The organism is Sphingomonas sp. NPDC019816, from assembly GCF_050274375.1.
Lineage (GTDB): Bacteria > Pseudomonadota > Alphaproteobacteria > Sphingomonadales > Sphingomonadaceae > Sphingomonas.
In genome coordinates this window covers 1-50,346 of the sequence record NZ_JBNNOB010000007.1, presented here as the reverse complement: position 1 = coordinate 50,346, position 50,346 = coordinate 1, and the positions used below count along the sequence as shown (strand labels likewise).

The following is a 50,346-nucleotide window of genomic DNA, read 5'->3' as shown; positions in this document are numbered from 1 at the left end:
CCAATGTCGTCGGCGTCATGGGCCTTGTCGAGAACATGCCCGACGGCAATGCCCAGCGTCCCGGTGACGTCGTCACCTCGATGTCGGGCCAGACGATCGAGGTCATCAACACCGACGCCGAAGGCCGTCTGGTCTTGTGCGACGCGCTGACCTGGGTCCAGAAGACGCATGCGCCCTCGACCATCGTCGATCTCGCCACGCTGACCGGCGCGATGATCATCAGCCTGGGCAACGAGCATGGCGGCGTGTTCGCCAATGACGATTCGCTCGCCGAGGCGCTGCTTGCGGCGGGCAAGGCGACCGACGAGAAGCTGTGGCGCTTCCCGCTGTCCGATGCCTATGACAAGCTGATCGACAGCCAGATCGCCGACATGAAGAATGTCGGTCCGCGCGGCGGCGGCTCGATCACGGCGGCGCAGTTCCTGAAGCGCTACATCAACGACGGGGTCGCCTGGGCGCATCTCGACATCGCCGGCATGGTTTGGTCGGACAAGCCCGGCGTCAATCACGACAAGGGCGCGACCGGTTACGGCGTGCGCCTGCTCGACCGGTTCGTCGCGGACCGGTTCGAGGTCTGAGCGACCGAGGAGCGGCGCCGATGCAGGTCGACTTCTATCATCTGACCATGGCGCCGCTCGACCGGTTGCTGCCCGTCATCGCCGATCGCGTGATGGCCGGCGGCGGCCGCCTGCTGATCGTCAGCGGCGATGCCGACCAGCGCGCCGCGCTCGACCGGCAACTCTGGATGGTGCCGGCCGATGGCTTTCTGCCCCACGCGCAGGCGGGGGAGGGGGACGATGGTCTTCAGCCGATCCTGATCGCGGCCGAGGTGCAGCCGACCAACGGCGCGCGGCATGTCGCGCTGGCGGACGGGCAATGGCGCGACGAGGCGCTGGGCTTCGAGCGTACCTTCCACTTCTTCGATGGCGACCGCATCGCCGAGGCGCGTGCGGCGTGGCGTGCGCTGGCCGACCGCGAGGGGGTGGAGCGGCGCTACTGGAAGCAGAATGACCAAGGCCGCTGGGAGCAGGCGGCCTGACAGTCCTCCCCGGCACGGGGAGGGGGACCAGCGAAGCTGGTGGAGGGGGTGTGCCGCAAGCGGCACCCTGTGTGGAAGCCCCCCTCCGTCAGCGCTGTCGCGCTGCCACCTCCCGTGTCGAGGAGGATCGATCGCCATAAGACATTGCATTGCTTCCCCGCCCCGACTAGGGCGACGCCACTTCCAGCCAACACCTTAATCAGGAGCTGCGTGACCATCATGGCCGCGAACCGTACCTTTTCGATCATCAAGCCCGACGCCACCCGCCGCAACCTGACCGGTGCCGTCACCAAGATGCTGGAGGAAGCCGGCCTGCGCGTCGTCGCCTCGAAGCGCATCCAGATGACCCGCGAGCAGGCCGAAGGCTTCTACGCGGTCCACAAGGAGCGCCCCTTCTTCAACGATCTGGTCGAGTTCATGATCTCGGGTCCGGTCGTCGTGCAGGTGCTGGAAGGCGAGAACGCCATGCAGCGCAACCGTGACATCATGGGCGCGACCAACCCGGCGAACGCCGAGCCGGGCACGATCCGCAAGGAACTGGCCGAGTCGATCGAAGCCAACACCGTCCATGGTTCGGACTCGGACGAGAATGCCGAGATCGAGATCGCGTACTTCTTCAAGCCCGAAGAAATCGTCGGCTGATGACGTGGCGGCTGCGGCGGGCCTGCCCGGGCGATGCGCCCGCGTTGTCGCTCGTCGCGGCCGCCAGCTTTCTTGAGACGTTCGCCGGGATCATCGCCGGTCCCGACATGGTGCGCCACTGCACCTCGAACAGTTGTCCCGCCAAGTTCGACGCCTGGGTCGTCGATCCCGCGAGTGTCGTGACCCTGGCCGAGCATCCCGACGGCGCGGCGCCGGTCGGCTACACGCTCCTCACACCCCCCGATCTGCCCATCGCGACCGATGCGCACGATATCGAACTTCGCCGCATCTATGCCCTGTCGCTGACCCGTGGCTCCGGCCTTGGCCACCAGCTGATGGCTCGGGCGGTCGACGACGCGCGCGCGATGGGGCGACGACGCATGGTGCTCGGAGTGTTGGGCATCAATGCGCAGGCCCGGGCGTTTTACGAGCGCGAGGGTTTCACGCTTGCCGGCACGCGGCAATTCCGGGTGGGCGAAGCCCTGTTCGATGACGTCGTCTACGCGAAGACGCTATAGGCCGGCGCGTTTCTCTCACCTCACCAATGAGGGCGCCGTCTCAAGTCCGCCGCGCCGCCCAGGCGGCGTTCAGTTTCGCCACCGTTCCGTTCCGGTCACGCAGGCGCAAGCCCTCCAGCCGCAACGTCCGGCCGCGCAAAAGCCGGCCATGCGTGCTCCAGATTACGTCATATAGCCCCGTCACCGTCCGCGCGGTGTCGCCGTCCCAGTAACGGGTGGTGATGAGCGCCGGCAAGCGGCCCTCGCGCGTATCCGCCTGACCGTCCGTCAGCGCCAGGATCGGGCCGGCGATCGGCTCCGCCTCGATCACCGGATCACCCATCGGCACCTGACGCCCGACCCCGGATTTGGCCGGGAAGGCGATCGTCACCTCCTGCAGGTCGTGGTTCGGGTCGCGCAGCGCGAGGCGGCGGCCATCGCCTTCGACCGTCGCGGTCAGGTCGAGCCGCCCGCGCTCGTGACGCTGGGCGCTGGCGGCGGCCCTCTTATCGGCGGCGTCGCTGCGCCGTTGCGACCAGTTGAAGTAGAGAGTCAGCGAGGCGACGATCAGGCCCGCGATCGCGACGAATTCGGCCAGCGTCAGCAGCCGGCGGCGCGACTTGGCGCGCTCGGCGGCCTCGTCGTCCGCCCGTCCGCTCATCGTCCGCCGGCCTCCAGCAATCCGGTGGGCGCGACCAGTTCCCAGCTGCGCGCGATCCGGTCTTCGATCAGCGTCCAGTCGCTGTCGATCGAGGGCGCAAGCTCATGCCACACGGGCGCCTGACCCGCGTCGGCGGCGCACAGATGCAGGGCGGCGGCGTCTTGGCCGACGCGGACGAACGGCGCGCCTTCGACCAGGAATCGGGTTTCGCCGTCGGCGGTATCCTCGCTCGTACCGGGCAGCAGCAGGGCGATGTCGCGGATGCGGGAGAGAATATCGGTCATCGACGTACGAACTCCGTCAGGACTTGGGGGTAAAGCCGGTGTTCCTCAACGAGCACGCGCGCCGCGAGTGCCGTGGCATCGTCACCCGGCAGGATCGGGACTTCGGCCTGCCCCAGCACCTTGCCGTCATCCAGCGCCTCGGTGACGATATGCACCGAGCAGCCCGCCTTCGCGTCACCCGCCGCGATCGCGCGGGCATGGGTGTCCAGCCCCTTGTAGAGAGGAAGCAGGGAGGGGTGGATGTTGAGGATACGCCCCCGCCACCGCGCGACGAAATCACCCGACAGCAATCGCATATAGCCGGCGAGCGCGATCACCTCTACACCCGCATCACGCAGCGCCTCGTCGATCGCGGCCTCATAGGCCGGCTTGCCGATCCCCTTCGGGGACAGGGCGAAGGTCGTGATCCCCTGTTCCGCCGCCCAGGCCAGCCCGGCCGCCTCGGGCTTGTCCGAGGCGACGAGGACGACCTCATAGCCGGCATCGGCGGCACGCGCCGCCGCGACCAGCGATTGCATGTTGGAGCCCCGGCCGGAAATCAGGATGCCGACCTTCGCCCGGCCGTCAGGCCGCATGGGTCGCGGTCCAGTCCGCCTTGGCACTCCAGGTACCGGCCGATCCCTTGACGGTGCAGCCGCGCTCGCCCGCCTCGATCCGGCCGATGGTCACGACCGTCTCGCCGGCCTCGGTCAGCGTGGCGGCGACCGCTTCGGCCCGATCAGCGGCCACGACTACTGCCATGCCGATGCCGCAGTTGAAGGTGCGCGCCATTTCCTCGGGCTCGATCCCGCCCTGCGCCTGTAGGAACGCCATCAGACGTGGCTGTTCCCAGCCATCGGCATCGACCACCGCATGCGCGCCCTTGGGCAGGACGCGCGGGATGTTTTCGAGGAGACCCCCGCCGGTAATGTGCGCCAGGCCCTTGATGGTCCCCGCCTTGATCGACGGCAGCAGTGCGCGAACATAGATCCGAGTCGGCGCCATCAGCGCCTCGATCAGCAACCGCTCCTGGTCGAACAGCGCCGGGCGATCGAGCTTCCAGCCCTTGTCGGCCGCCAGGCGGCGGACGAGCGAGAAACCGTTGGAATGGACGCCCGACGACGCCAGGCCCAGGATCACGTCGCCATCGCCGATGTCGGCGCCGGTCAGCACCTGATCGCGCTCGACGGCACCCACGCAGAAGCCGGCGAGATCGTAATCGCCCGCCGCGTACATGCCCGGCATCTCGGCGGTCTCGCCGCCGATCAGGGCGCATCCGGCGATGCGGCAGCCTTCGGCGATCGAGGCGATCACGCGTTCGGGCACATCGCCCTCCAGCTTGGCGGTGGCGTAATAGTCGAGGAAGAACAGCGGCTCGGCGCCCTGCACGATCAGATCGTTGGCGCACATCGCCACCAGGTCGATGCCGACGCCGTCATGGCGGTCATGTTCGATCGCCAGCTTCAGCTTGGTGCCGACACCGTCATTCGCCGCGACTAGCAACGGATCGGTGAAACCCGCCGCCTTTAGGTCGAAGAAACCGCCGAACCCGCCTAGATCGGCATCGGCACCCGGCCGGCGCGTCGCCTTGGCGAGCGGGCCGATCGCACGGACCAGCGCATTGCCGGCGGCAATCGAAACGCCGGCATCGGCATAGGTATAGGCGGTGCCGGTTGGGGCGGGCGACGAGGGGGCGGAGGGGCTGCTGTTGTCGGTCATGTTTGCCCGTTAGCTATATCGCGCTTGGATTTCCACGCCTGCTTCGCCAAAAGGCCGCGATGCGTTTGCGATTGCCCCATCGGATATTCGGTCTTGCCGCCCTGGCCGGGGTCGGCATCGGGGCCAGTGCCGTCATGGCCCAGATAGAGGGACAGGATCGCGGCGTCGTCCCGGTCGACAGCGGCAACGCCTATGAGGTCTCCGGGATCGCGGTCGATGTCTCGGGCAAGACGGCTGAGGACGCGCGGCTGGGTGGTTGGCGGATCGCACAGCGAAAGGGCTGGGCGATGCTCGCGCAGCGGCTGGGTCGGTCCGGCACCGGCGCGTCGGACGGCATGCTCGATTCGCTGGTCTCCGGGATCGTGGTCGAGAATGAGCAGATCGGCCCCAACCGCTATGTCGCGCGGCTGGGCGTCCTGTTCGACCGCGCCCGTGCCGCGTCGATCCTGGGCGTGTCGGCCTATGCCGATCGCTCGCCGCCGATGCTGGTCATGCCGTTGCAGGTGTCGGGTGGCGTGTCGCAGATGTTCGAGACGCGTACCCCCTGGCAACAGGCCTGGGCACGCTTCCGCACCGGCAACAGCACGATCGATTATGTCCGCCCCTCGGGCACGGGCGCCGATCCGCTGCTGCTCAATGCCGGGCAGATCCAGCGGCGCTCTCGCGGATGGTGGCGTTCGATCCTCGACCAATATGGCGCTTCGGATGTCCTGATCCCGGTCGCCCATCTCTACCGGCAATGGCCGGGCGGGCCCGTGATCGGCGTGTTCGAGGCGCGGCATGGTCCCGACAACGCGTTCATCGGTTCGGTGACGCTGCGTGTCGGCAGTACCGAGGGGCTGGCCCGGTTGCTCGACACCGGCGTGGCCCGTCTCGACTCGCTCTATCAGCGCGCGTTGGCGGACGGGCAGTTGCAGGGCGATCCGACGCTGTCACCCCCGCCCAAGCCGCAGCCCGTCATTACCGATGAGGCCAGTGGCGGTGAGGAACCGATTCAGGGGCTGGACGCCGCCATCGCCTCGACGGGCGCGGGCATCGCCGTGACGCTGCAATATGACGCGCCGAGCGCGAGCGCGGTTGCCAATGTCGAAAGCCTGGTGCGTGGCATCCCGGGTGTGGTCCGCGCCGGCACGACCAGCCTGGCGCTGGGCGGCGTGTCGTTGATGAGCGTCACCTATGACGGCGACCCGGAAAAGCTTCGCCGCGCGCTGGAGCAGCGCGGCTTCCTGGTGTCGGGTTCCGGCACCACCTTGCGCATCAGGCGGGCGACGACGCCATCGCCTGCGCCCTCTACGGATAATGTGACGACCGGATGAACCAGATGGCGCTTCCGCTGCAATGGCCAGCGGACCCCCGATCGGACGCCTTCCTGCTGACCGATTCCAACCGGCTGGCGGCGCGGATGCTGGACCAGTGGGAAAACTGGCCGACCATGGCCGCGATCCTGACGGGGCCGCGCAAGTCGGGCCGGTCGCTGCTCGCGCGCATCTTCGCTGCCCGCAGCGGCGGCACGATCATCGACGATGCCGAGCGCGTGCCCGAGGTGCAGATCTTCCACGCCTGGAACACCGCGCAGGCCGAGCGGCGACCGCTGTTGATCGTCGCGGATGCGGCACCGCCGCGCTGGGCGGTGAAGCTGCCCGATCTGCGCTCGCGTCTGGCCAATAGCAGCCTGGGCGAGATCGGCCCGCCCGACGACGAATTGGTCGCCGCGCTGTTCGAGCATCTGTTCGAGCGGCGTGGCCTGGATGCGCGGCCCGATCTGATCGAATGGCTGACGCTGCGTGTCGAGCGTAGTCACCTGTCTGTCATCCGCGCGGTCGATATGCTCGATCAGGGGGCGATGGAACGGCGCGCGCGTTTGTCCATTGCTCTTGCACGATCCACCCTGATCACGGCTGGCCTCCTCGCCGAGCCTTGAACACAGTCCGAGCGAGAAATATGACCCGTCCCGCCCATATCGCGAAAATGTCCGAGCCGGACGACGATCATTTCACGCCGAACCGCAGCGACCGCTATTTCAACCGCGAACTCTCCTGGCTGGCGTTCAATCGCCGGGTGCTGGAAGAGGCGTGCAATTCGGCGCACCCGCTGCTCGAACGGCTGCGTTTCCTGTCGATCTCGGGGTCTAACCTCGACGAGTTCTTCATGGTGCGCGTCGCCGGCCTGAAGGGGCAACAAGCGCAGGATGTCGAGCAACGCTCGGTCGATGGCCTGACGCCTGGGCAGCAGCTGAACGGCATCATCGCCGAGGCTGACCGGCTGATGGCCAGCCAGCAGGAGGTGTGGGGCGACCTGCGCAACCTGCTCGACGAGGCGGGCATCTTCGTCCTGCGCCGCGACGCGATCGATGCGGAGGCCGGCACTTGGCTGGAAAGCCATGTTCGGGACCAGATATTTCCGATTCTGACGCCCCAGGCGCTGGACCCGGCGCATCCCTTTCCGTTCATTCCCAACAAGGGTCTGTCGATGATCTTCGACCTGACCCGCGTGTCGGATCAGGAGCCGATCCGCGAGCTGGTGATGATCCCCGCCACCATGCCGCGTTTCGTACGGTTGCCGGGGGAGGGCGCGCGTTATGTCTCGATCGAGACGATCCTGCGCCGCTTTTCGGGGTTGCTCTTCCCCGGCTATATCGTCAACGGCGCGGCGACCTTCCGCGTGCTCCGCGACAGCGACATCGAGATCGAGGAAGAGGCCGAAGACCTCGTCCGCTATTTCGCCAACGCCATCAAGCGGCGGCGGCGGGGACGCGTGATCCGGCTGGAGCTGGAAACGGGCATGCCCGACGAGCTGGCGGATGTGCTGCGCGACGAGCTGGGCGGCAGCGACGCGATCATCACGGAGAGCGGCAATCTGCTCGGCATCGGCGACCTCGACATGCTGGTCGACACGGATCGGCCAGACCTGAAGTTTCCGCCCTATTCCCCGCGCTTTCCCGAACGAATCCGGGAGTTTGCGGGCGATTGTTTCGCCGCGATCAAGGCCAAGGACATCGTCGTCCACCATCCGTACGAGACGTTCGAGGTGGTGATCGCCTTCCTGAAACAGGCCGCCGTCGACCCCGACGTCGTCGCGATCAAGCAGACGCTGTACCGCGCCGGCAAGCAGTCGGCGATCATCAACGCGCTGATCGCCGCCGCCGAAGCGGGCAAATCGGTGACCGCCATCGTCGAGTTGAAGGCGCGCTTCGACGAGGAGCAGAACCTATATTGGGCCTCGGCGCTGGAGCGTGCCGGGGTACAGGTCGTCTATGGCTTCATCGACTGGAAGACCCACGCCAAGGTCTCGATGGTCGTTCGTCGCGAGGGCAGCGATTTTCGCACCTACTGCCATTTCGGCACAGGCAATTATCACCCCATCACCGCGCGCATCTACACAGACCTCAGCTTCTTCACCGCCGATCCGCTGCTCGGGCGCGATGCGGCGCAGATGTTCAACTATATCACCGGCTATGTCGAACCGGTGGCGATGAACCATGTCAGCCTGTCGCCACGCGACCTGCGCCACAATCTGATGGCGCTGATCGATGCCGAGATCGCGCACGCCCGCGCCGGGCGGACGGGCAGCTTATGGGCGAAGGTCAATTCGCTGGTCGATCCGCAAGTGATCGAGAAGCTTTATGAAGCCAGCGGTGCGGGCGTCGAAATCGACCTCATCGTGCGCGGCATCTGCTGTCTGCGGCCCGGCGTTCCGGGCATGTCGGAGAATATCCGCGTCAAGTCGGTCGTCGGCCGTTTCCTCGAACACAGCCGCATCTGGGCATTCGGCAACGGCAAGGCGCTGCCGCATGATTCCGCCAAGGTCTTCATCTCCTCGGCCGACTGGATGCCGCGCAACTTCGACCGGCGCGTTGAATATATGCTGCCCATCCTCAACCCGACCGTCCACGACCAGATCCTCGATCAGGTGATGGTCGCCAACCTGCTCGACAACGAACAAAGCTGGGAGCTGGAGCCGGACGGCAGCTATGTCCGCGATCAGCCCGGCGACCGTCCCTTCAACCTGCATCGGTATTTCATGACCAATCCCTCGCTTTCGGGGCGCGGCGCCGCGCTCGACACCAGCAAGGCGGTGCCGACCCTGTCGCTCCGGCGGCAGAAGTGACGGGCGAGGGCTGAACCATGGCGGGAACGCGCGCGCCGCGAACGGCGATCATCGATATCGGCTCCAACTCCGTCCGCCTCGTCGTCTATCAGGGACTGCCGCGTTTGCCGGCGACCCTCTTCAACGAGAAGGTCATGGCGGGCCTGGGGCGCGGGTTGGCGGCGACCGGTGCGATCGATCCGGTCGCGCTGGGCAAGGCGCAGGTGGCGCTCGCCCGGTTCGCCAGCCTGGCGCGTGAAATGGGGGTGACGACGCTGCGGACGGTCGCGACGGCGGCGGTGCGGGACGCGGCCAATGGCGGCGAGCTGATCGCCTGTGCCGAGTCGCTGGGCCTCGAGGTCGAACTGCTCTCGGGTGAGCAGGAAGCCAAGGGGGCGGGCGAAGGCGTGCTGTCGGCCATTCCCGATGCGGACGGCATCGTCGGCGATCTGGGCGGCGGCAGCCTGGAACTGGTGCGCGTCCGTGACGGCGGGGTAGAGGACCGGGTGTCCTTTCCGCTCGGCGTCCTGCGCATCCCGGCGCTGCGCGAACGCGGCGGCAAGACTTTCGAGCGGAACATCGCCCGCCTGATCGAGGAAGCCGGTTGGGAGGGGCGCGGTCGGGGATTGCCCTTCTATATGGTCGGTGGATCGTGGCGGGCGCTGGCACGGCTCGATATGGCGCTGGCCAATTATCCGCTGCCCATCATCCATCATTACGAACTGACGCCGACCGACATCCTGCGTTTGTCGCGTACCATCCCGCACCTCAGCAAGCAGCGGCTGCGCGAGGTGAAGGGCCTGTCGTCCAGCCGCGCCGCGACGCTTGGCGATGCCACGGCGCTGCTCGGTGTCCTGCTCAAGCATCTGGGTAGCAGCACGACCGTCGTCTCGGCCTATGGCCTGCGCGAAGGGTTGCTCTATGGCGGACTGGACGCCAGGACGCGGGCGCTCGATCCGCTGATCGTCGCGGCGCGCGAGGAGGGGCGGTTGCTCGGCCGCTTCCCGGAACATGGCGATCTGCTCGAAAGCTGGACCGCGCCGCTATTCAGCGGTGAAGCGGCGGCTGACGCGCGGCTGCGACACGCGGCCTGTCTACTGGCCGATGTCGGTTGGCGCGCGAACCCCGAGTTTCGATCGGAGCGCGGGGTCGAGATCGCGCTGCACGGCAATTGGGTGGGTATCGACGCGGTCGGCCGCGCGATGCTTGCGCAGGCGCTGCACACCAGCCTTGGGGGTGGATTAGACGTACCCGCGCCGCTGGCCGAGCTGGCGAGCCCGGCGCAGTTGAAGCTCGCGACCAGCTGGGGCCTGGCGGTCCGGTTGGGGCAGCGACTGAGCGGAGGGCTGGCCGGACCGCTTGAGCGGAGCGGACTGGTGCTAGACGAGTCGACGCTTGGCTTGGCGATGCGCGAAGAGGATCGCGGCTTTTACGGCGAAGCGGTGGAGCGCCGCCATTCGGCATTGGCGGCCGCCCTGGGGCGGGCGCCGGTTCGACTCAGCCGCACCTGACCTTCGTGACCCGGCCGGCGGCATCGGTCTCTATGTTCAGCCGGTCGGTGCGATAATCCATCGTCACCGCATCGCCGGGCGCGATCACGCGGATGGTGCGGGCACCGGTCCGCTTCAGCGTCGGCGCGCGCATAGCCTCGGTCCATGGTTTGCCGAGCAGATCGGCGACCCGCGTCTCGCCGCAATCGAGCAGACCGGGCGCATCTTCGGGCTTGGGGGTGGTAGTGCAGGCCATGACCGGCAGCAAAGCGGCAACGGTCAGCAATCGCATCATGCCGCTTCGTCCTCGGTCCGCACCATCTTGAGCTTGCCGTTCTTGACCACGAACCCGGTGCGGCCCTCGACCAGATCCAGCGCATCGCGGCCGAATTGTTCGAAGCGCCAGCCGTCGAGCACCGCAAGGCCGCTGCGGACGCCCGCCGCCAGCATCTCCAGATCGTCCGACCGCGCGAGCAGACGCGGCGCGACGTCGATGTCGCGCGCGCGGATCTTGAGCAGCAGCTTGAGCAGGTCGGCGACCAGCGCACCTTCGCGGCCCAGCCCCGGCTTGCGGTCGTCACGCGCGGGCAGTTCGTCGGCGTCGAGCGGGGTCGCGGTTTCCAGGGCGTCCATCAGGCGGCCGCCGATATCGTTGCTCGCCCAGGTCGCCGACAGGCCGCGCACCTTTGCCAGGTCGGCCTGCTTGCGCGGCGGATGCCCGGCCAGATCGGCCAGCGTCTCGTCCTTGACGATACGGCCGCGCGGCAAGTCCTTGGCCTGCGCCTCCAGCTCGCGCCAGCGGGCCAGCGCCTTCATTCGGCTGAGCATATCGGGCTTGCGCCCCGACACGCGCACGCGCTTCCACGCGGAGTCCGGGTCGTTGGCATAATGTTCGGGATCGGCCAGCCGCTCCATCTCCTGATCGAGCCACGCGCCGCGCCCCGTCTTGCGCAGCCGCTCCAGCATCCGGGGGAAGATCGCGGACAAATGGGTCACGTCGCCGATCGCATAATCCACCTGTCGCTGGTCGAGCGGCCGCCGCGACCAGTCGGTGAAGCGCGCACCCTTATCGACCTGGATACCCAGCCAGCTGTCGACCAGGTTGGAATAGCCGATCTGCTCGCCTTGACCCAGCGCCATCGCCGCGATCTGCGTGTCGAACAGCGGGTGCGGGGTCTTGCCGGTCAGGTTGTAGATGATCTCGATATCCTGGCCACCGGCATGGAAGACCTTCAACACCTCGTCATTGTTGACGAGCAGGTCGAGCAGCGGCGTCATGTCCAGGCCGGGGGCCTTGGGATCGATCGCGGCGGCTTCCTGCGTATCGGCGATCTGGATCAGGCACAGCTCGGGCCAATAGGTGCTTTCGCGCATGAACTCGGTATCGACCGTGATGAAGTCGGCCTGGGACAGGCGGGCGCAAAGATTGGCGAGCGTGGCGCTGTCGGTAATCAACGGATGGACGTGCATCATCCGCACATAGCGCCGTGCTCGCGCCTTGACAAAGAAGAAGACGAACCCGTTACGATCGGATGCGCTTTCCCCGATCCTAGGCCCGGGTCGGGTACATTGGCATTGACAAAACCGGGGTGGGCGGGGAAGCGGCGACACTTTCATCAGACGTTCGGAAGAATGCCCCCATGCACGCCTATCGTACTCACACCTGCGCCGCGCTGACCGCCGAAGCGGTCGGCCAGACGGTCCGCCTCTCGGGCTGGGTCCATCGCAAGCGCGATCATGGCGGCGTGCTGTTCGTCGATCTGCGCGATCACTATGGCATCACCCAGATCGTCGCCGACAGCGACACGCCCGCGCTCGCCATATTGGAGGCTGCGCGCGTCGAGTCCGTCGTGACCATCGATGGCGTGGTGAAGGCCCGCTCGGCAGGCACCGTCAACGCCAACCTGGCGACCGGCGAGATCGAGGTGTTCGCGCGCGGTGCGACCGTGCTGTCGGCGGCCGAGGAACTGCCCATGCCGGTGGCGGGGGAGCAGGAATATCCCGAGGACATTCGCCTGCGCTACCGCTTCCTCGACCTGCGCCGCGAGACGTTGCACGCCAATATCGTACGTCGGACCCAGGTGATTTCCGACATGCGCCGTCGCATGGAGGCTGGCGGCTTCACCGAATATTCGACTCCCATCCTGACCGCATCGTCGCCCGAGGGCGCGCGCGACTTCCTGGTGCCGAGCCGCATCCATCCGGGTAAGTTTTACGCGCTGCCCCAGGCGCCGCAGCAGTATAAGCAGTTGCTGATGGTCGCGGGCTTCGACCGCTATTTCCAGATCGCGCCCTGCTTCCGCGACGAGGACCCGCGCGCCGACCGTCTGCCGGGCGAATTCTACCAGCTCGACCTGGAAATGAGCTTCGTCACCCAGGAAGAGGTGTGGGAGACGATGGAGCCGGTGATCGGCGGCATCTTCGAGAAGTTCGCCGATGGCCGCACCGTCACGCCGGTGGGTGAGTTCCCGCGCATTCCGTACTCGGAGTCGATGCTGAAATACGGCAACGACAAACCCGACCTCCGCAACCCGTTGATCATCACCGATGTCTCGGAGCATTTCACGACTTCGGGCTTCGGCCTGTTCGAGAAGATCGTCGGTTCGGGCGGCGTGGTCCGCGCGATCCCGGCGCCCAAGACCGCCGAGAAGAGCCGCAAGTTCTTCGACGAGATGAACGAATGGGCGCGCGCCGAGGGTCATGCGGGCCTGGGCTATGTCACCCGCAAGGGCGGCGAGTTCGGCGGTCCGATCGCCAAGAACCATGGCACCGAGGGTATGGAGGCGATCTACGCCGCGCTCGGCCTGGGCCCCGATGACGGTCTGTTCTTCGCGGCGGGCAAGGTCGAGGCGGCGGCCAAGCTGGCCGGCCTGGCGCGCACCCGCGTCGCCGAGCAGCTCGGTCTGATCGAGGAGGGCGCGTTCCGCCTGTGCTGGATCGTCGACTTCCCCTTCTACGAATGGGACGAAGACGAGAAGAAGGTCGAGTTCGCACACAACCCCTTCTCGATGCCGCAGGGTGGCATGGAGGCGCTGACCTCCGCCGATCCGCTGTCGCTCAAGGCGTACCAGTATGACCTGGTCTGCAACGGCTTCGAGATCGCATCGGGCTCGATCCGCAACCAGTCGCCCGAGCTGATGGTCGCGGCGTTCGAGAAGGTCGGCCTGTCCAAGGTGGATGTCGAGGAGCGCTTCGGTGGCCTCTATCGCGCGTTCCAGTACGGCGCGCCGCCGCATGGTGGCATGGCGGCCGGTGTCGACCGCATCGTCATGCTGATCTGCGGTGCGCAGAACCTGCGCGAAATCTCGCTGTTCCCGATGAACCAGCGCGCCGAGGACCTGCTGATGGGCGCGCCCAGCCTGCCCAGCAACAAGCAGATGCGCGAACTGTCGCTGCGCTCGACCGCAGAAGCGAAGAAGGATGTTGATCAGGTCGTCGCCACTTCGGCGGGCTGATCTTTCAAAGCGCGCAATGAAAAGGGCGGGCGCCGGATGCGGCGTCCGCCCTTTTTTACGTCTCGAGTCCGGGTCTAGGACTCGGACCGAGTTCCTTACGCTGCGGCCAGGGCAGGAGCGGCGGGCTTGAACTCGCCATTCTCGTCCATCAGGTGCAGCACGCCATCGGCGATCGCGAAATAAGCCCCACGCAGCGTCAGCTTGCCGGCATCCTCACGCTTGGTGACGAAGGGGAAGGTGCGCAGGTTTGCGATCGAGGTGCGGACCGATTCCAGCTCCATCTCGCGCATCGCATCGGCATCGGCGCCGTCGCCATGCTTGGCGATGACCTTGTCACGCGCGTCGTCGAGCAGGCTGACCCAGTTGGCGACGAAGCCGCCTTCGCCCTGCGGCGCATGGGCGAAGCCCTGCGTCAGCGCCGCCTTGCAGCCGCCGCAGGCGCCGTGGCCCATGATGACGACATCGGTAACTTCCAGCTGCGTGACCGCGAATTCCAGCGCGGCCGACACGCCGTGATGGCCGCCACCGGTCTCGAACGGCGGAACGAGGTTGGCGACGTTGCGGACAACGAAGATTTCACCAGGCAGCGTGTCGAAAATCTGCGCCGGATCGACGCGGCTGTCCGAGCAGGCGATGACCATCACCTTGGGGCTCTGGCCTTCCTTCAACTCGGCCCAGCGGTCGCGCTGGCGACGCCAATCGGAGGTCCGAAAGCGCTGATAGCCATCCACGAGGTCGTTAAAGTCGGTCATTGCTTTCTCTTATCCACAGTAGGGAGTTGGCATTGTAGCGAGGGAACCGGACAGGGCCATGTCGGTTCCATATCAAAGTATGTCCGCCCCGGGCGGATGGGCGCGAATGGGACATTCGGCAGGCATTGTGTCGGACCCGGTGCATCGCTATTTCGCAATCCATGAACGAGTTGACACCGTTGGTCGCGCCGGTGCGCGCGCGCAAGCCCGATTGGATCCGCGTCAAGGCTCCGACCAGCGCCGGATTTGCCGCGACGCGCGAGCTGATGCGCGCCAAGAGCCTGACGACCGTGTGCGAAGAGGCGGCGTGCCCCAATATCGGTGAATGCTGGTCCAAGAAGCATGCGACCGTCATGATCCTGGGCGACACCTGCACCCGCGCCTGTGCCTTCTGCAACGTGAAGACCGGCATGCCGCGCAAGGTCGATGCGATGGAGCCGCAGAATGTCGCCGATGCGGCCGCACAGATGGGGCTCAACCATATCGTCGTCACCTCGGTCGATCGCGACGACCTGCCCGATGGCGGCGCGTCGCAGTTCGTGAAGGTGATCCAGGCGCTGCGCCGGGCGACGCCGAACACGACCATCGAAATCCTGACGCCCGACTTTCGCAACAAGGCGCAGGCCGCGATCGAGTCGATCGTCGAGGCGCGTCCCGACGTCTATAACCACAATCTCGAGACGGTGCCCCGTCTGTATCCGACGATCCGGCCCGGCGCGCGCTATTATGCTTCGCTGCGCCTGCTGGAGAGCGTGAAGCGGCACGATCCCTCGATTTTCACCAAGTCCGGCATCATGCTGGGTCTGGGCGAGGAGCGGCTGGAGGTCCATCAGGTGATGGACGACATGCGTTCGGCCGACATCGATTTCCTGACCATGGGCCAGTATCTTCAGCCGACCCCGCGTCACGCCAAGGTCGCCGAGTTCGTGACGCCCAAGGCGTTCGATGCCTATGCCGCGATCGCGCGGGCCAAGGGCTTCCTGCTGGTCGCGAGTTCGCCGCTGACTCGGTCGAGCTATCATGCCGGCGACGATTTCGAGCGGTTGCGCACCGCGCGCGAGGCGAAGCTGGCGAACGCGCGCTGATGCCCAAGCATAGCGAGACACGGCATCTGCCCTATACGCCGGAGCAGATGTTCGACCTGGTCGCCGACGTCGCGCGCTACCCCGAATTCCTGCCCTGGGTATTGGGGATGCGCGTGCGCTCCAACTCGGATACCGAGACGGTCGCCGACATGATCGTCGGCTTCAAGGGCCTGCGCGAGACCTTCACCAGCCGGGTCGCCAAGACCCGGCCGGAGGCGATCGACGTCGACTATCTCGACGGGCCGCTCAAATATCTGCGCAACACCTGGCGCTTCCGGCCAGAGGGGCAGGGGTGCGCGGTCGACTTCACCGTCGATTTCGCCTTCAAGAACCGCGTGTTCGAGATGCTGGCGGGGCAGGTGTTCGGCACCGCGCTCCGCCGCATGATCGGCGCGTTCGAAGACCGCGCCGCAAAGCTTTACGGCAGCAGCAGCTCCAGCGCCAACAGCGCCGCCTGAAGCCGGATACCGCCACGACCGATATCGCCGAACTCATGACGTTTGGCCTTGATGTCCTCGGGGTCGCCTTCGCGTAGCGCCTGGGCGAAGACGACGGTTCCGACCGGCTTCTTCACCGTGCCTCCGCCCGGTCCTGCGACCCCGGTGATCGCCACCGCAATGTCCGCCTCGCTCGCCAGCAGCGCGCCGCGCGCCATGGCCCAGGCGGTCGCGACCGACACCGCGCCGAACGTCTCGATCACGTCCGGGCTGACCTTCAGCAGACTGATCTTGGCTTGATTGGAATAGGTGACGAAACCCGCCTCGACTACGTCCGACGCGCCGGGGATTTCGGTCAGCGCGGCGGACACCAGGCCGCCGGTGCAGCTTTCGGCCAGCGCCACCCGGCGGCCGATCGCGCGGTTTGCGGTGATGACACGGTCGGCCATCGCGACCAGTTCGGGGGGAAGAAGCACGTCCATCAGCGGTTCCCGTTGGGGCAAAGCGGCAGGTCGGGCACCGCGACCTGCCGGCCGCGCGCCTTCTCGCTCTTGAGATATTGAAGCGCGGTGACGATCACCGACGCCATGTTGCGTGGGGGCAGGGGGGCGAGCTGCGTCGCCAGCCGGTCGATCACGCCGCAATCCTCCAGTCCGATACGCCCGACGATGAACGGCACCAGCAAGGAGGTTAGCAGCGGCCGGGCGAAATCCGATTGCAGTAGCGCGTCGACCGTCGGGTCGGACAGCTTCACGATCGCGGCCCGCGCCGCCGGCCAGGCCTGTTCGGCGGCCGTTTCATATTTCGCGATCAGCGTGCCGTTGCCCCGGATCAGGCTGTTCGCGGGCAGGCGCGCGGCGCACACCCGACCGGTTTCGCGCAGGATGTCGGGCATGGCCACCAGCGTCATCGCCTCGGCCTCGGGCGCGGTGATGCAGGCGCGCTGTTGCGCCGCCGCCATCTCCGGCGCGACAAGGCCGACCAGCGCGAGCGCCAGGCCGAGCGTGCGCATCACGCCTGCGGCCCAGCAGGCAGGCGGACGGTGGCGACCGCCTGGGTGGCGATCCCTTCGCCCCGCCCGGTGAAGCCCAGCCGCTCGGTCGTCGTCGCCTTCAGGCTGACCCGACTCCGGTCGATCTGGATAAGATCGGCGATCCGTTCGACCATGGCGGCGCGGTGCGGGCCGATCTTGGGCGCTTCGCAGATGATGGTCAGGTCGACGAAATCGATGCGCCCGCCCCTGTCGGCGATCAGCTTGGCGGCATGTTGCAGGAACTGGCCCGACTCGGCGCCCTTCCACTGGGGATCGCTGGGCGGGAAATGCGTACCGATATCGCCCGCCGCGATCGTGCCCAGCAGCGCGTCGGTCAGCGCATGGAGCGCGACATCGGCATCGCTATGCCCCGACAGGCCCTGATGATGCGGGATCAGCACGCCGCCTAACCACAGCTCCTCGCCATCCTCCAATCGGTGGACGTCGAAGCCCATCGCGGTCCGGGTTTCCCAGGTCAGCCGCGTATCGGCGCCGGCCATGTCGTCAGGATAAGTGATCTTTTCGAGCATGGCATCGCCCTGCACCAAAGCGACGCGCCCGCCAAGCCGTCGCACCATTTGCGCATCGTCGGTCGCCTCCGCCCCGGCAGGCCAGGCGGCATGGGCGGCAACCACCGATTGCAGATGAAAGCCCTGTGGCGTCTGGACGCGGGCCACGCCGTCGCGTGGCACGATCTCGCCCAACACCCCGCCCTCGTCCTTGGCCAGCGTATCGGCGACCGGCAGCACCGGCATGGCACCGTCGGCCGAGGCCAGCCCCGCCAGCACCCGGTCGATAACCTCGGCCGACAGGAAAGGACGTGCGGCGTCATGGATCAGGACCTTCGTGACGCCAGCGATTGCCAGATGACGCAGGCCGCGCGCGACCGACTCGCGCCGGCTGGCTCCTCCGACTTCGATCCAGGCATTCGGCAGCAGATCGCGGGCAAGGTCCCGCTGATCCTCGGCGACGACGATCAGGATCGTATCGATGCCCGGATGCGAGGCGAATGCGGCATGGCTCCATGCCAGCATGGGCCGCCCGCCGAGATCGCGAAACTGTTTGGGGATGCCTCCGCCCATCCGGCTGCCGCCGCCGGCCGCGACGATCAGCGCGGCATTCTTACCATCCTCGTTCATGCCCCCCGCCTAGCGAGTTTGGGTCGGACCGCCAACCTTGCCAGGTCGGGGCGATTCGGCTATGGCGCTGCTTATTTTTCAGGCAGTTCTATGCGTAACCTCGCTCCTATCCAGGTCGGTCCGGTGACGATCGACAGCCCCGTCGTTCTGGCGCCGATGACCGGCGTCACCGACATGCCGTTCCGTACCCTCGTCCGGCGCTATGGCTCGGGCCTGAACGTCACCGAGATGATCGCCAGCCAGGCCGCCATCCGCGAGACTCGCCAGTCGATCCAGAAGGCCACCTGGCATCCGCTGGAGGAGCCGGTGTCGATGCAGCTGGTCGGCTGCACACCCTATGAGATGGGCGAGGCCGCCAAGCTGAACGCGGACCGCGGCGCCGCGATCATCGATATCAACATGGGCTGCCCGGTGCGCAAGGTCGTCAATGGCGATGCGGGCTCGGCGCTGATGCGCGACCTGAAGCTGGCCTCCGCCATCATCGAGGCGACCGTGAAGGCCGTGGACGTGCCCGTCACGCTGAAGATGCGGATGGGCTGGTGCCACGATAGCCTCAACGCCCCCGAATTGTCGCGTATCGCCGAGGCCATCGGGGTCAAGATGATTACCGTTCATGGCCGCACCCGCAACCAGATGTACAAGGGCTCGGCCGACTGGGCGTTCATCCGCAACGTCAAGGACGCCGTCAGCATCCCCGTCATCGCCAATGGCGACATCTGCTCCCTCGACGATGCCGACGCGGCACTCGACCAGTCGGGCGCGGACGGGGTGATGATCGGGCGCGGCGCCTATGGCCGGCCCTGGCTGCTGGGACAGGTGATGCACTGGTTCGCGACCGGAGAGCGGCGCGAGGACCCGGCACTCGACGAGCAATATCGTACGGTCGCAGAGCATTACGACGCGATGCTCGACCATTATGGCATGGAGACGGGCGTCAACATGGCCCGCAAGCATATCGGCTGGTACACGCGCGGGCTGCACGGCTCGGCGGAATTCCGCAACAAGGTGAACCAGGAGCCTAGCGCGGATCGCGTCAAGGCGATGCTGTACGACTTCTATATGCCGCAGATCGAGCTTGCCGCTGCCGCCTGAACCGGCCCGTCACGGCCGACCTGGCTTCGCGGCGCTTTTTGCCGCGTTGCCGGTAGCCGTGATCGTCGTCGACCCGGACGATCGCATCGTTCATGCCAACGCACTGGCGGAGCAACTGTTGAACCTGTCCGAGCGGCTGATGGTCGGTCAGCCGCTGATCGCCATCCTGCCGCCGCCCGAGGCGCCACGCAGTCGCGATGGGCATGGTTTCGCCGTATACGACACGGTCATCGCCACTCGCCACGGCCCCAAGATCCGGGCCGATTTCGTCGAGGCCCAAGTCCCCGATCACCCGGGCTGGCGCGCGATCACGCTGCACAGCGCCGGGCCATCGCGGCGACTGGCCCATGCCTCCGAACGCGGCGCGGGCGCGCGGGCGGCGGTGGGCGCGGCCGCGATGCTGGCGCATGAGATCAAGAACCCGCTTTCCGGGATTCGTGGTGCCGCGCAACTGCTCAACGGCGGCGAGTTGACGACGTTGATCACGACCGAGGTCGATCGCATCGCGGCCCTGATCGACCGTATGCAGGATTTCAGCGATACGCGACCGCTGCCCCTGGGGGCGGAGAATATCTATCCGCTGCTCGGCCATGCGCGCGGTGTGGCGTTGGCCGGCTTCGCGCGCGGGATCGTGATCGAAGAGCGTTTCGATCCATCGCTTCCGCTGGCGCGGATCAACCGCGACGCCCTGCTGCAGATCGTCATCAACCTTCTGAAGAATGCACGCGAGGCGGTACGCGCCCAACGCAATCCCCGTATCGTCCTGACTACCGCCTATCGACACGGCATGTCGGTCAACATCGGCGCGGGGCAGGAACGATTGCCGCTGCCGATCGAGATCTGCGTCATCGATAACGGCCCGGGCGCTCCACCCGATATCGTCGATCACCTGTTCGATCCGTTCGTGTCGGGCCGTCGCGAAGGGCAGGGGCTGGGTCTGGCGCTGGTCGACAAGCTGGCGCGCGATATGAACGGCCTCATCCAATATGCCAGGGAAGGTTCGCCCGAAATGACCGTTCTGCGTCTCCTGCTGCCCCGAGCGCAGGCATGAGCCACGTTCTGGTCGTCGATGACGACGCCGCCATCCGCACCGTCGTCGGGCAGGCGCTGCGCCGCGCGGGGCATGAGGTGACGGCGGTCGAGACGCTGGCGCGGCTCGACCGGCTGCTCGTCGGGGGAGCGCCCGACGTGCTGGTGACCGACGTGATCCTGCCGGATGGCGACGGGATCGACCATATCCGTGGCATAGCCCGGCGCTTTCCGGCGCTGCCCATCATCATCCTGTCGGCGCAGAACACGCTGACGACGGCGGTCCGCGCGGCCGAGGTCGGCGCCTATGAATATCTGCCCAAGCCCTTCGATCTCGATGCGCTGACCAATGCGGTGGCGGGGGCGCTTGCGCGGGGCGGGGTGATGGTCGAGGAAGGGTTGGGCGACGATGACCGCGCCTTGCCGCTGATCGGCCGGTCGCAGGCCATGCAGGGCGTCTACCGCGTGATCGCGCGGGTTGTATCGACCGATCTGACCGTGCTCGTCTCTGGCGAGTCGGGCACCGGCAAGGAGTTGGTCGCCCGTGCGATCCATGATCTGGGCCCGCGCCGCGCCGCGCCTTTCGTGGCGATCAACATGGCCGCCATCCCCCGCGAGCTGATCGAGGCCGAGCTGTTCGGCCATGAGCGTGGGGCCTTTACGGGCGCTGCGCAGCGCAATGCCGGGCGTTTCGAACAGGCGGCGGGGGGCACCCTGTTCCTCGACGAGATTGGCGACATGCCGATGGAGGCGCAGACCCGCCTGCTGCGCGTGCTGCAATCGGGCGAGTTCACCACCGTGGGCGGCGCACGGACGATCCGTACCGATGTCCGCATCGTCGCGGCGACCAACCGCGACCTGACCCAGCAGGTCGCATCGGGGCAGTTCCGTGAGGATCTGTTCTATCGGTTGAACGTGGTGCCCATCGCCTTGCCCGCGCTTCGCGAGCGGCGGCAGGATATACCTCTGCTCGCGCGGCATTTCCTGGAGAACGCGGCGGCACAGGGCTTGCCCCGGCGCAAGATCGGCAGTCATGCGCTCGACGTCCTGATCGCGCATGACTGGCCCGGCAATGTGCGGGAACTGGAAAATCTCATGCGCCGGCTGGCGGTGCTGGCCCGCGACGAAGTGATCGATGCGGAAGCGGTGCGCGTCATGCTGGGTGAGGCGGGGCAGGCCCAGCCCTCGTCTGCGCCGGGCGGAACCGGTGATCTGGCGGCGGCCGTGCGCGGCTTTCTGGCGAAGCTGGCGATCGAGCGGCCTTCCGCGCTCGACGACGGAACGCTCTATGACCGCGTCATCGGCGAGGTAGAACGGCCGTTGATCGAGGTGATGCTTGCACGGCACGGCGGCAACCAGTTGCGGACCGCGCGGGCGATGGGGATTAACCGCAACACGCTGCGCAAGCGGCTCGACACCCTACATATCGGTGTCTCCGGCGACGATGACGAGCCGGGAGCGAGCGCGTAATTTTTACGAAATGTGGCTTGCGGGACACGCTCGACGTTGTACGATTGCAACGATGTTGGCGTTCGTGAAGCCTGTCGATCCTGACGAATCGCCGCGTTCCCGCCTGGCGGTGACGCCGGCCATCGAGATCGCGGTGATCGTCGGCGCGGTCGCCATCGCCATCGGCACCTATGTCTATGTCACCAGCCGCCACGAAGCCCAGGGGCTGATCGCTCCACCGGTGATGGCGGGGTTGCTGGCGCTCAATCTCGTCCCCGGCGTCTTCCTGCTCATGTTGCTCGGCCGGCGGGTGGCGAAGCGTCGCGCGGCCCAGTCCGCTGTCGGCGGTGGCGGGCGCCTGCATGTGCGACTGGTCGCGCTGTTTTCGCTGACCGCCAGCGTGCCCATCCTGCTGACCGTGGTGACGGCATCGGTGCTGTTCCAGGATTCCGCCGAGTTCTGGATTTCGGATCGTGCACGCAAGGCCTTTGGCGATGCCATGACCATCGCGCGCCAATCGCAACAGCAAATCATCGATCGCTGGGTGAAGACGGCCAACGCCATGGCGGGCGATCTGGGAAGCAGCCTGCCCGCTTTGCGCGAGCGCCGGGAAGCCTTCCATGCCTATTTCGGGCAGCAGGTGCTGGTTCGGGATCTGGAGGAGGCCGTCCTCTTTTCCTATGACCCCAAGCAAGGCTTCAAATTCTACGATTATATCCTGCCGCCCCCCGATTCGACGTTTCGCGAATTGGTGAGCCCCGACATGATCCAACAGGCGATGAAGACCGATCGCCCGGAGGTCGGCATCAACGAGCAGCGCGTCTGGGTCGTTCGCCCGCTGCCCGATGGAAACGGCATCATGCTGTATATCGGGACGAGCGTGAACGCCAAGTTCCTGAGCGGGCAACATTTCGCGGCGGAGGATGTGGTCAAGGATTACCGGGCGTTGCAGGGCCGCGCGCGCTCGCTCCAGTTGAAGTTCAATCTCGTCCTGTTCGCGATCGCCATGCTGATCGTCGGGATCGCGGTGTGGATTGCGCTCGCCCTGGCCGATCGTCTGGTACGGCCGGTCGGTGAACTGGTGGACGCCGCACGGCGCATTTCCGGCGGCGACCTGACCGCACGCGTTCCCGATCCCCGGACCCGCGACGAGGTCGGCACGCTGGCCCATGCCTTCAACCAGATGACGGGGCAGCTAGAGCAACAGAATACCGAGCTGGTCACCGCCAATTCGCAACTCAACAACCGCCGTGCGCTGATCGAGGCGGTGATGGCCGGCGTGTCGGCGGGCGTTGTCGCGGTCGGCCGGGATCGACAGGTGCGCATGGCCAACAATTCCGCCAATCTGCTGCTGGGGGCGGATGAGGATGGGCTGGTCGGTCACAAGCTGGGTGAGGTGGCACCCGAGCTGGATGAATTGCTGGACCATGGACGTCGCGAGGCGACCGTGCAGGTTGCGTTGCAGGGCGACATGCGCACGCTGGCGGTGCGGATCGCGCAGACCGCCGATGGCCCCATCCTGACCTTCGACGACATTACGCAGCAACTGCTCGACCAACGCCGGGCGGCATGGTCCGACGTGGCGCGCCGGATCGCGCATGAGATCAAGAATCCGCTGACCCCGATCCAGCTGGCGGCAGAGCGACTGCAACGTCGCTATGGCAAGGTCATCGATCCGCAGGACGAGACCTTCGGACGGCTGACCGAGACGATCGTGCGCCAGGTCGGCGACCTGCGGCGGATGGTCGACGAATTCTCGTCCTTCGCGCGCATGCCCAAGCCGGTGTTCCGCGAGGAGGCGATCGCCGACATCTGCGCACAGGCCCTTTTCCTGCATGAAGTCGCCCACCCCGACATCCGTTTCGCGCTGGAGCAGGACGAACCGGCGCCGACGCTGGTCTGCGACCGCCGCCAGATGAGCCAGGCGCTGACCAACATCGTCAAGAACGCAGTGGAAGCCATTGAAGCAAGGCCCGAAGGCGCCAGGGGTGGCGAGGTCGAGATGATCCTGGGCCAGCAGGCGAGCATGGTGACGATCACGGTCGTCGATAACGGTATCGGCCTGCCCCCCGAACGCGATCGCATCATCGAGCCCTATATGACGACGCGCGCGCGGGGCACGGGCCTGGGCCTCGCCATCGTCAACAAGATCATCGAGGAACATGCCGGCACGATCGGCTTTTCCGACAATCCGACTGGCGGCACGATCGTGTCGATGATGTTCGATGCCGGTGCCCTCGCGGCGCTCGACCAAGGGGGCGCCGAACCCGAACTGGCTGGGGAGGGCCAGCTCACCGCTTTGACTCGTACCCGGACATAAAAAAGATCATGGCTTTGGACATTCTCGTCGTCGACGACGAACTCGATATCCGCGAACTGGTCGCCGGCGTCCTGGAGGACGAAGGCTATGAGGCACGCGTCGCAGCCGATAGTGACGCGGCATTGGAGGCGGTGGCGGCACGGCGGCCGTCGCTCGTCCTGCTCGATGTCTGGCTTCAGGGGTCGAAGCTCGATGGACTCGAATTGCTCGACGAGATCAAGCGGCGCGATCCCTCGATCCCGGTCCTGGTGATTTCGGGGCACGGCAATCTCGACACGGCGGTGGCGGCGATCCGCAAGGGTGCGGCCGATTTCATCGAAAAACCGTTCGAGGCCGAACGACTGCTCCTGATGGTCGGCCGTGCGACGGAGACCGAGCGTTTGCGGCGCGAAAACGCGTCGCTGCGGGCGAGCGCCGGCCGCGAGACCGACCTGACGGGCTCGTCCAACGCGATCAACGGCATCCGTGCCACCCTGAAGCGCGTGGCGGCGACCGGGAGCCGGGTGCTGATCATGGGCGCGGCGGGTGTTGGCAAGGAAGTGGCCGCACGCCTGCTTCACGGCTGGAGCAACCGCGTCAACGCGCCGTTCGTCGTGGTCAGCGCGGCACGGATGACGCCCGAGCGGGTCGAAGAGGAATTGTTCGGCGTGGAGGAGGGGGGGGACCTCGTCCGCACCGGCCTGCTTGAACAGGCGCATGGCGGCACGCTGTTCCTCGACGAAATCGCCGACATGCCGATCGCGACCCAGGCACGCATCCTGCGCGTCCTGACCGACCAGAGCTTTACCCGCGTCGGGGGCACGCGGGTGGTCAAGGTCGATGTCCGCGTCGTGTCCGCCACCGCCCGCGATCTGACCCAGGAAATCGCCGAGGGCCGGTTCCGTGAGGATTTATATTATCGGCTGAACGTGGTGCCGGTAACCATCCCGTCGCTCGCCGAGCGGCGCGAGGATATTCCACCCCTCGTCGAGCATTTCATGGCGCATTACGCCGCCGAGCGCCGTGTGCGGACGCCGGAGATCGCCCCCGATGCGATGGTCGCGATGCAATCTTATGATTGGCCGGGTAATGTCCGCCAGTTGCGCAATGTCGTGGAGCGCACGATCATCCTGGCACCCGGCGATCGCATCGGCCGGATCGACCTCGACCTGCTGCCCGCCGAGGTGCTGGGCGAGGGGGCCGATATGGGCGGCGGTGGCGCGACGGCGATCATGGGCGCGCCGCTGCGCGAAGCGCGCGAGAGTTTCGAGCGCGAATATCTGCGTATCCAGATCCGCCGCTTTTCCGGCAATATCTCACGCACGGCCAGCTTCATCGGGATGGAGCGATCCGCGCTGCACCGCAAGCTGAAGCTGCTGGGGATCAGCGAGACGCGCGAGGATTGATCGCGATGGCGGCTGTTCCACCTCTGGACGAATGGTCGCTCAATCCATAGATATTGACCGCGTCCGGTGCACGGGCGCGGTTCCGACGCCGGGAAACGGCGCAATTCGCGGGCACGGACCCGCCAAGAATAAGGGCTTATTCATGGCCGACAAATCGGGTTCGCTGCAGGACCTCTTTCTGAATGCGCTGCGCCGTTCCAAGGCGCCCGTCACGATGTTCCTCGTCAAGGGCGTCAAGCTTCAGGGCATCGTCACCTGGTTCGACAATTTCTCGGTGCTGCTGCGCCGCGATGGCCAGTCGCAGCTGATTTACAAGCATGCCATTTCCACGATCATGCCATCGGGTCCGCTCGACGTTGCCGCGATCGTCGACGGTATGAACGAGCATCAGAAGAAGCAGCCGCTGCTTCAGGAAATCTTCCTCAATGCGGTGCGCAAGTCGGAAGATCCGGTCACCATGTTCCTGATCAACGGCGTCATGCTGCAAGGGCAAATTGCGGGCTTCGACCTGTTCTGCATGTTGCTTCAGCGTGAGGGCATGGCACAGCTGGTCTACAAGCATGCCGTTTCGACCATTCAGCCGGCACGCCCGCTGAATCTGGCCGAAGAACAAGCCGGATCGGCCGAGGATTGAGCACAGGTTTCGATCGCGACCGCGGCGAATTCGCGCGCGGTGCCCGTACCGTCATCGTCCTGCCCGATCAGGGCGATGCGGCCCGTGATGCCGAGGCCCGGCTGGAGGAAACCGCCGGACTTGCCATGGCGATCGGCCTCGACGTGGTCGAGCGGATCGCCCTGAAGGTCCGTGCGGCGAAGCCCGCCACCCTGATCGGTAGCGGTCAGGTCGAACAGGTCGCGCAGCAGGTTCGGATGGAGGACGCGCAGCTCGTCATATTCGACGGCGCGCTGACACCGGTTCAGCAGCGCAATCTGGAAACCGCGCTGGAGGCCAAGGTCATCGACCGCACCGGCCTGATCCTGGAGATCTTCGGCGAACGTGCCGCCACCGCCGAGGGGCGGTTGCAGGTCGAGCTCGCGCATCTCGATTATCAAGCGGGTCGCTTGGTACGTAGCTGGACCCATCTGGAGCGGCAGCGCGGCGGCTTCGGCTTTCTGGGCGGTCCGGGTGAAACGCAGATCGAGGCCGATCGCCGGATGATCCGCGACCGTATGGCGCGTTTGCGGCGTGAGCTGGATCAGGTCAGCCGGACGCGTGGGCTTCACCGCGACCGACGACAGCGCGCACCCTGGCCGGTGATTGCCCTCGTCGGTTACACCAATGCAGGAAAATCAACGCTTTTCAATCGGTTGACCGGCGCTCATGTTATGGCGAAGGATCTTCTTTTCGCCACGCTCGACCCCACCTTGCGGCAGGTTCAGCTGCCGGGCATCGACAAGGCGATCCTGTCCGACACGGTCGGCTTCGTCTCCGATCTGCCGACGCAGCTAGTCGCGGCGTTCAAGGCGACGCTGGAGGAGGTGGTCTCCGCCGATCTGCTCATCCATGTTCGCGACATCGCGCACCCCGACAGCGAAGCGCAGCGCGCGGACGTCGAGTCGGTCCTGACCGAGATCGGAGTCGATCCCGAAACGCCCCGGTTCGAAGCCTGGAACAAGATCGACCTGCTCGAAGGCGAACTCCGCGAGGATATGCTGGCCGAGGCCGCCCGCCGCCCGAATATCGTCGCGGTATCCGCGATGAGCGGGGAGGGCATCGATCAGCTTATCGAACAGGTGGCGGCGGCGTTGACGTCGGGGCATCGCCGCTACTGGATCACGCTGGATGCCGGCGATGGGGCGGGCGCGGCGTGGTTGCACGCGCATGGCGAAGTGCTCGATCAGGCCATCGACGGGAACGAGGCGACCTATGAGGTCCGCCTGTCCGAGGCCGACTATGAACGCTTCAACCGTCGCGGTGCTTGACGCGCTGCCATAGGGCCTCCTTGGCGTCGAGGTCGAGTTCGGCGAACCGCTCGCCGCCCTCGACCTCCATCGCGCGAAAACGGCGCTCGAACTTGCGATTGGCGGCCCTTAGCGCGGCATCGGCGTCGATGCCTTTGTGGCGCGCCCAGTTGACGACCGCGAACAGCAGATCGCCGAATTCTTCTTCCAGCGTATCTGGGCCGGCTTCGGCGATTTCCTGCAACTCCTCATCGACCTTTGCGCGCGAGCCGCTCTCATCGGGCCAGTCGAAGCCGACGCGCGCGGCGCGCTTCTGGAGTTTGTCCGCCCGCATCAGCGCCGGCAAACCCAGCGCGACACCGTCGAGCGTGCCGCCGGCCGCCTTGGCGCGGCGCTCCTCCGCCTTGATTTGTTCCCAGAGGTGATTACCGCCTTCGGTCGCGTTCCCGAAGATGTGCGGGTGCCGGCGCTCCATCTTGTCACTGATGATGGTGACGACGTCCGCGAAGGCGAAATGGCCCTGGTCTTCCGCAATCTGCGCATGGAAGACGACCTGAAGGAGCAGGTCGCCGAGTTCGTCCTTTAGGTCCGCCAGATCGCCGCGCGCGATCGCATCCGCCACCTCATGGGCTTCCTCGATCGTGTAGGGCGCGATGCTCTCAAAGCTCTGCGCGACGTCCCATTCGCATCCGGTTTTCGGGTCCCGCAAACGCTTCATGATGGTGAGCAAGCGGTCCATCGGTCGAATATCCTTGTTCGGGAATGTGTGGGGCGTCACGGGACGGTGGCTTATAGCGATAGGGCTCGATTCCAACCATCTCGAATGGCGTCATATTGTTGCCGCCAGTTAGAAAAGACACATTCCCCGCCAAATAGAAATGACACCGCCTCGTGGCAGCGGGGGCAGCGTGTAGCCCCCCAAGCAGCGCAGCGCTGCCCCCGCTGGGGCGTCGTCATCGCGGCTCTTGCGCCCTCGGACCCGCTGCGCCAGCAGCGGGCTCGGTCAGCCTATCTGGCCACTAACGTGCCGGGTAAGCTTTACCCCACTTGTGCCGCTTCGATCTGACGCAACAGCCGATGCGGATCGAATGGCTTTGGCAAGAATGTCGTGCGTTCCGGCAGTTCGTCATCTCGGATCGGCACATTGCCGGAGACGACGAACAACACGGTGGGGGGGAAGCGCTCCCGTACGTAGTGCGCTAGCTTCACCCCATCCATGGATCCTGGCATCTGCACGTCGGTCAGGACAACCCGAACTTCCTTGTGGAGGTCGAGAATGGCGATGGCCGCGTCGGCGTTCTCCGCGTCGAAAACCCGCCAGCCTGCATCTGAGAAGAAGTCTACGAGGTCGAATCGTACCAAGGCTTCATCTTCGACGATCAGGATCGTCTTGCTGCCGATCGGCGTACTTTGGCCCACGTTTCAGTTCCCGGTCGTGATCGCGGCGTCCTTCAACCGCGCTTCGAGTTCAAACACCAACCCATCCGGCCGGTAGTCGGTTGCAGCTTTACCGCTGAAATAGGAGCGCAGCGAGCGCTCGATCAGCACCGAACCGAAGCCCTTGCGCTCCGGCGGTGTGACGGGCGGACCGCCCTGCTCGCGCCAAGACACTGCCAGCACCCCATCGTCGCCATCCCCGTCCACCGACCATGCCAGCGTCACCGTGCCAATGTCGTTCGATAGCGCGCCATACTTGGCGGCGTTGGTCGCGAGTTCATGGAGGGCGAGCGCGAAGGCAACCGTCAGCTCAGGTCTCAACGTCACGGCCGGGCCGGACAGCAGAATGCGTTCGCCGATGCGACCATGCGGAGACAGCGCGCGTGTCGCCAGTTCGCGCAGATCGGCCGAGCGCCACGAGGTGCCGGTCAGCACGTCGGTCGCCGCGCCCAGCGCCACCAGACGGGCGGACAGGTTACGGCTCGCCGCTTCCGCCTCGGGTACGCCGCGCAGCGTCTGCGCCGCGACCGACTGGACGACAGCCAGCACGTTCTTGAGGCGGTGCGCCAGCTCGCCGTTCATCAGCCGCATGTCGTCCTCGGCGCGCCGGCGTTCGCGGAAGTCGCGGGTGACGGTGCCGTACCCGATCAGCGCGCCGGTCGCGTCGGTGACCGGAAAGACGGAGTAGAGGACCGGGATCAGCTCGCCGGTGCGGAAATGCCGGAAGTCGAGTTCGCCGACCCATTGCCCGTCGCGGTCCACGGCCGGCAGCACCTCACGCGCGACCGTCTCGACCTGCTCGGGTGGGAAGAAGTCGGCGATGGTAAGCCTGGTAATGTCGGCACCCTCCAAGCCGACGAGCCGCTTGGCGGCATCGTTCATGTAGAACACGCTGCCATCGGTGCGGGCCATGCCGACAAAATCGGCGCTGTTCTCGGCCAGACGCACGAACCTCTCGCGCTCCTCCTCGCTGGCGCGCAGCTCGGTGATGTCGCGCGACACGGACAGGATGCGGTCAGGACGCCCTTCCGGCCCGGCGATCGGGCTGACCGCGACATGCCACCATTTGGGCGTGCCCCGGTAAGTGTCGGCCTTGCCGATAAAGCTGCGGGCCTCGCCCTTCCGCGCTGCTTCGACCGCCGCCTTTGCCTCTGCGTTGCCGGCATCCTGCCAGAAGTCGGGCCACGGACAACCGGCCACGGCGTTGAAGTCGCTGATTTCCATGACGCGCTTTCCGCCCTCGCTCATGAAGGTCAGCTTGCCGTCGAGATCGAGCACCTTGATGCAGTCGGTTGAGCTGCCCAGCACGCCGGACAGGAATGCCTCACGTTCGGCCGTGACGACCAGCGCTCGTTCGCGTTCCTCACGGAGCCGATCGGCATCGAGCAAAGCGGTGCGCAACGCCTCCACCAGCGTCACCAGTCCCAGCGTCGTCAGAACGAAGATGACCGATGCGCCCCAATGAACGGGGGTGAGCAGCAGCGGTTCGTCAGCCCTCATCACCACCAGGCCCGCGCCGATCGCCGACAGGATCGTCGCCAGGATGCCGGGACCGCGGCCAAGGAACAGCGTCAGCAGGACGACTGCCGGCGTGTAGAGGAACCAGGGCGCGGACGATCCGAGCATCGCCGCTTGCACAAGGGCCACCACCGACACGGCAAGAACAGCCGCCCCGTAGCGGATCGGCTTCGGGCGCGGTCTGGCGACGGTTATGTCGCGCAAGCGATTCAACAAGGCGGTTGAAGCGGTCATGGTTTCCCCGGCGTGGGGGAAGGCCCCTGCAATCGAATATCTAGCGCAAATCAGGAGCGAGGAACAGCGTGGCAACACCATAGTGCTAATAGTGCATTAGGTGAGCGCTAACGGACGTACTCGCCAAGGCCGCGTGCCACGAGTTCCTCGTTGGAGAGGCGAGGGCCCCGCTTCAGCTTCGGCGTACACAGCCGACGCCGGTCGACTTCGCCTACAGGGGCGGGGCGGGTGAATACACCGACTGAACCCGAGCTCCGCGCCGGCTCGCTGTTGTTGCGCTTGGCATGATGCGGTGTGGCTGCCTGGATGGCCTGAGCCATAGCGAGGGCGGCACCCAAGTGCTTGTTATCGACAATGGCGGCTTGGTTCACGCGCCGCATCTTGTCGAACACTCGGTAGGGCAGCACGCGCTCGCCGTGGCGGATCTCGATGCGGCCGTCCGGGTACTCGCACACATGCACGCGCTTGCGCGCCAGCGAGCGGGCGAGGGGCGTCGGCTCAAGAATGAACATCGCCTTATTAAAGTGCAGCGCCAAGGAAGCGGTGACGGTCCGTTCCTCGCGCCACACCATCTCCGCCTCGACATTCTCATGCGCGGCCAGCGGGCGGTGGACATCGCGCGGGTCCGCTGGCGCACAGGCGAAGCGGGCATTGTGCCGGGCGATATAGGAGGGGAGGAAGGCGTTGGCTTCGTCGATGGACGAGATACCCGCCAGCCTCATCGCCTTGACCAGCCGGTCCTGCAGCGTGCCGTTGGCACGCTCCACCCGACCCTTGGCCTGCGGCGAGTTGGCGCAGATGATCTCGACATCGAGCCTGTCGAGCGCTCGGCCGAGATGCGTCATGCCGTCGCTGTCGGCGGTCGCGTTGTTGTTCCTGAAGACGCTGTGCTTGTCCGAATAGAAGGCCACCGGCTTGCCGTGCCGCTCGAGGTAGCTGCGGGTCGCGCGCATGTAGGAGAAGGCGCTCTCGCTCTCGGCCATCTCCAGGTGCATGAGCTCGCTGGTGGCATCGTCGATATAGACCAGCAACGTGCAACGCGGACCGCGGCTCTCGAACCAGTCATGATCCGACCCGTCGACCTGCACCAGCTCACCGCGGCACTCGCGCCGGTAGCGCGATTGGTGAAGCCGGGCGCGCTTCGCGACCTTGGCCTTCCACACGCCGGCCGCCATCAGCATCTGCCGCAGCGTCTCGCGCGATAGCGTGATGCCGTGCTGCTCGGCCAGGTACTCACATGCCAGCGTCGGACCGAAGTCAGCATAGCGCTCACGCACGATACCAACGACATGGTCGCGGAAAGCGTCGCTGAACCGCCTGTTGCTCGGCCGCCCGCGCTTGCGGGACACGAGGCCGGCAGCGCCATCTCGTCGGAGGCGCTTGAGCAGGCGGTACAGCTGACTGCGCTGCAGGCCCAGCAGCGCCATGGCATCGACCGGCCGGATCTCACCGCGGTCGAGCCGCTTCAGCGTATCGAACCGGCTCACTTCGGCAGCACTCATCGTCAGCACCGTCATCGCTCACACATCCTCGATGTCCGAGGATGGTTATGGCACCGGAGGCCCGCTGCAGAACGGCTGTGCCTTTTCTAAATAGCGGGAGTGTGCCATTTGTACGTTGCGTCTACACGAATGGCGTCATATTACATTCGATAATATGTATTATGTAAAAACTGCTTATGGCTGCCCGTCGAGATAGAGCGTCCCCCGTTCGACACGCCATGACGATAACCGGTCAAGCACATTCATACCGATCACGTCCTGATTTCCGAATGCCGGCGACGTGACAGCGCCGACGTCATGCATCTCGATCGATCCGATCGTCAGCCGCGCGATGGTCGTGTGATCCGCCGTCACGGCCCCGTTGGCCGTCTGGATCATCCGTGGGAACGAGCTCTCGTTGCTGTCCAACCCTGCAGCCCTCGCAGTAGCCGTCGACAGCGCGGTCGTCGTCGCACCGCTGTCGATCAACATGCGTCGCGTGATGCCGTTGATACGAACGTCGGCCCAGAAATGCCCGTCTTCGGCGATCGCGATGCGGGCGCTCCCAGGCCCGGCATCGCGGCTATTCCACAACCCTGACAGCCGGTCGCGTTGTGCGACCAAAAGGTAACCCACGCCAAAAATCGCAATCCAGATCAGCGCCATCCTAGTCGCTTGGCCCACCGGTATGCGCCGCGCGGCAAGTGCGCTGAGTGGCAGGATGAGGATCAGGCCGTAATAGAGCAGGTCCGTGGCCTGATCGGTAGTCACGGGATGAGTTCCATTCCATCATATGCCGGCACGACGTGGTCGGGCAATTCACGGCACAATGCGGCATAGTCCATCGATTGATCCATATGGATCAGAACCGCCCGCTTGGGCCGCAGTTCTTGGATCCAGCGCAGTACGGATGGCAAATCGGCATGAGCGGGATGCGGATGCCGGCGAAGCGCATCCACGACCCAGATATCCAAGTCCGCATATAGCGCCGCCATATCGGGCGTGAGTTCATGAAAATCAGTGGCGTAACCGATGGATTTGCGGTCACATTCGAAACGTAGCCCGGCGGAGGAAATCCGGCCATGCGGTTGATCGACCGAGCGGATGCGGACCGCGCCAATCGTCAACGCCTCATCGAATGCTGTCATGGTCGCGGTCGGCGGATACCCGGTCTTGCCATGAAAGACATAGCCGAAACGGTTGCTCAAGGACTGAGCGGTTGCCGGCCGTGCATAGCCGCTTACCGGCTGACCCAAGGCGTGATAGATCTGCCGCAGATCGTCGATGCCATGGCAGTGATCGGCATGATCGTGTGTCCAGATGACGGCATCGACCGTGCCGACTTGCGCGGTCAGCAACTGCTCGCGCATGTCGGGACCGGTGTCGATCAGGATGCGTACACCCTCATGCTCTACCAGCGCGGATTGCCGCATCCGGCGGTTGCGCGGGTCTTCAGGATCGCACGCGCCCCAGTCATTGCCGATCCGGGGTACACCGGAGGACGTGCCGCACCCCAGAATACGGATCTTCATGCGCGCGTTTTCGCGAACAGCCGGTGGAAATTCTCCGCCGTCGCACGGGCAAGCGTCTCGACGTCTTCCCCGCGCAGATCCGCCAGGAATTTGGCGGTGTCGGCAACGAAAGCCGGTTCACCCGTCTTTCCGCGATGCGGCACCGGCGCCAGGAAGGGCGCGTCCGTTTCGATCAACAACCGGTCCAGCGGCAGCCCCGCTGCCGTTTCCTGCAAATCCTTGGCGTTCTTGAAGGTTACGATACCTGAGATGGATATATAAAAGCCTAACGCCAATGCCTTATCGGCAAATTCTCCACTTGCGGTGAAACAGTGGATGACGCCGGGATAGGCCCCCTTCCCCATTTCATCGGCAAGGATCGCCGCCGTATCGGCCTCGGCATCACGGGTATGGACGACCAGCGGGAGGCCGGTTTCCCGGCAGGCCGCGATATGTGCGCGAAAGCTCGCCTGCTGCCGCTCGCGGTCGCTATGATCGTAATAATAGTCGAGCCCGCTCTCGCCGATACCGACCACGCGGGGATGCCGCGCACGCTCGATCAGCTTGGCGGTATCGATATGCGGGTGCGCGTCGGCTTCGTGCGGATGGATACCCACCGTCGCCCAGACATCGGCTTCACGCTCGGCGGTCGTGATGACCGCATCCCACTCGCTCTCCCGTGTGGAGATGTTGAGCATCGCGGTCACGCCGCGCGCGCGCGCGCGTTCCAGGATGGCGCCCTGATTTTCGGCCAGCCCCTTATAGTTCAGGTGGCAATGGCTGTCGGCCAGCATCAGGCGTCCGCCTCCACTGGCAGTTCCAGTCGCGGAAAGGCCGGGGTCGGGGGCAGTAACGCGACGCCGGTCGCGGCCCGGCGCGCATACCAGCCGTCATCGTCGATCGCCGCATGATCGCGCGCGTCCGCGCCCAGCGTGTCGAGCACCTGCCCTGCCCCGCGCGGCGTTACCGGCAGGATGGCGATCGCCAGCATGCGGATCGCACGGACCAGCGTGCCGAGAACGGCGTGCATCCGCTCGGGATCGGTCTTGCGCAGCGACCAGGGGGCCTGAACGTCGATATACTGGTTGCAGGCATAGACTCCGCGCATCCACGCCTCGATCCCCTGGCTAAGCGCCAGGTCGTCGAACGCCGTCTTCAATCCGGCACAGGCGACGATCACCTCTTCGATCAACATGGCGTCGGCCGGGTCGCCCCGACCCGCCTCGGGCAGCGCGCCGCCCAGGTTCTTGGCGATGAATGACAGGGTCCGCTGCGCCAGATTGCCGAAACTGTTCGCCAGTTCCGCGTTCACGCGCGTCACGATCGCCTCGGCCGAATAGGAGCCGTCCTGCCCGAAGCTGACCTCACGCAGGAAGAAATAGCGCAGCGCGTCGACGCCGAAGGCATCGGCCAGCCCCATCGGATCGACGACATTGCCGACCGACTTCGACATCTTCTCGCCCCGATGGAGCAGGAAGCCGTGCCCGAAAACCGATTGCGGCAAGGGCAGCTCGGCCGACATCAGGAAGGCGGGCCAATAGACGGTGTGGAACCGGACGATGTCCTTGCCGATCAGATGCAGATTGGCGGGCCAGAACCGCGCCAGGTCGCTGTCCGCATTCGGATAACCGGTGCCCGTCAGATAGTTGGTCAGCGCATCGACCCAGACATACATGACGTGGCCGGGGCTGTCCGGCACCGGCACCCCCCAGTCGAAGCTGGTGCGTGATACCGACAGATCGGACAGGCCGCCCTCGACGAAGCGCATCACCTCGTTGCGGCGGCTTTCGGGGCGGATGAAGTCGGGATTGTCGCGGTACAGATCGAGCAACGGCTGCTGATATTTGGACAGGCGGAAGAACCAGGTCTCCTCGGCGGTCCATTCCACCGGCGTACCTTGCGGTGACAGCTTCGTACCGTCGTCCGCGACCGTTAATTCGCCTTCGTCGTAAAAGGCTTCGTCACGGACCGAATACCAGCCTTCGTAGCGGTCGAGATACAGATCGCCCTTGGCCTCCATCGCCTTCCAGATCGCCTGGCTGGCGGCATAATGATCGGCATCGACGGTGCGGATGAACCGGTCATAAGAGATATCAAGCCGATCGGCCATCACATGGAAATGGCTGGACATTTCATCGGCGAACTCGCGCGTCGAGATGCCGCGCGCGCGCGCCGCCTGCGCCATCTTCAGGCCATGCTCGTCGGTGCCGGTCTGGAACAGGACGTCGCGGCCCGCCTGACGCTGGAACCGGGCGATGACGTCGGCCGCCACCATCTCATAGGCGTGGCCGATATGCGGGCGGCCATTGGGATAGTGGATAGCGGTGGTGATATAGAATGGATCGGCCATGGCCGGTCCCTAGAACATCGTTTGGCGCAGGTGAAGCCCGGCCGTCTCAGCCGCGAAGCCCCCAGGCGAACCAAAGCCAGCCGGCGATCAGGATGGTGCCGCCGATCGGCGTGATCGCCCCGAACCAGCGCGGCGCGCCCACGGCCATCGCATAGAGCGTGCCCGCAAAGATCGCGCTGCCGAGGACGAAGGCCCAGGCGGGGCCACGCGCATCCCATTTCAGCGCCACCAGCGCCGCGACCGCATGGATCAGTTGATAATGGCCGCCGGTGCGAAGCCATTCGACGGCGGCACCTTCCGCCCGGTGCGCCCCGAATGCCCCGGCCGCGATCGCGATCGCGCCGGACAGCGCGGCCAGAACCGCCAAGATTCCCATGCTCAATCCTTTCGCGCTTCCTGCGTTATGATCCGGTCGCTGGCGGCGTGCAGGTCGCCGCTCTCCAGCTGCGCGGCGAGCCGCTCCTTGTCGCGGGCGCGGTACATCGTCTCGATCCGGTCTATCTCGGTGCGGTCGATCTTCAAGCTGCCAAGCGCCAGCCGCGCCATCTTGACCGCCGACTCCAGCACTTCGCGGACTATATGGGCGGCGGGCCCTCCCTTCAGGCGCAATACGGCGCGGCGATCGAACGCGCGGACGAGGATCGTGGCGGCCGGGAACGCGGTATGGACGCTTTCCAGAAACTCCAGCGTGATCTGGTCGTCGTCCAGGCAGAACAGGATCAGCTCCGCCTCCGCCGCCCCCGCCTGGCGCAGCAGGTCCAGCCGGGTGCCGTCGCCATAATAGACCTTGGCACCGAATTCGGCGGCGATGTCGATCATCTCGATATCGCGGTCGATCAACGTGACGGGGATGTCGCTGGCGATCAGCATCTGCGCCACGGTCTGACCAAAACGGCCATAGCCGACGATCAGCGCGTTGGCGCCGTCGGTCATCGGACCTTCCCGCTCACCATTGCCGCGCGTGATGATCGGTTCCTCGCGAATGGCGCGGGTGGCGTGCATCAGGAACGGCGTGGTCGCCATCGACAGGGTGATGATCGCACCGAACAGGCTCGCCGCCTCCGGCGCGATCAGATAGCCGGCCTGGGCTTGGGCGAACAGGACGAAGCCGAATTCACCCCCCTGGCTCATCAGTACGCCCAGCGCGAAGGCGGACCGCCACTTCATCCGAAAGGCCAGCCCGATCAGCGTGATGACCAGCGTCTTGGTGGCGATCAGCGCCAGCGCCATGGTCGCCACGAACAGCGGCCGCTCGGCGATGGCGGGCAGGTTCAGCATCATGCCGACCGCCAGGAAGAAGAGGCCGAGCAGGATCGAGCGGAACGGCTCGACATCAGCCTCCAGTTCGTGGCGATAGGGGCTGTCGGCCAGCATCACACCGGCGATGAAGGCCCCCAGCGCCGTCGACAGGCCGAGCAACTCCATCACCGCCGCGCTGGCGATGACGGTGAACAGGCCCGCGAAGACGAACATCTCGCGCTCGCCCATATTGCCGATCAGGCGGAAGAGCGGACGCAGCAGGAAACGGCCCGCAAGGATCAGGCCGACGATCGCACCCACCGTTTGCAGCGCCAGGATCCATCCGGGCGGCCCGGCATGATCCGCCGGATTGCGTGACATCGCCGCGACGATGGTGATCAGCGGGACGATCGACAGGTCTTGGAACAGCAGGATCGAGAACGCCCGCTCGCCAAAGGGCGTCCGCATCCGCCCGGAGGATTGCAACATCGGCAACACCTGCGCGGTCGAGGACAGCGCCAGCGGCAGGCCCAACGCCAGGGCGGCCTCGACCGAGAAGCGCGCGAGCAGCACGATGCCGCTGATCGCCAGCCCGCACGCGACGACCTGGATCACGCCGAGGCCGAAAATCTCATGCTTCATCCGCCACAACCGGGCGGGATTGAGCTCCAGCCCGACGATGAACAGCAGGAGGGTGATGCCGATCTCGGCGATGCCAAGCTTCGATTCGGCATCGCCTACCAGCCCCAGCACATGGGGCCCGACCACCGCGCCCGCGACCAGATAGCCCAGCGTCGCACCCAGGCCGATGCGGCGAAAGATCAGCACGAAGACCAGGCCGAAGCCGAGCAGGATGGCGCCGTCGCGCAGCAGGGACACTTCGGCGTGCATCAGCGGGGCCTTCGTGCGGCCGCCGCGTCCTCCGCGGCCTGCGCCGCCGCTTCGAAGGCGAGCCGGATCGACGGATGCCGTGCCGTATAGGGCAGCGCGGGGGTGAAGACGTCGAGCCCCGGCCACTCGGGGGCCGCCCCCTCCCCCGCTGCCAGCCACTCGGTCAGCCGGTCGCGCATCGCGGCCAGTTCCTCCGCATCGAGCCCGACGACATGGTTCGCCAACAGCGCCGCCGACGCCTGGCCCAGCGCACAGGCACGCACCAGCATGCCGACCTCCGCGACGCGTCCTTCCTCGTCCAGATTGACATCGACGGTTATCCGGCTGCCGCAGATGGGGGAACGCCGCTCGACGCTCGCCATCGGGTCGACCAGGCGCTGGTCATGCGGAATGGCGGTCGTGAGGCGAAGGATTTCGGCATTGTACAGGGGGGCGGTCATGAAGCGCTTTCGCTGGCGTTGCTGGCGGGCGGGGTCGGCGCGCCGAATACGGGAAGGCCCCGCCGCCGCCGGTCCACGAAATCGGCGATCCCCGCGCTGGTGGCGTTCAGCAGCTTGTAGGTACGGCTCTTGACCATCCATTCGGGGCGGCGGGCGGGCCCACCGCTGACCGTATCGATCATCAGGGCGACGACCAGGAACGCCAGGCTGGCGAGGATCAGCCCCTTCAGCGCGCCAAAGCCAAAGCCCAGCGCCCGGTCGATCGGGCCCAGGATCGAGGTCCGCGTCCGCGCGCCGATCGCGCGGGCCACCAGCCGACCGCCCATATAGGTGACCCCGACGATCAGCGCAAAGGCCAGGACCGCCGCGCCCGACACGGTACCCACCACCCCGGTCAGGGCCTGGGCCAGCGGGATATGAAACAGCTTGAGCGCCGCCACGATCGCGACCCAGGCGAACAGCGCAAGCACCTCGGTCACGAATCCACGCAGGAAACCCTGGATGGCCGCACCGAACACCGCAATCAGGACAAGAATATCAAGCGCCGTCAACGTCGTGTCCAACTCCCATGCCAGTCGCACGGAAAAGGGCGACGGGGCGGTATCCCGTCTTCGCTACCCCCGGCCCAGCATATGGTCAACGAACTCGGCCAGCGTGCGAAAGCCGGTCATGGCCAGACCGCCCTCGTCGTTCGCCATCGCACGCGGCGCCATCGCCTTTTCGAACCCCAGCTTTCCCGCCTCCTTCAGGCGCAGCGGGCCATGCGCGACCGACCGGATTTCGCCCGACAGCGCAATCTCGCCGAACACGATCGCGTCGGCGGGCACCGGCCGCTCCGACAAGGCGGAGATCAGCGCCGCCGCCACGGCCAGGTCGGCGGCGGGGTCTTGGACCCGGTATCCGCCCGCGATGTTCAGATACACTTCGGCCGATGAAAAGCTGAGGCCGCACCGCGCCTCCAGCACCGCCAGGATCATCGCCAACCGGCCATTGTCCCAACCGACGACCGCCCGGCGCGGCGTCGCGCCGGAGGCCAGTCGGACGGTCAGCGCCTGGATCTCGACCAGCACGGGCCGCGTGCCCTCCAGCGCCGGGAAGACGGTGGCGCCCGTCACACCTTCCTCCCGGTTGGTCAGGAACAGCGAGGACGGGTTTCCCACCTCGGTCAGCCCTTCGGTCTGCATGGCGAACACGCCGATCTCATCGGTGCCGCCGAAGCGGTTCTTGATGGCGCGCAGGATGCGATACTGATGGCTGCGCTCACCCTCGAACGCCAGCACGGTATCGACCATATGCTCCAGCACGCGCGGTCCCGCGATCGACCCGTCCTTGGTGACGTGGCCGACCAGCACGACGGCAGTACCACGCTCCTTGGCGAAACGGATCAGTTCCTGGCCGGAGGCGCGCACCTGGCTGACCGTGCCGGGTGCGCCCTCGATCAGGTCCGAATGCATCGTCTGGATCGAGTCGATGATGAGGAGCGCCGGCGGCGTGCCGATCGACAGGGTGGTCAGGATGTCACGCACCGAGGTCGCCGCCGCCAGCCGTACCGGTGCCTGCCCCAGCCCCAGCCGCCGGGCCCGCAGACGGACCTGATCGGCCGCCTCTTCGCCCGAGACATAGGCGACGGGCTTGCCCGCCATGGCGAGCTTGGCCGCCGCCTGCAGCAACAGCGTCGACTTGCCGATGCCGGGATCGCCGCCGATCAGCGTTGCCGAGCCCTCGACGAATCCGCCACCCAGAGCCCGGTCCAATTCGGCGATGCCCGTCGCCATCCGGTCGGGCAGCGGGATGTCGGCATCGAGTCCGACCAGCTGGATTGCCCGCCCGCCCCCTTGCAGATTATGCTTGGCGGCAAAGGGCGTCAGCTGCACCGGCGCTTCCTCCAGCATGGTGTTCCACTCTGAGCAGTCGGGGCATTGCCCCTGCCACCGCGAGGACACCGAGCCGCAGGACTGGCAGACATAACGCTTCTGGATCTTGGCCATGCGCGGTATGTAGCGCGGTCGGAACGAAAATGGAACATCCGCCATCGTCGCGGCGGGAGTGGTCATTGTACGGTCACACCGCTATGGGGCGGGCTCCATGACCCCAGACCAGTTCCGCGTCGCGCTGTTCAGCGGCAATTACAATTACACGCGCGACGGCGCGAACCAGAGCCTGAACCTGCTGGTCGGCCATTTGCTGGACCGCGGGGTCGCGGTGCGCGTCTATTCGCCGACATCGAAGACCCCGGCCTTTCCGCCCGTGGGCGATCTGGTCGACGTGCCCTCCATTCCGATGCCGTTCCGCGCGGACTATAAGCTGGCGCGCGGATTGCCCGCTTCGGTGCGCGCCGATCTGGAGGCGTTCGCGCCCAATGTCGTCCATGTCTCGGCACCGGAATTTCTGGGCCATGCGGCGGTTCGCTGGGCGCGCGATAACGCGGTGGCCTCGCTCGCATCCGTGCATACGCGGTTCGAGACCTATCCGGCCTATTATCATCTCGGCTTTCTGGAGCCGGCGATCATCCGGTTGCTGACTCGCTTCTACAACAAGTTCGACCGCATCGTCGCGCCCAGCCCGAGCATGATCGACCTGCTGCGCAGTTGGGGCGTGACGCCGCCGATGGGGATCTGGTCACGCGGTATCGATCATGACCGGTTCCAGCCCTCGCGCCGCAGTCTGGAGTGGCGACGGTCGCTGGGGATCGGCGACCGGGACGTCGCGATCGGTTTCCTGGGCCGGTTGGTCAAGGAAAAGGGCCTCGACGTCTTTGCCGAGGCACTGGCGGAGCTCCGCCGTCGCGGCGTCGCGCACAAGGTGCTGGTGGTGGGCAAGGGCCCCGCGCAGGACTGGTTCGCCAAGGCCACGCCCGACGCGATCTTCGCGGGGTATCAGACCGGTGATGATCTGGGCCGCGCGGTCGCGTCGATGGATATTTTCTTCAACCCCAGCGTGACCGAGACCTTCGGCAACGTCACCACCGAGGCGATGGCCGCCGGCGTTCCCGTCGTCGCGGCGAACGCCACCGGGGCGATGGACCTCGTCGCCGATGGCGAGACGGGCCATCTGGTCGCCCCCCGCGACATCCGGGGCTATGCCGACGCGCTGGAGCGGATCGCCACCGACCCGGCCTTGCGCCATCGGTTCAGCGCGGCCGGACAGGCCCGCGTCGCCGATTACCGGTGGGACAAGGTCAACGAGGCGGTGATCGACGCCTATCGCGCGCTGTTCGCGGACCGCGCCTGACCCTCAGCCTTCGCGCCAGTCGAAGGTTAGCGGCGCCTCGCGAAAGGCGAAGCGGTCGAGATGGCTGGCGACGACCTCGCGCATACGAGCTGCGTCCTCGCCCTCGGGCACGGTCAGCACGATGTCGAGCGTCTCGCTGTCGGCCCGCATGTCGAGTTTCGACCCGTTCGGAAAGACGATGGCCCCCTCCTCGGCGGTGAAGACGACCTCCATCTTGTGGCTCCAATGCTTGGCAAGCTGTTGGAGATAGCGGCTGGCCGACAGGGTCGGGACACGCGCGACGGAGATGCTCATTTCAGCCGCTCCACCTTCTGGGCGAGTTCGTCGATCATCGCCGCGACCTCGTGAACCATCTCCGGCGGGGCGTCGCCGCCGCCGAAGCGATCGACGACGGCCATTTTCAATCCGCTCATCGCCCGGCGGATGGGGGCGGCATCGGTGCGTTGCCGGTGTTCGCCCAGCGCCTGGAGCCGCGCGATCAGCATCGCGACCTGATCGGCATGGTCGGCCAGATGCGCCCGCCCGGCGTCGGTGGCGGCGAAACGCTTCTTGGCGCCTTCCGACCGCTGTTCCTCGATAAACCCCATTTCATCGAGCAGCGTGATCGTCGGATAGATCACGCCTGGGCTGGGCGCATAGGCGCCGCCGGTCATCGCCTCGATCTCGCGGATCAGGTCATAGCCGTGACGCGGTTCGTCGGCGATCAGCTTGAGGAGGACGAGTCGAAGCTCGCCGCCGTCGAACATGCGTCGGCCACGCCCGCCGCCGCGCGGACGGTGCCCGCCGTCGCGCATCCGTTCGACCTCATGCGCGAAGCGCTCGACATCCAGTTCGGGGCCGAAGCCATGGCCGGCGCCACGGCGATGATGGCGGTCGGTGCCGCAGTGAGAAAAACGAAACATCCGACTTGTCCTTTGATCACGTTCGATATCACTAAGATATATCGCATTAATACCTCGTCAAGATGCTTCACGATATATCGTAGATAGCAGGATGACGATCCGACGCACTATGCCTACATGGCGGTCATGGCCGATCTGTTTGCGGGGATGGACCCTGCCCCCCATGCCGCGACCCAGCCTCTTGCGGACGCACCGCTCGCCGACCGACTGCGGCCCGAGCGGCTGGAGGAGGTCGTGGGACAGGATCACTTGACGGGGCCGGAGGGCGCGATCGGGCGGATGGTGGCGGCGGGCCGGCTGTCCTCCATGATCCTTTGGGGCCCGCCGGGGACGGGCAAGACGACCATTGCGCGTTTGCTGGCGGCGGCGGTCGGCCTGCGCTTCGCCGCGATCTCGGCGGTGTTCTCCGGCGTCGCCGATCTGAAGAAGGTCTTCGCCGAGGCACGCGATCATGCGCGGGCGGGACAACGTACGCTGTTGTTCGTGGACGAGATCCACCGCTTCAACCGCGCGCAGCAGGACGGCTTTCTACCCTTTGTCGAGGACGGCACCGTCACGCTGGTCGGCGCGACGACGGAAAATCCGTCCTTCGAGCTCAACGCCGCGCTGCTCAGTCGTGCGCAGGTGCTGATCCTCCATAGACTGGGGCAGACGGCACTCGATCAGTTGTTGACACGCGCCGAGGCGGACATGGAACGCTCCCTCCCCCTGCTACCGGCGGCGCGCGACGCCCTGATCGCCAGCGCAGACGGCGATGGCCGCTTCCTGCTCAATCAGGCGGAAACGCTGTTCTCGGTAAACCTGCCCGAGCCGCTAGACGCCGCTGGCCTGTCCGCGTTGCTGCAACGTCGCGTCGCAGTGTACGACAAGGACCGCGAGGGGCATTACAATCTCATCTCCGCGCTGCACAAATCGATCCGGGGTTCGGACCCGCAGGCGGCGCTCTACTATCTCGCCCGGATGCTGACCGCAGGCGAGGAACCGCTTTATGTGCTGCGCCGACTGACGCGCACGGCGATCGAGGATATCGGGCTGGCCGATCCGCAGGCATTGAGCCAGTGCCTGGCGGCCAAAGAGGCCTATGACTTCCTTGGCTCGCCCGAGGGCGAACTGGCCATTGTCCAGGCGTGCCTCTATCTGGCGACCGCGCCCAAATCGAACGCCGCCTATATGGCTCAGAAGCGGGCATGGCGAACGGCCAGGGACACCGGGTCGCTGATGCCCCCGGCCAATATCCTGAATGCCCCGACCAAGCTGATGAAGCAGATCGGCTATGGGGCGAATTACCAATATGATCATGATGCCGATGGCGGCTTCTCCGGCGCCAATTACTGGCCCGACGAACTGCCGCCCCAGGGCTTCTACGAACCGTCAGGCCGGGGGCTGGAGAAGCGGATCGCCGAGCGCATGGCGTGGTGGGACGAGCGTCGGCGTGCGATCCGGGACGCGGAGCGCGATGACGATCGAAGCTGACCGCTTCACCGGCTTCGTCGCCATCGACTGGTCGGGCGCGCATGGCGGGGCGCACAAGGGCATCCGCATGGCGCTGTGCCGGCAAGGCGGTGAGGCCCCGACGCTGGTCGCGCCGCCGGGCCGGAATTGGTCACGCGCGGACGTGGCGCGTTGGCTGCTCGACCGGGCCGATGAGCCGCTGCTGATCGGCTTCGATTTCAGCTTTTCCGCCCCCTTTGTCGAGCGTGGCGCGCATCTGCCCGGCGATCACCCCACGCCCGACGCGCGTGCCCTGTGGGCCTTTGTCGAGCGCAGCTGCGACGATCCCGATCTGGGGGCGCGCAGTTTTCTGGAGGCGCGGCGCGGACGGCACTTTTATTTCGGCGCGGCCGACGGACGCAAGGCCGACTTCCTGCACTGGCGCCGGTGCGAGGTCGCGGGTGACGGCGCGCGCAAGCCATCGACCGTCTATGACGCGATCGGCGCCTCGCAGGTCGCCAAGGCGAGCTTCGCGGGCATGCGGTTGCTCCACCGGCTGGATGGCCGGGTCGCGATCTGGCCGTTCGATCCGGTCCCGCGCGCGGGCGCGGTGGTGGTGGAAATCTATACCACGATCGCCGCGCGCGATGCCGGGCGCCCGCGCGGACGCAGCAAGATGCGCAGCCCGGAGGCGCTGGACGCCGCGCTGTCGCAGTTGGGCAGCGCGCCGCATGTGCCCTTGCCTGTCTATGACGACCACAGCACCGACGCGATCCTGACCGCCGCCTGGCTGCGCACGGTCGCGACGCGGGACGACTTCTGGCATCCGGCGGGGCTGACGCCGGAAATCGCGCAAACGGAGGGCTGGACCTTCGGCGTGTCTTGACGCTAGGGGGATCGGCAACGCCGGATTAGCACAGCGGTAGTGCAGCGGTTTTGTAAACCGAAGGTCGGGGGTTCGATCCCCTCATCCGGCACCATTTCCATTCTTGATCCAGGTGGCACCAATCGCCGCGCGCCGCGTTTCAGTGGCGGAATGATCAAGGTCGCCAGCTACAATATCCGCAAAGGGGTCGGCGCCGATCGGCGGCGCAATCCCGACCGTATCCTGGATGTGCTGCGTGAGGTCGATGCCGATGTCATCGCCCTGCAGGAAGCCGATCGCCGCTTCGGCGAGCGCGAGGGCGTGTTGCCGCTGCACCTGATCGAGGATCACAGCGACTGGAAACCGATCATCTACGGCATGAAGGCGCGCTCACTCGGCTGGCATGGCAATACGCTGCTGGTGCGCAAATCGACCCGCGTGGTCGATTTCGAGGTCATCCACCTTCCCTCGCTGGAGCCGCGCGGTGCAGTCATGGCCGATCTCAGCACGGATGCGGGGATGCTGCGCGTCGTGGGCATGCATCTCGACCTGTCGGGGCTATGGCGGCGGCGGCAGGCGGGCGCGATCCTGTCGCATCTTTCCGCCTGCGTCGATCGCCAGCCGACCGTGATGATGGGCGACCTGAACGAATGGACGCGCGGTGCGGGCTGTTTGCGCGATTTCGCCCGCGACTTCACCTTTGCCGAGACCGGCCCCAGCTTTCACGCGCGCCGCCCGATCGGACGGCTGGACCGGATCATGGTCTCGTCCGACCTGCGGATATTGGACTGCGGCGTCCATGCCACCGCCGTGTCGCGCAAGGCGTCCGACCATCTGCCCATCTGGGCGGCGGTCGGGCCGCGCTGATGCGCGAAAAGGAACTGCGGCTGGCGTTGGTCTGCTATGGCGGGATCAGCCTGGCCGTCTATATGCACGGCATCACCAAGGAGATCTGGCGGGTCGTCCGGGCGAGCCGCGCCTCGCATGAGGGGGATGCGCCGGCGTCCGCCGTCGATGCGGTCTATCACGATCTGCTGGAGGAGATGGCGACACGCGGCAACGTCCGCGTTCGGGTGCTGGCCGACATCATCGCTGGCGCCAGTGCGGGCGGGATCAACGGCATCTTCCTGGGCCAGGCGCTCTCGACCGGGCAATCGCTCGATCCGCTGACCGATTTGTGGCTGGAGGCGGCCGATATCGAATCGCTGATCGCGCCGGAAGCGGCGCCCACCTCCCGCTTTTCCAAGGTGTGGGCGACGCCCATCGCGTGGATGGCGGCGGGGCGCAGCGGCGAGAAGGTCGCGCTCGACGAGGATACGCGCGAGGAGGTTCGCCGGAAGGTCGGGCACCTCGTCCGATCGCGCTGGTTCGAGCCGCCCTTTGCCGGCGATGCATTCACCGGGCGGCTGCTCGATGCGTTCGACCGCATGGCGGCCGCGCCGGCCGGTCGCCGTCTGCTCCCGCCAGGACAGCCACTCGACCTGTTCGTCACGGTCACGGACTTCACCGGCCAGCCACAACGCCTGCGGCTTCATTCTCCGGGCGAGGTTGTGGAGACCGAACATCGCATGGTGGTCGATTTCACCGACAGCGGCGATGGGCAATTGGCGGCGGTACCCGAACTGGTCTTCGCCGCCCGCGCGACGTCCAGTTTTCCCGGCGCCTTTCCGCCCTTCACGGTCGGCGAACTCGACCGTGTATTGGAAACCCGCGACGAGACATGGAGCGGGCGCGACGCGTTTCTGCGCCGCGTGCTGCCCCGGCATCATGCGGCGGGCGCGGCGGACAAGGCGGTGCTGATCGACGGATCGGTGCTGGTCAACGCGCCCTTCCGCCCCGCCATCGATGCGCTGGGACGGCGGCCCGCCCGGCGGCAGATCGACCGCCGTTTCGTCTATATCGATCCCTTCCCCGGCATGCATTTCCGCTTGCCCGGCGGCGGCGGCCATCCCGGCTTCTTCCAGACGATCATCGGCGCGGTCAGCGAACTGCCCCGCCAACAGCCGATCCGCGACAATCTGGAGGCGATCGCGGCGCGCTCCGGCCGGATCGATCGGATGCAGGCGATCGTCGCCGCCATCCGCGAGGAGGTGGAGCAGGAGATCGAGCAGCTGTTCGGCGGCACCTTCTTCCTCGATCGGCCGACGGCGGCGCGGCTGGCGTCGTGGCGCGTGCGCGCGCAGGCGGCTGCGGCGGCCAAGGCGGGGTATAGCTATGCCGCCTATGGCCATCTCAAACTGGCGAATGTCATCGACGCGATGGCGATGCTGTTCGCCGAGGCGGTCGGTGACGATGCCCAGCAGCGGCGTACCCGTCTGCGCGCGATGATCGAACGCACCGTCGCCACACGCAGCCAGGAGGGTGACGCCATCACCTTCACCGGCGGCTCCAGCGTCGGCGCGCGCGACTTTCTGCGTGGCTTCGACCTGGGCTATCGTATCCGCCGCCTGCGGCACCTCGCCCGGCGGCTGACCGAGCTGGAGGCCGATCATAGCGAGGCCGAGCTGACGCCGATCCGCGATGCGCTGTACGAATCTCTGGCGACATTCCTGCAACTCCAGCACGGCAGCGCCCATGTCGATCTGGCCGACGACATCCGGGCGGCACGGGATGACGGGTCGGTACTGCTGGACCGGCTGGAGGCGCGGCTCGATCTCGTGAAGCTAGACGGGGAAACCGACGCCCGGCTGGCGGCGGCGCTGGCGGGGCTTCCGCGTGCCGCGCGGCGGACCTTGCTTTTGACCTATCTCGGTTTTCCGTACTTCGATGTCGCGACCCTGCCGCTGCTTCAGGGCGAGGGGCTGGACGAGTTCGACCCGATCAAGGTCGACCGCATCGCCCCCGACGACGCCACAGCCATTCGCGCCGGCGGTGCCGAGGCGACGCTGAAGGGTATCCAGTTCCTGACCTTCGGGGCCTTCTTCAGTCGCAGCTACCGCGAGAACGACTATCTCTGGGGCCGGCTGCACGGCGCGGAGCGGATGATCGACATCACGATCTCCACCCTGCCCGCGACCATCCGCCTGAAGCCTGGGCGTGTCGCGGCATTCAAGCGCCGTGCGTTCCTGGCGATCCTCGATGAGGAGGAACACCGGCTGACCGCGATCGCGCCACTAATCGCCTCGCTTCGCCGCGAGATCGGCTGAAGGCTGGTCATGCCCGACCAACATGGCTAGACCGCCCCCGGCAAGCGATGTCCGGCCGTCCACGGGGGCGGGTCGCCGGGTGGATGATGCGGAGAAGCCCATGCAGTTCCTGAAAATGCTGTTCTGGTGCCTGCTGGCGTTTCTGGCGGCGGCCTTCACGCTGGGCAACTGGACGACCGTGCCGATCCGGCTGGTCGGCGGGCTGGTGGCCGATGTGAACCTGCCCCTCCTTCTTTTCCTGACCTTCCTGTTGGGTCTGATCCCGACCCTGATCTGGCAACATGCGGCGCGCTGGCGGCTTCGCCAGCGCCTGAACGCGACCGAACGTGCCTTGACCGCCGCGACCGCCGACGCAGGGGGCTACGCCCCGATGGTCGCCGAACCGGCGCCTCTTTCCGCCACCCAGCCGACGGTCTGAACCGATGAGCAATCGCATTTATGTCGCGATCGACACCCCCGATCTGGCGCGCGCGCAAGCGATGGCGCAAAAGGTCCGCCACCATGTCGGCGGCCTGAAACTGGGTCTGGAGTTCTTCTGCGCGCATGGGGCGGCGGGCGTGCGTGAGATGGCGCATATCGGCCTGCCCATCTTCCTCGATCTGAAGCTGCACGACATTCCCAACACCGTCGCCAAGGCGGTGCAGTCGCTCAGTCCGCTCGCCCCGGCGATCCTGACCGTCCACGCGAGCGGCGGCCGCGCCATGCTGGAAGACGCCAAGGCGGCGGCCCCGACGGGTACGAAGGTCGTCGCGGTCACCATGCTGACCAGTCTCGACGCTTCCGACCTGGCGGATACCGGCGTCGTCGGCGCGCCCGGCGATCATGTCCGCCGGCTGGCCGATCTGGCCGCCGAGGCGGGGGTGGACGGTATCGTGTGTTCGGGCGAGGAGGTAGCGGCGGTCCGCAAGGCATGGCCCAAGGGCTTTTTCGTCGTACCCGGCGTGCGTCCGGCGGACGGCGTCGTCGGTGACCAGAAGCGCGTGGTGACGCCGCGTGCGGCCATCGATGCGGGCGCCTCGATCCTGGTCATCGGCCGTCCGATCACCCAGGCCGAGGATCCGGATGCGGCCGCCCGCGCGATCGCGAAGACACTCTGAGCCCCCCGTTCCGAGCTCCCGTTTTTCGACTCCTCCCATTCGGGAACGCCCATGCCCACCACGGCCAAGATCTGCGGACTGACGACGCCCGCCACCCTCGACGCTGCGCTAGGCGGCGGCGCGAGCCATGTCGGCTTCGTTTTCTTTCCCGCCTCGCCCCGTCACCTGACCTTCGATGCGGCGGCGGGCTTGGCGAGCCGCGTGCCGGACCATGTCCGCCGGGTCGGCGTCTTCGTCGATCCCGACGACCAGCTGCTCGAAGCGGCGGTCAAGGCGGGGATGCTCGACGCGATACAGCTTCACCGCACCGCGCCTGCCCGAGTCGCGGGGATCCGGGCGAAGTTCGACCGGGAAGTCTGGGCGGCGGTCGCGATCAAGCTGCGCGGCGATGTCGAGAAGGCGCGCGACTATGCCGGCGCAGCCACGCTGATCCTCTACGACGCCAAGACACCCGATGAGGCGTCGCTGCCCGGCGGCATGGGGTTACGCTTCGACTGGAGCCTGCTCGACGGAGTTCGCCATCCGCTGCGCTGGGCGCTGTCGGGCGGTCTCGACGCCGACAATGTGGGCGAGGCGATCCGTCGCACCGGGGCGCCGCTGGTCGATGTCTCTTCCGGCGTCGAGCGCGCACCGGGCGTCAAGGATATGGACAAGATCGCAGGCTTCCTTAAAGCCGTTGCGACAAATCAGTGACAGGATCGTTTGCAGGGGTCGCCTCTGCAAATGCCCAAGGGAAGTGACATGAACGCCCCCAATTCCTTCCGCGCCCAGCCTGACGAACGCGGCCATTTCGGTGATTATGGCGGCCGCTACGTCGCCGAGACGCTGATGCCGCTCATCCTCGATCTGGAACGCGAATATCGCGCCGCGCAGGTCGACCAGGCGTTCAAGGCCGAGTTCGACGGGCTGATGACCCATTATGTCGGTCGCCCCAGCCCGATGTATTTCGCCGAACGGTTGACCGCGATGCTTCGCGAGAATGCGCCCGAGGGCAAGGGCCCCAAGGTCTATTTCAAGCGTGAGGAGCTGAACCACACCGGCGCGCACAAGATCAACAACTGCATCGGTCAGATCCTGCTCGCCAAGCGGATGGGCAAG

General features: G+C 66.3%; 50 protein-coding genes, 1 tRNA gene and 2 pseudogenes. 28 read left to right on the top strand and 25 right to left on the bottom strand.

What is annotated here, in order from left to right:
- From ACQKJZ_RS02235 to ACQKJZ_RS02220, 4 genes and pseudogenes are all read left to right on the top strand, one after another.
- Positions 1–578: pseudogene (locus ACQKJZ_RS02235) on the top strand (leucyl aminopeptidase); the annotation flags it as partial.
- A gap of 20 nt (positions 579–598) precedes the next feature.
- On the top strand, positions 599–1,039 hold the full coding sequence (locus ACQKJZ_RS02230) for a DNA polymerase III subunit chi (RefSeq protein ID WP_427729833.1): 441 nt from the start codon (positions 599–601) through the stop codon (positions 1,037–1,039).
- A 219-nt stretch (positions 1,040–1,258) separates the two neighbouring features.
- Positions 1,259–1,681 (top strand): nucleoside-diphosphate kinase, encoded by a 423-nt coding sequence (gene ndk, locus ACQKJZ_RS02225; protein WP_007403624.1) that lies wholly within the window; start codon positions 1,259–1,261, stop codon positions 1,679–1,681.
- Positions 1,681–2,199 (top strand): N-acetyltransferase family protein, encoded by a 519-nt coding sequence (locus ACQKJZ_RS02220; protein ID WP_427729832.1) that lies wholly within the window; start codon positions 1,681–1,683, stop codon positions 2,197–2,199. The genes ndk and ACQKJZ_RS02220 overlap by 1 nt, the downstream gene beginning before the upstream one ends.
- 40 nt (positions 2,200–2,239) lie before the next feature.
- On the opposite strand, the gene ACQKJZ_RS02215 is transcribed toward ACQKJZ_RS02220, so the two are convergent.
- From ACQKJZ_RS02215 to purM, 4 genes are read right to left on the bottom strand one after another with little or no spacing between them, the layout of a single operon-like run.
- Complete coding sequence (locus ACQKJZ_RS02215) at positions 2,240–2,839, bottom strand: hypothetical protein (RefSeq protein WP_427729831.1); 600 nt, start codon at positions 2,837–2,839, stop codon at positions 2,240–2,242.
- Complete coding sequence (locus ACQKJZ_RS02210) at positions 2,836–3,123, bottom strand: MmcQ/YjbR family DNA-binding protein (RefSeq protein ID WP_427729830.1); 288 nt, start codon at positions 3,121–3,123, stop codon at positions 2,836–2,838. The genes ACQKJZ_RS02215 and ACQKJZ_RS02210 overlap by 4 nt, the downstream gene beginning before the upstream one ends.
- Positions 3,120–3,698: a phosphoribosylglycinamide formyltransferase gene (purN, locus tag ACQKJZ_RS02205; RefSeq protein WP_427729829.1), complete on the bottom strand. Its 579-nt coding sequence runs from the start codon at positions 3,696–3,698 to the stop codon at positions 3,120–3,122. Before purN ends, ACQKJZ_RS02210 begins: the two co-directional genes overlap by 4 nt.
- Positions 3,688–4,821: a phosphoribosylformylglycinamidine cyclo-ligase gene (purM, locus tag ACQKJZ_RS02200; RefSeq protein ID WP_427729828.1), complete on the bottom strand. Its 1,134-nt coding sequence runs from the start codon at positions 4,819–4,821 to the stop codon at positions 3,688–3,690. The genes purN and purM overlap by 11 nt, the downstream gene beginning before the upstream one ends.
- Before the next feature lie 59 nt (positions 4,822–4,880).
- Between purM and ACQKJZ_RS02195 the strand changes: the two genes are divergently transcribed.
- The 4 genes from ACQKJZ_RS02195 to ACQKJZ_RS02180 are packed head-to-tail and all read left to right on the top strand — an operon-like array spanning position 4,881 to position 10,418.
- Positions 4,881–6,137 carry a heavy-metal-associated domain-containing protein gene (locus tag ACQKJZ_RS02195; RefSeq protein WP_427729827.1) on the top strand — a complete coding sequence of 419 codons (1,257 nt, stop codon included), beginning with the start codon at positions 4,881–4,883 and terminating at the stop codon, positions 6,135–6,137.
- Positions 6,134–6,742, top strand: coding sequence for a chromosomal replication initiator DnaA (locus ACQKJZ_RS02190; protein WP_183950830.1), 609 nt, complete (start codon positions 6,134–6,136; stop codon positions 6,740–6,742). The genes ACQKJZ_RS02195 and ACQKJZ_RS02190 overlap by 4 nt, the downstream gene beginning before the upstream one ends.
- Positions 6,743–6,762: 20 nt before the next feature.
- On the top strand, positions 6,763–8,928 hold the full coding sequence (locus tag ACQKJZ_RS02185) for an RNA degradosome polyphosphate kinase (protein WP_427729826.1): 2,166 nt from the start codon (positions 6,763–6,765) through the stop codon (positions 8,926–8,928).
- A 17-nt stretch (positions 8,929–8,945) separates the two neighbouring features.
- Positions 8,946–10,418, top strand: a complete 1,473-nt coding sequence (locus ACQKJZ_RS02180; protein WP_427729825.1) for a Ppx/GppA family phosphatase — start codon at positions 8,946–8,948, stop codon at positions 10,416–10,418.
- Here ACQKJZ_RS02180 and ACQKJZ_RS02175 read toward each other — a convergent pair.
- Both ACQKJZ_RS02175 and rnd read right to left on the bottom strand, forming a co-directional pair.
- Complete coding sequence (locus ACQKJZ_RS02175; protein WP_427729824.1) at positions 10,405–10,692, bottom strand: I78 family peptidase inhibitor; 288 nt, start codon at positions 10,690–10,692, stop codon at positions 10,405–10,407. The two genes, ACQKJZ_RS02180 and ACQKJZ_RS02175, sit on opposite strands and share 14 nt — an antisense overlap.
- A complete protein-coding gene (gene rnd / locus ACQKJZ_RS02170) occupies positions 10,689–11,867 on the bottom strand; it encodes a ribonuclease D (protein WP_427729836.1) in 1,179 nt (392 codons plus the stop codon). Before rnd ends, ACQKJZ_RS02175 begins: the two co-directional genes overlap by 4 nt.
- A gap of 170 nt (positions 11,868–12,037) precedes the next feature.
- Between rnd and aspS the strand changes: the two genes are divergently transcribed.
- Positions 12,038–13,852, top strand: coding sequence for an aspartate--tRNA ligase (gene aspS, locus ACQKJZ_RS02165; protein ID WP_427729823.1), 1,815 nt, complete (start codon positions 12,038–12,040; stop codon positions 13,850–13,852).
- A 95-nt stretch (positions 13,853–13,947) separates the two neighbouring features.
- Here the strand turns inward: aspS and ACQKJZ_RS02160 are convergent, their stop codons facing one another.
- The gene (locus ACQKJZ_RS02160; protein WP_427729822.1) at positions 13,948–14,604 is read right to left on the bottom strand and encodes a carbonic anhydrase; all 657 of its coding nucleotides are present in this window, start codon (positions 14,602–14,604) and stop codon (positions 13,948–13,950) included.
- 161 nt (positions 14,605–14,765) lie between these two features.
- Between ACQKJZ_RS02160 and lipA the strand changes: the two genes are divergently transcribed.
- Positions 14,766–15,689 carry a lipoyl synthase gene (gene lipA / locus ACQKJZ_RS02155; protein WP_427729821.1) on the top strand — a complete coding sequence of 308 codons (924 nt, stop codon included), beginning with the start codon at positions 14,766–14,768 and terminating at the stop codon, positions 15,687–15,689.
- The gene (locus ACQKJZ_RS02150) at positions 15,689–16,147 is read left to right on the top strand and encodes a type II toxin-antitoxin system RatA family toxin (RefSeq protein WP_312489192.1); all 459 of its coding nucleotides are present in this window, start codon (positions 15,689–15,691) and stop codon (positions 16,145–16,147) included. Before lipA ends, ACQKJZ_RS02150 begins: the two co-directional genes overlap by 1 nt.
- Here the strand turns inward: ACQKJZ_RS02150 and ACQKJZ_RS02145 are convergent.
- From ACQKJZ_RS02145 to ACQKJZ_RS02135, 3 genes are read right to left on the bottom strand one after another with little or no spacing between them, the layout of a single operon-like run.
- Positions 16,108–16,608 carry a CinA family protein gene (locus ACQKJZ_RS02145; protein ID WP_427729820.1) on the bottom strand — a complete coding sequence of 167 codons (501 nt, stop codon included), beginning with the start codon at positions 16,606–16,608 and terminating at the stop codon, positions 16,108–16,110. The two genes, ACQKJZ_RS02150 and ACQKJZ_RS02145, sit on opposite strands and share 40 nt — an antisense overlap.
- Positions 16,608–17,138: a hypothetical protein gene (locus ACQKJZ_RS02140; RefSeq protein WP_427729835.1), complete on the bottom strand. Its 531-nt coding sequence runs from the start codon at positions 17,136–17,138 to the stop codon at positions 16,608–16,610. The genes ACQKJZ_RS02145 and ACQKJZ_RS02140 overlap by 1 nt, the downstream gene beginning before the upstream one ends.
- Entirely contained in the window at positions 17,138–18,298 is a 1,161-nt protein-coding gene (locus tag ACQKJZ_RS02135; RefSeq protein WP_427729819.1) for a bifunctional 2-C-methyl-D-erythritol 4-phosphate cytidylyltransferase/2-C-methyl-D-erythritol 2,4-cyclodiphosphate synthase, read from the bottom strand. Before ACQKJZ_RS02135 ends, ACQKJZ_RS02140 begins: the two co-directional genes overlap by 1 nt.
- Before the next feature lie 90 nt (positions 18,299–18,388).
- On the opposite strand from ACQKJZ_RS02135, the gene dusB reads away from it, so the two are divergent.
- The 7 genes from dusB to hflX all read left to right on the top strand — a co-directional run bounded on the left by dusB (position 18,389) and on the right by hflX (position 27,496).
- Positions 18,389–19,390 carry a tRNA dihydrouridine synthase DusB gene (gene dusB, locus ACQKJZ_RS02130; protein WP_427729818.1) on the top strand — a complete coding sequence of 334 codons (1,002 nt, stop codon included), beginning with the start codon at positions 18,389–18,391 and terminating at the stop codon, positions 19,388–19,390.
- Positions 19,374–20,441: a two-component system sensor histidine kinase NtrB gene (locus ACQKJZ_RS02125; RefSeq protein ID WP_427729817.1), complete on the top strand. Its 1,068-nt coding sequence runs from the start codon at positions 19,374–19,376 to the stop codon at positions 20,439–20,441. Before dusB ends, ACQKJZ_RS02125 begins: the two co-directional genes overlap by 17 nt.
- Entirely contained in the window at positions 20,438–21,889 is a 1,452-nt protein-coding gene (gene ntrC, locus ACQKJZ_RS02120) for a nitrogen regulation protein NR(I) (protein WP_427729816.1), read from the top strand. The genes ACQKJZ_RS02125 and ntrC overlap by 4 nt, the downstream gene beginning before the upstream one ends.
- Positions 21,890–21,941: 52 nt before the next feature.
- Positions 21,942–24,188: an ATP-binding protein gene (locus ACQKJZ_RS02115; RefSeq protein WP_427729815.1), complete on the top strand. Its 2,247-nt coding sequence runs from the start codon at positions 21,942–21,944 to the stop codon at positions 24,186–24,188.
- A gap of 8 nt (positions 24,189–24,196) precedes the next feature.
- Complete coding sequence (locus ACQKJZ_RS02110) at positions 24,197–25,573, top strand: sigma-54-dependent transcriptional regulator (RefSeq protein ID WP_427729814.1); 1,377 nt, start codon at positions 24,197–24,199, stop codon at positions 25,571–25,573.
- A gap of 142 nt (positions 25,574–25,715) precedes the next feature.
- Entirely contained in the window at positions 25,716–26,207 is a 492-nt protein-coding gene (hfq, locus tag ACQKJZ_RS02105; protein WP_312489535.1) for an RNA chaperone Hfq, read from the top strand.
- The gene (gene hflX / locus ACQKJZ_RS02100) at positions 26,204–27,496 is read left to right on the top strand and encodes a GTPase HflX (RefSeq protein WP_427729813.1); all 1,293 of its coding nucleotides are present in this window, start codon (positions 26,204–26,206) and stop codon (positions 27,494–27,496) included. Before hfq ends, hflX begins: the two co-directional genes overlap by 4 nt.
- Here the strand turns inward: hflX and mazG are convergent.
- The 13 genes from mazG to radA form a co-directional block, all read right to left on the bottom strand.
- A complete protein-coding gene (mazG, locus tag ACQKJZ_RS02095) occupies positions 27,477–28,214 on the bottom strand; it encodes a nucleoside triphosphate pyrophosphohydrolase (protein WP_427729812.1) in 738 nt (245 codons plus the stop codon). The genes hflX and mazG overlap by 20 nt on opposite strands.
- A 299-nt stretch (positions 28,215–28,513) precedes the next feature.
- The gene (locus ACQKJZ_RS02090) at positions 28,514–28,894 is read right to left on the bottom strand and encodes a response regulator (RefSeq protein ID WP_064312072.1); all 381 of its coding nucleotides are present in this window, start codon (positions 28,892–28,894) and stop codon (positions 28,514–28,516) included.
- A gap of 3 nt (positions 28,895–28,897) precedes the next feature.
- On the bottom strand, positions 28,898–30,664 hold the full coding sequence (locus tag ACQKJZ_RS02085; RefSeq protein ID WP_426294016.1) for a PAS domain-containing protein: 1,767 nt from the start codon (positions 30,662–30,664) through the stop codon (positions 28,898–28,900).
- A gap of 107 nt (positions 30,665–30,771) precedes the next feature.
- Entirely contained in the window at positions 30,772–32,181 is a 1,410-nt protein-coding gene (locus ACQKJZ_RS02080) for an ISNCY family transposase (protein WP_426261892.1), read from the bottom strand.
- Between the two features lie 159 nt (positions 32,182–32,340).
- Positions 32,341–32,916, bottom strand: coding sequence for a TIGR02281 family clan AA aspartic protease (locus tag ACQKJZ_RS02075; protein ID WP_427729811.1), 576 nt, complete (start codon positions 32,914–32,916; stop codon positions 32,341–32,343).
- Positions 32,913–33,677, bottom strand: a complete 765-nt coding sequence (locus ACQKJZ_RS02070; RefSeq protein WP_427729810.1) for an MBL fold metallo-hydrolase — start codon at positions 33,675–33,677, stop codon at positions 32,913–32,915. Before ACQKJZ_RS02070 ends, ACQKJZ_RS02075 begins: the two co-directional genes overlap by 4 nt.
- Positions 33,674–34,450, bottom strand: a complete 777-nt coding sequence (locus tag ACQKJZ_RS02065; RefSeq protein WP_427729809.1) for a TatD family hydrolase — start codon at positions 34,448–34,450, stop codon at positions 33,674–33,676. Before ACQKJZ_RS02065 ends, ACQKJZ_RS02070 begins: the two co-directional genes overlap by 4 nt.
- Positions 34,450–36,006 (bottom strand): methionine--tRNA ligase, encoded by a 1,557-nt coding sequence (gene metG / locus ACQKJZ_RS02060; RefSeq protein ID WP_427729808.1) that lies wholly within the window; start codon positions 36,004–36,006, stop codon positions 34,450–34,452. Before metG ends, ACQKJZ_RS02065 begins: the two co-directional genes overlap by 1 nt.
- Before the next feature lie 46 nt (positions 36,007–36,052).
- On the bottom strand, positions 36,053–36,382 hold the full coding sequence (locus tag ACQKJZ_RS02055) for a DUF423 domain-containing protein (protein ID WP_427729807.1): 330 nt from the start codon (positions 36,380–36,382) through the stop codon (positions 36,053–36,055).
- 2 nt (positions 36,383–36,384) lie between these two features.
- Positions 36,385–38,136, bottom strand: coding sequence for a cation:proton antiporter (locus ACQKJZ_RS02050; RefSeq protein ID WP_427729806.1), 1,752 nt, complete (start codon positions 38,134–38,136; stop codon positions 36,385–36,387).
- Positions 38,136–38,576, bottom strand: a complete 441-nt coding sequence (locus tag ACQKJZ_RS02045; protein ID WP_427729805.1) for an iron-sulfur cluster assembly scaffold protein — start codon at positions 38,574–38,576, stop codon at positions 38,136–38,138. Before ACQKJZ_RS02045 ends, ACQKJZ_RS02050 begins: the two co-directional genes overlap by 1 nt.
- On the bottom strand, positions 38,573–39,127 hold the full coding sequence (locus ACQKJZ_RS02040) for a CvpA family protein (protein ID WP_427729804.1): 555 nt from the start codon (positions 39,125–39,127) through the stop codon (positions 38,573–38,575). Before ACQKJZ_RS02040 ends, ACQKJZ_RS02045 begins: the two co-directional genes overlap by 4 nt.
- A 63-nt stretch (positions 39,128–39,190) precedes the next feature.
- Complete coding sequence (gene radA, locus ACQKJZ_RS02035; RefSeq protein ID WP_427729834.1) at positions 39,191–40,564, bottom strand: DNA repair protein RadA; 1,374 nt, start codon at positions 40,562–40,564, stop codon at positions 39,191–39,193.
- A gap of 97 nt (positions 40,565–40,661) precedes the next feature.
- Here radA and ACQKJZ_RS02030 point away from each other — a divergent pair, with 97 nt between their 5' ends.
- A complete protein-coding gene (locus tag ACQKJZ_RS02030; protein WP_427729803.1) occupies positions 40,662–41,807 on the top strand; it encodes a glycosyltransferase family 4 protein in 1,146 nt (381 codons plus the stop codon).
- Between the two features lie 3 nt (positions 41,808–41,810).
- Here ACQKJZ_RS02030 and ACQKJZ_RS02025 read toward each other — a convergent pair whose 3' ends face one another.
- The gene (locus ACQKJZ_RS02025) at positions 41,811–42,101 is read right to left on the bottom strand and encodes a DUF2218 domain-containing protein (RefSeq protein ID WP_427729802.1); all 291 of its coding nucleotides are present in this window, start codon (positions 42,099–42,101) and stop codon (positions 41,811–41,813) included.
- On the bottom strand, positions 42,098–42,709 hold the full coding sequence (locus tag ACQKJZ_RS02020) for a PadR family transcriptional regulator (RefSeq protein ID WP_427729801.1): 612 nt from the start codon (positions 42,707–42,709) through the stop codon (positions 42,098–42,100). Before ACQKJZ_RS02020 ends, ACQKJZ_RS02025 begins: the two co-directional genes overlap by 4 nt.
- 126 nt (positions 42,710–42,835) lie before the next feature.
- On the opposite strand from ACQKJZ_RS02020, the gene ACQKJZ_RS02015 reads away from it, so the two are divergent.
- The 9 genes and pseudogenes from ACQKJZ_RS02015 to ACQKJZ_RS01975 all read left to right on the top strand — a co-directional run.
- Positions 42,836–44,182, top strand: coding sequence for a replication-associated recombination protein A (locus ACQKJZ_RS02015; protein ID WP_427729800.1), 1,347 nt, complete (start codon positions 42,836–42,838; stop codon positions 44,180–44,182).
- Positions 44,166–45,026: a hypothetical protein gene (locus ACQKJZ_RS02010; RefSeq protein ID WP_427729799.1), complete on the top strand. Its 861-nt coding sequence runs from the start codon at positions 44,166–44,168 to the stop codon at positions 45,024–45,026. Before ACQKJZ_RS02015 ends, ACQKJZ_RS02010 begins: the two co-directional genes overlap by 17 nt.
- A 19-nt stretch (positions 45,027–45,045) precedes the next feature.
- Positions 45,046–45,120, top strand: a tRNA-Thr gene (locus tag ACQKJZ_RS02005).
- 56 nt (positions 45,121–45,176) lie between these two features.
- Positions 45,177–45,872, top strand: coding sequence for an endonuclease/exonuclease/phosphatase family protein (locus tag ACQKJZ_RS02000; protein ID WP_427729798.1), 696 nt, complete (start codon positions 45,177–45,179; stop codon positions 45,870–45,872).
- On the top strand, positions 45,872–48,151 hold the full coding sequence (locus tag ACQKJZ_RS01995; RefSeq protein WP_427729797.1) for a patatin-like protein: 2,280 nt from the start codon (positions 45,872–45,874) through the stop codon (positions 48,149–48,151). Before ACQKJZ_RS02000 ends, ACQKJZ_RS01995 begins: the two co-directional genes overlap by 1 nt.
- 100 nt (positions 48,152–48,251) lie before the next feature.
- On the top strand, positions 48,252–48,569 hold the full coding sequence (locus tag ACQKJZ_RS01990) for a hypothetical protein (RefSeq protein WP_427729796.1): 318 nt from the start codon (positions 48,252–48,254) through the stop codon (positions 48,567–48,569).
- 4 nt (positions 48,570–48,573) lie between these two features.
- On the top strand, positions 48,574–49,248 hold the full coding sequence (gene pyrF, locus ACQKJZ_RS01985) for an orotidine-5'-phosphate decarboxylase (protein WP_427729795.1): 675 nt from the start codon (positions 48,574–48,576) through the stop codon (positions 49,246–49,248).
- Between the two features lie 51 nt (positions 49,249–49,299).
- On the top strand, positions 49,300–49,941 hold the full coding sequence (locus tag ACQKJZ_RS01980) for a phosphoribosylanthranilate isomerase (protein ID WP_427729793.1): 642 nt from the start codon (positions 49,300–49,302) through the stop codon (positions 49,939–49,941).
- Positions 49,942–49,989: 48 nt separating this feature from the next.
- Positions 49,990–50,346 (top strand): annotated as a pseudogene (locus ACQKJZ_RS01975) (tryptophan synthase subunit beta); the annotation flags it as partial.

What these genes read in the sequence shown, in the direction of transcription:
- purN (WP_427729829.1), bottom strand. Translation starts at nt 3,698, where the DNA reads ATGCGGCCTGACGGCCGGGCGAAGGTCGGCATCCTGATTTCCGGCCGG.
- ACQKJZ_RS02065 (WP_427729809.1), bottom strand. Translation starts at nt 34,450, where the DNA reads ATGCTGGCCGACAGCCATTGCCACCTGAACTATAAGGGGCTGGCCGAA.
- dusB (WP_427729818.1), top strand. Translation starts at nt 18,389, where the DNA reads ATGCGTAACCTCGCTCCTATCCAGGTCGGTCCGGTGACGATCGACAGC.
- ACQKJZ_RS02050 (WP_427729806.1), bottom strand. Translation starts at nt 38,136, where the DNA reads ATGCACGCCGAAGTGTCCCTGCTGCGCGACGGCGCCATCCTGCTCGGC.
- ACQKJZ_RS02030 (WP_427729803.1), top strand. Translation starts at nt 40,662, where the DNA reads ATGACCCCAGACCAGTTCCGCGTCGCGCTGTTCAGCGGCAATTACAAT.
- ACQKJZ_RS01995 (WP_427729797.1), top strand. Translation starts at nt 45,872, where the DNA reads ATGCGCGAAAAGGAACTGCGGCTGGCGTTGGTCTGCTATGGCGGGATC.
- ACQKJZ_RS02145 (WP_427729820.1), bottom strand. Translation starts at nt 16,608, where the DNA reads ATGGACGTGCTTCTTCCCCCCGAACTGGTCGCGATGGCCGACCGTGTC.
- ACQKJZ_RS02185 (WP_427729826.1), top strand. Translation starts at nt 6,763, where the DNA reads ATGACCCGTCCCGCCCATATCGCGAAAATGTCCGAGCCGGACGACGAT.
- ACQKJZ_RS02020 (WP_427729801.1), bottom strand. Translation starts at nt 42,709, where the DNA reads ATGTTTCGTTTTTCTCACTGCGGCACCGACCGCCATCATCGCCGTGGC.
- ACQKJZ_RS02070 (WP_427729810.1), bottom strand. Translation starts at nt 33,677, where the DNA reads ATGAAGATCCGTATTCTGGGGTGCGGCACGTCCTCCGGTGTACCCCGG.
- hfq (WP_312489535.1), top strand. Translation starts at nt 25,716, where the DNA reads ATGGCCGACAAATCGGGTTCGCTGCAGGACCTCTTTCTGAATGCGCTG.
- ACQKJZ_RS01990 (WP_427729796.1), top strand. Translation starts at nt 48,252, where the DNA reads ATGCAGTTCCTGAAAATGCTGTTCTGGTGCCTGCTGGCGTTTCTGGCG.
- ACQKJZ_RS02080 (WP_426261892.1), bottom strand. Translation starts at nt 32,181, where the DNA reads ATGACGGTGCTGACGATGAGTGCTGCCGAAGTGAGCCGGTTCGATACG.
- ACQKJZ_RS02045 (WP_427729805.1), bottom strand. Translation starts at nt 38,576, where the DNA reads ATGACCGCCCCCCTGTACAATGCCGAAATCCTTCGCCTCACGACCGCC.
- ACQKJZ_RS02055 (WP_427729807.1), bottom strand. Translation starts at nt 36,382, where the DNA reads ATGGGAATCTTGGCGGTTCTGGCCGCGCTGTCCGGCGCGATCGCGATC.
- ACQKJZ_RS02190 (WP_183950830.1), top strand. Translation starts at nt 6,134, where the DNA reads ATGAACCAGATGGCGCTTCCGCTGCAATGGCCAGCGGACCCCCGATCG.
- pyrF (WP_427729795.1), top strand. Translation starts at nt 48,574, where the DNA reads ATGAGCAATCGCATTTATGTCGCGATCGACACCCCCGATCTGGCGCGC.
- metG (WP_427729808.1), bottom strand. Translation starts at nt 36,006, where the DNA reads ATGGCCGATCCATTCTATATCACCACCGCTATCCACTATCCCAATGGC.
- ACQKJZ_RS02110 (WP_427729814.1), top strand. Translation starts at nt 24,197, where the DNA reads ATGGCTTTGGACATTCTCGTCGTCGACGACGAACTCGATATCCGCGAA.
- aspS (WP_427729823.1), top strand. Translation starts at nt 12,038, where the DNA reads ATGCACGCCTATCGTACTCACACCTGCGCCGCGCTGACCGCCGAAGCG.
- ACQKJZ_RS01980 (WP_427729793.1), top strand. Translation starts at nt 49,300, where the DNA reads ATGCCCACCACGGCCAAGATCTGCGGACTGACGACGCCCGCCACCCTC.
- ACQKJZ_RS02140 (WP_427729835.1), bottom strand. Translation starts at nt 17,138, where the DNA reads ATGCGCACGCTCGGCCTGGCGCTCGCGCTGGTCGGCCTTGTCGCGCCG.
- ndk (WP_007403624.1), top strand. Translation starts at nt 1,259, where the DNA reads ATGGCCGCGAACCGTACCTTTTCGATCATCAAGCCCGACGCCACCCGC.
- mazG (WP_427729812.1), bottom strand. Translation starts at nt 28,214, where the DNA reads ATGGACCGCTTGCTCACCATCATGAAGCGTTTGCGGGACCCGAAAACC.
- ACQKJZ_RS02085 (WP_426294016.1), bottom strand. Translation starts at nt 30,664, where the DNA reads ATGACCGCTTCAACCGCCTTGTTGAATCGCTTGCGCGACATAACCGTC.
- purM (WP_427729828.1), bottom strand. Translation starts at nt 4,821, where the DNA reads ATGACCGACAACAGCAGCCCCTCCGCCCCCTCGTCGCCCGCCCCAACC.
- ACQKJZ_RS02175 (WP_427729824.1), bottom strand. Translation starts at nt 10,692, where the DNA reads ATGATGCGATTGCTGACCGTTGCCGCTTTGCTGCCGGTCATGGCCTGC.
- ACQKJZ_RS02180 (WP_427729825.1), top strand. Translation starts at nt 8,946, where the DNA reads ATGGCGGGAACGCGCGCGCCGCGAACGGCGATCATCGATATCGGCTCC.
- ACQKJZ_RS02210 (WP_427729830.1), bottom strand. Translation starts at nt 3,123, where the DNA reads ATGACCGATATTCTCTCCCGCATCCGCGACATCGCCCTGCTGCTGCCC.
- ACQKJZ_RS02195 (WP_427729827.1), top strand. Translation starts at nt 4,881, where the DNA reads ATGCGTTTGCGATTGCCCCATCGGATATTCGGTCTTGCCGCCCTGGCC.
- ACQKJZ_RS02215 (WP_427729831.1), bottom strand. Translation starts at nt 2,839, where the DNA reads ATGAGCGGACGGGCGGACGACGAGGCCGCCGAGCGCGCCAAGTCGCGC.
- ACQKJZ_RS02115 (WP_427729815.1), top strand. Translation starts at nt 21,942, where the DNA reads ATGTTGGCGTTCGTGAAGCCTGTCGATCCTGACGAATCGCCGCGTTCC.
- radA (WP_427729834.1), bottom strand. Translation starts at nt 40,564, where the DNA reads ATGGCCAAGATCCAGAAGCGTTATGTCTGCCAGTCCTGCGGCTCGGTG.
- ntrC (WP_427729816.1), top strand. Translation starts at nt 20,438, where the DNA reads ATGAGCCACGTTCTGGTCGTCGATGACGACGCCGCCATCCGCACCGTC.
- ACQKJZ_RS02000 (WP_427729798.1), top strand. Translation starts at nt 45,177, where the DNA reads ATGATCAAGGTCGCCAGCTACAATATCCGCAAAGGGGTCGGCGCCGAT.
- ACQKJZ_RS02220 (WP_427729832.1), top strand. Translation starts at nt 1,681, where the DNA reads ATGACGTGGCGGCTGCGGCGGGCCTGCCCGGGCGATGCGCCCGCGTTG.
- rnd (WP_427729836.1), bottom strand. Translation starts at nt 11,867, where the DNA reads ATGCACGTCCATCCGTTGATTACCGACAGCGCCACGCTCGCCAATCTT.
- ACQKJZ_RS02150 (WP_312489192.1), top strand. Translation starts at nt 15,689, where the DNA reads ATGCCCAAGCATAGCGAGACACGGCATCTGCCCTATACGCCGGAGCAG.
- ACQKJZ_RS02230 (WP_427729833.1), top strand. Translation starts at nt 599, where the DNA reads ATGCAGGTCGACTTCTATCATCTGACCATGGCGCCGCTCGACCGGTTG.
- ACQKJZ_RS02135 (WP_427729819.1), bottom strand. Translation starts at nt 18,298, where the DNA reads ATGAACGAGGATGGTAAGAATGCCGCGCTGATCGTCGCGGCCGGCGGC.
- lipA (WP_427729821.1), top strand. Translation starts at nt 14,766, where the DNA reads ATGAACGAGTTGACACCGTTGGTCGCGCCGGTGCGCGCGCGCAAGCCC.
- ACQKJZ_RS02010 (WP_427729799.1), top strand. Translation starts at nt 44,166, where the DNA reads ATGACGATCGAAGCTGACCGCTTCACCGGCTTCGTCGCCATCGACTGG.
- ACQKJZ_RS02160 (WP_427729822.1), bottom strand. Translation starts at nt 14,604, where the DNA reads ATGACCGACTTTAACGACCTCGTGGATGGCTATCAGCGCTTTCGGACC.
- ACQKJZ_RS02015 (WP_427729800.1), top strand. Translation starts at nt 42,836, where the DNA reads ATGGCCGATCTGTTTGCGGGGATGGACCCTGCCCCCCATGCCGCGACC.
- ACQKJZ_RS02025 (WP_427729802.1), bottom strand. Translation starts at nt 42,101, where the DNA reads ATGAGCATCTCCGTCGCGCGTGTCCCGACCCTGTCGGCCAGCCGCTAT.